Origin of the sequence: Pseudomonas sp. 13B_2.1_Bac1, from assembly GCF_025466155.1 — a bacterium.
GTDB classification, from domain to species: Bacteria; Pseudomonadota; Gammaproteobacteria; order Pseudomonadales; family Pseudomonadaceae; genus Aquipseudomonas; species Aquipseudomonas aylmerensis.
Genome location: NZ_JANLOH010000051.1, coordinates 1 through 55910 on the forward strand (window position 1 = coordinate 1; position 55910 = coordinate 55910).

Below are 55910 nucleotides of genomic sequence, written 5' to 3' on the forward strand. Positions count from 1 at the left end.
GGGTGGCTGATCCACCGCCTTCGCGAGCAAGCCCGCTCCCACATTTGAAACTGCGCCAGGGATTTAGGTCAGGTTACTTGCCGAGCTTGCGCAGCTCATCCGACTCCACCACCCGCACCCCATCCTGCTCTTCCAGTGCCAGGCGCCACATGGCTCGGGCCAGTTCGCAGACTTCAATGCCGTGGTATTTGCCCGGAATCAACCGCGACAATGGTCCGGCCAATTGCTCAGCCAGGCGCGGCTCCAGGCGTTCGCCCAGCAGCAGCGACGGCCGCACGATGGTCAGTTGCGGCCAGTCCTGCGCCTTCAGCGCCTGTTCCATTTCGCCTTTGACGCGGTTATAGAAAATCGAGGATTTCGGGTCGGCGCCGATCGCGCTGATCACGATCAAGTGCCGTGCGCCCATTTCCCGCGCACGTTTGGCGAAGGCCACGACCATGTCCAGGTCCACGGCGCGGAAGGCCTCTTCAGAGCCGGCCTGCTTGATGGTGGTGCCCAGGCAGCAGAACGCGATATCCACCCGGCCGCTCAGTTGCGGCAGGAAGACCGCCGGGTCGCCGACCGGGTTTTCCAGGTGTGGGTGCTCGGCCAGCGGCTTGCGGCTCGGTGCCAGCACGCGGGTCACGGTGGGCTCGTTGAGCAGGCGGTCGAGCAGGTGTTCGCCGGTGAGCCCGGAGGCGCCGGCGAGCAAGATATGCTGCGGTGTCAAGTACATGGTGTTTCCCCCTTGTTACACATTACAGCTTAGTTGCCTTTGGCTTCCTTGCTATTCATTGAGACGCTTTCGAGCGCCTTTCGTGCCTGCTGCTTGCGTAATAATTGCCAGTGGGCGATGACGCCCTTGGGGGCCCAGATCTGCGGCTCGGAGGCTTCGAAGTTGTCCGCCTGCTCGCGTTCGGTCACATGCAGCTGCGCGAGCTTGAACGCCTGCTGCAGGTCATCGGTCTGGTTGAAGGCTTGGGCGAAGAGGGCGTCGCCAAAGTAGGTGAAGTCGGCTTCCTCGGAGCAGCCGAAGGACACGCGGTCGGCGCGCGAGGCGGTCATGATCAGCGTGTGTTCATCTTTCAGCGCCGGGATAAACCCGCCGGAGTAGCAGGCGGAAATCACGATGATCTTGTCGCGATTCTTCAGCGGCGTGAGCACCGCCGCCAGTTCATCGGCGGGCAGGTCGGCCAGCTCCATGCGCGGCTGGTCGAGCACCAGTTCGTGTTCGTGGGTGCCGTGGCTGGTCAGGTAGATGAACACCAGGTCTTCCGGCCCGCTGCGCTCGGCGAGGGTCTGGACCGCGCGCCGCAGGCTTTCGCGCGTGGCCATCGGACGGTCGGCGATATGGTCGCGGTGGTTGACCAGGCGAATCTGCCCGCGGGCACCGAAGCGCGTGGCGAGCATATTGCTGACGTAATCGGCTTCGCGCAGGAACACGCTTTGTTTGCCGTCGCCGGCCAGTACCAGGGTGTACAGCTCCACCGCCGAGGTAGAGGCGGGCACCGCGGCGAGGGCGGCGTCGAGCAGGTGGCCCTGGGCCAGGATCCCGGTCTCCAGCGGATCGGGCAGCAGCTTGCCGTCGGCATCCCGCACGCGCATGCCGTTGACCCAGGTACCGGCCTGCACCGTGCCATCGGTCAGCACCAGGGTGCCTTTGCCTTGATAGCTGTCGCTGTCGAAGCCGCCGATATAGAAGCTGCCGTCGGTGAGGTTCAAGCGGCCTTCGCCGGTAAAGCGCCAGTCGACGAACTGGCCGACATAATGGCTGCCGTCCACGCCGATCAACTCGCCCTTGCCGCTGAGGGCACCTTCCTTGAACTGGCCGATCCAGACATCGCCGTCGGCGTTTTCGTAGCGGCCCTTGCCGTTGAGCTGGTTCTGCTTGAACTGGCCGACATAGATGTCGCCGTCAGCGCTGTTGAACGTGCCGTTGCCTTCCAGTTGGCCATCCACGAAGTGGCCGTTGAACTGGTTGCCGCTGTCATCGTTGCGCTGGCCTTCGCCGTTCGGCTTGCCGTGGGCGAACTGGCCCTGGTATTGGCTGCCATCGGCCAGTTCCAGGCGGCCGAGGCCGGAATACTGGTCGTCCTTAAATTCGCCGCGATAGGTCATCTGCCCCTCTTTGAGGGTGCCTTCGCCGTTACGCCGACCGTTCTTGAAGCCGCCGACATACTGGCTGCCGGCCGTGGTCAGGCTGCCCTGGCCGTCGAACAGGCCTTGCTGGAACTGGCCTTTATAGACTTCGCCGTTGCTGCCATGCCACTCGCCCTGGCCGTGCCACTGGCCTTTGTCGAACTGCCCGGCGTACCAACTGCCGTTCGGGTAGTCCACGCGACCCTTGCCCTGCAGCAAGCCATCGACCACATCGCCCCGGTAACGGCCGCCATCGGGCAGGCGCGCATCTGGCGGCAACAGCGATTCGCCGTCTCCGCAAGCGGTGAGCAACAGGGCAAGGGCAAGGGGAGCGAGTGGGCGCATAGCGGGATCCGGATAATTGAGCGCCGAGTATGCCGCAGCTGCGGGTTTCATACATAAATTTACATCTGTTGTGGTAAGGATTTTGCCTTTCCACAGATCCGTAGGAGCCGGCTTGCCGGCGGGCATTCAGGGGGAATGCGGCGGCTGTGCGTTTTTCGCTGGCAAGCCAGCTCCTACACGGGGGCGGGTGGTTACACGAAGTAGAGCGACAACGACTCGGCTACGTAAGCGGGTTTTTCCTGGCCTTCGATTTCCAGGGTCGCGGTGGCCTTGAGCAGCCATTGGCCGGGCTTTTTCTCGGTGACGTCATTGAGGGTCACGTTCAGGCGCACCTTGGAATTGACCTTCACCGGCTGGATAAACCGCACACTGTCCAGGCCATAGTTGACGGCCATCTTCAAGCCTTCGGGCACGATCAGCAGGTCTTCCATCAGCTTGGGCATCAGCGACAACGACAGGAAACCATGCGCGATGGTGGTGCCAAACGGCGTCTGCGCGGCCTTGACCGGGTCGACATGGATGAACTGGTGATCGCCGGTGGCCTCGGCGAACAGGTTGATACGAGCCTGGTCGATGGTGAGCCATTCGGAACGTCCCAGTTCCTTGCCGACATAATCTTTGAGCTGCGCTACGGGTACATAGGGCATTGCGTCTCTCCTTGGTTCATCGGTGCTGTTTTTATGGGTTACAGAGAACCAATGTAGATCATCATGGCCAATCAGCCCGGTCAACCCACCATGCTTTTGGCGAATGCCGATGCATAGGGCGGGCATGCTTATAATGCGGGCGGGTCTTGAGGGGGGAGAGAACGGATGCTGTTACGCGGTCTGACATGGCTGGTGCTGTTTCAATTGATCGGCACGGCGATCAATCATTTGCTGTTACCGGTGCTGCCGGGCCCGATCATTGGCCTGCTGTTGATGCTCGGCTACCTGGTGTGGCGCGGCGAAGTCGGCGAGCCCCTGAGCCTGGCGGCCAGCAGCCTGTTGCGCTATTTGCCGTTGCTGCTGGTGCCGCCGGCGGTGGGGGTGATGGTGTATGCGCGGGACATTGCCGCCGACTTCTGGGCAATCGTCGGCGCGCTGGTGGTGTCGCTGGTGATCGCCATGGGCTTTGTTGGCCTGTTGATGGAGCACATGGTCAAGCGCAAGGAGAAGGATCAATGATCTTCGACTGGCAAGGCGCGTGGACAGCCGTGATTCACCACCCTCTGTTTGGCATCGGTATCACCCTCGGCGCGTATCAATTGGTACTCGCGGGCTTTGAGAAAACCCGCTGGATTTTCCTGCAGCCGGTGCTGGTTTCCATGCTGCTGGTGATTGGCGTGTTGCTCACCTGCGGGCTGAGCTACGCCGAGTACCGCAAGAGCACCGAGATCATGAGCATCCTGCTCGGCCCCGCGACCGTGGCCCTGGCGGTGCCGCTGTACTTGAACCTGCGGCGGATTCGCCAATTGTTCTGGCCGATTTTTACTACGCTGGTGATAGGTGGCGTGTTGGCCACTGGCCTGTGTGTGCTGCTGGGGTGGTGGTTTGGCGCCGAGCATAGGATGCTGATGACGATGGCGCCCAAGTCGGTGACCTCGCCGATCGCCATGCTGGTGGCCGAGCAGATCGGCGGCGTGGCCGCATTGGCGGCGGTGTTTGTACTGATCACCGGGGTAATCGGCGCGATGATCGGGCCTGCTTACCTGTCGCGCCTGGGGGTGCGCAGCCCCGAGGCGCGCGGCATGGCGCTGGGCATGACCGCCCACGCCGTCGGCACCTCGGTGGCCCTGCAGGAAAGCGAAGAGTGCGGCGCCTTTGCAGCGCTGGCCATGAGTCTGATGGGCGTGGCCACGGCGGTGTTCCTGCCGCTGGCTGTGTCGGTGATTGTTTAAACCGGGTTTAAGGAAACCTTTATGAGTCTGGCGCTGTTCCCGCTCAATACCGTGCTGTTCCCTGGCTGCACCCTCGACCTGCAATTGTTCGAGGCGCGCTATCTGGACATGATCAGCCGCTGCCTGAAAAAGGGCGAAAGCTTCGGCGTGGTGTGCATCCTCGACGGCAAGGAAGTGGGCATCGCGCCGGACGGCTACGCGCTGATCGGCTGCGAAGCGCTGATTCGCGACTTCAAGCAACAGGACAACGGCCTGCTTGGGATTCGCGTCGAAGGTGGCCGTCGCTTCCGCGTGCGTGACGCCGGCGTGCAGAAAGACCAGTTGCTGGTGGCCGAGGTGCAGTGGCTGGAAGAACAACCGGACCAGGCGCTGGAAGAAGAGGACGCCGACCTACTGGCCTTGCTGCAGGCCCTGGCCGAACACCCGATGGTCGCCTCGCTGGACATGGGCGCCCACGCCGACGGCCAGCAAGCCCTGGGCAACCAACTGGCGTATCTGCTGCCGTTCACCGAGGCCGACAAGATCGACCTGCTGCAACTCGACGACCCGCAGCAACGGCTGGACGCGATCCAGATGTTGCTCGATGAGCTGCAAGGTGAGCTGTTCACCTGAGTTTCGGAAAAGTCCGGCGGTGCTTTCGGACGTTTCTTCGCGGCCCGCTGTGCGTTGCCTGAAATAGTCGCCGATCACATAACGATGATCGGGGGATGGACATGATTCGGCTAGCGCAATCGGAGCAGGCGGTCTGGGACGCTTTTTTTGTCAGCATTGCCGGGCAATTGCTGCAGTCGGACGCCAAGCGCGGTGCGGAATACATCGCCGAGCGCGCCGCAGAGATTGCCGATGAGATGCTGTTGGAGCGACGCGAACGCTGTATTGAGCGTCGCGTTGCTCCCGTCGACTGGTTGGGGCCGGCCCGGAGTCAGTAGGCATACCTGAGCAGCGCATGCGGTGTGCCGGTAAAGGCGATAAAACTCAGCACCGCCACTATCGCCGGCAGTAACAGCCACCAGGCTTGGCGCGGCATCGGCGGCAATGGGCTGCGGTACTGGCTGACGGTCAGGCTGAACGCACACACGGTCATCGCCAGCAGCGTGCCCGCCAGGATATCGGTGGGCCAATGAGCGCCCAGGTACACCCGGGACAATGCGATAAAAGCGGCGGGGATGCAGCCCAGCAGCATCCAGGTCAGGCGCAACCGCGTGGGCTGGCCGCGACCGGCCAATACCGCCAATGCCAGGAAAAACGCGAACGCGCCGGACGCGTGCCCGCTGGGCATGCTGAAGCTGGTGAGTGGGTCGGTCAGGATTTCCGGGCGACCGCGCGCGAAAAACAGCTTGGTCCCGGTATTGATCACCGCAGCGCCGGCCAGCGTGGCGCCGACAAACACGGCATGCCGCCATTGCCGTGCCAGGAGCAGCAGGCCGGTGAACACGGCGCTGGCGACGAACATCTTCTTGAACTCACCCAACTGCGTAAGCCGCACCATCACCTCGTCCAGCCAGGCGCTGCGATGTTCCTGGACCAGCGCACTGAGGCCCTGGTCAAAGTCGTTGAGGTGCGGATAGCCGATAAACAGTGCGATCAACAGCGTCAGGCTGGCGCAGCCGATCCACAGCGTCGCGCGACGATGCCCGCGCAGGCTGCTGTTCAAGCTCAGCCCCAGCAGTATCGCCAGGCAGGCCGCGACAATCCCCGCTTCCGGCCAGAACCCTGGCGGCAATGGCAGGCGAAACGCGGCGCCGGTCGCCCAGCCTGGCAACAGGTAGGCCACCGACCAGCCGGCGGCCGCTAGAACGCTGACGGCGGCAAAGCGCGGAAACGGCATGTCGCACATGCCGGCCACCATCGGCAACATCGGGCGCAGCGGGCCGATGAAACGTCCGACCAGCAGGCTGGCGATGCCGTACTTGTGGAAGTAGGTCTCTGCGCCGCTCATCCACTCCGGGTGGTGGCGCAGACCGGGCAGGCGGCGAATGTTCTGGTGGAAATGACGCCCCAGATAATAGGACACAGCATCGCCCAACAGCCCTCCGAGAAAACCCAGCAACAGGGTTTCGCTCAACGACAGCGCGCCACTGCCGGCCAAGGCAGCGATGGCAAACAGCAACACCGTGCCAGGCACGATCAGGCCGGCAATCGCCAGGCATTCCACGCACGCGACGATAAACACCGCCACCGCCAGCCATTGCGGGTTGAGGGTCAGCCAGCCAGTAATGCTATCGAGCCATTGGCCCATACAATCCACTCCATCCAAGTTCGTACACCTTGCACGCGCCCGGCAAGCCGGGCTCCTGCAGGCCGTGTGATCACATCAAAAAATAATCGCGGCCTTCGACCTGGCCCCGACGCAGCGGGTTGCGCGTGCAATACGGCGCATAGCCCGCGTCCACGAAGCGGTACATCAAGTGTTCGTCACGGCCACTGGGGATGCCCAGGCGGGTGGTCTGGATGATCTGTGTGGGTGACTGGCCAACGTCTTCCACATAGAGCAAGTCCTGATCGAAGCGCTTGGCGTCCCAAACCGGCACCTTCAGGCCCAGCGCTTTGCACAGCAGCGTCTGCCCGGCGCACAGCTTCTGCGAGGCGCGAGGGCTGCCGTCGGCGTTCGGATTGTTCAACAGCATCTGCGCCAGGCTGGCGGGGCCGGAGCGTTCATCGACCCACGGATAGGCCGATTTGATCAGTACCGCATTGCCCGGGCCGTGGGCGCTGAAGTTCAGCGAATCGCCGCCACGGGCGTAGTACATGTAGATATGGCCGCCATCCAGAAACAAAGCCTTACGCTTTTCTGTGTAACCGAGTGAGGCGTGGCTGCCTTTTTCGGCCACGTAATAGGCTTCGGTTTCAATAATTCGCGCCGAAAGCCAGATATCGCCGACGCGATGGCGTATGACTTTTCCGAGCAATTCGCGCGCGAGCAATTGTGCATCGCGGTCGAAGAAGCTGTCGGGCAGGGCGCTGGCGGGGAGTTGCGGGGTCAAACCGGACATGGCGTTCAGGGTTATTACGGCTAAATGTGACGGAATAATAACAACTCCCACCTTAATTACCGCTGAACCCCAGGTTTTTACAGTTCATTTCGACCATCCGCCCCTCACCGCTGTCAGTCGGGCGGCGTCACAGCTATAATCTGCCGCTTTCCTCTTTGCCAAGACTCCCTGACCATGACTGAGTCCGTTCTTGACTACATGACCCGCCTGGGTCGCGCTGCCCGTCAGGCCTCGCGGTTGATCGCCCGTGCGAGCACCGCGCAGAAGAACCGTGCCCTGCTGGCGGCCGCCGACGCTCTGGACGCCTCGCGCTCCGAGCTGACCGCCGCCAACGAACAGGACCTGGCCAACGGCCGCGCCAATGGCCTGGAGCCCGCGCTGCTGGACCGCCTGGCGCTGACCCCGGCACGTATCGACGACATGATCGAAGGCCTGCGTCAGGTGGCCAAGCTGCCTGACCCCATCGGTGAAATCCGCGACATGCGTTACCTGCCGTCCGGCATCCAGGTTGGCAAGATGCGGGTGCCGCTGGGCGTGATCGGCATCATCTATGAGTCGCGCCCGAACGTGACCATCGACGCCGCGAGCCTGTGCCTCAAGTCAGGCAATGCCACCATCCTGCGTGGCGGCTCCGAAGCGATCAATTCCAACCGTGCCATTGCCGCGTGCATCCAGCAGGGCCTGGCGGTGGCCGAGTTGCCGGCGGAAGTGGTGCAAGTGGTGGAAACCACCGACCGCGCCGCCGTGGGCGCCTTGATCACCATGCCGGAATTCGTCGATGTGATCGTGCCGCGTGGTGGCAAGAGCCTGATCGAACGCGTCAGCCGCGATGCCAAGGTGCCTGTCATCAAGCACCTGGACGGCGTGTGCCACGTGTTCATCGACGTGGCCGCCGATATCGACAAGGCGATCCGCATCGCCGACAACGCCAAGACTCACCGCTACGCCCCGTGCAACACCATGGAAACCCTGCTGGTGCACGCAGGCATTGCCGAGCGCGTGCTGCCGCCGCTGGCTGCCATCTACCGTGACAAGGGCGTGGAGCTGCGGGTTTGCGAGCGCACCCGTGCGCTGCTCGGCGCGGATGTGATCGAGGCGACCGAGCTGGACTGGTACACCGAATACACCGCGCCGATCCTGTCGATCAAGATTGTCGACGACCTCGACGAGGCCATCGAACACATCAACACCTACGGCTCCAAGCACACCGACGCCATTGTTTCCGAGCATTTCAGCGATGCCCGGCGTTTCCTCAACGAAGTGGATTCCGCTTCGGTGATGATCAACGCCTCGACGCGTTTTGCCGACGGCTTCGAGTATGGCCTGGGGGCGGAGATCGGCATCTCCACCGACAAGCTCCACGCACGCGGCCCGGTTGGCCTGGAAGGCCTGACCAGCGAGAAGTACGTGGTGTTCGGCGACGGTCATGTGCGCACTTGATGGCTAAACGCATCGGGCTGCTCGGTGGCACCTTCGACCCCGTGCACATCGGCCATTTGCGCAGTGCCCTGGAAGTTGCGGATGCCCTGGCGTTGGACGAACTGCGTCTGATCCCCAATTTCCGGCCGCCGCATCGCGATACTCCACAGGTGTCGCCGCAGCAGCGCCTGGAAATGGTGCGTCTTGCCGTGGAAGGCATAGCGCCGCTGGTGGTGGACGATCGCGAGCTCAAGCGCGATAAACCGTCCTACACTGTCGACACCCTGGAGCTGATGCGCGCCGAGTTGGCCGCGGATGACCAGTTGTTTCTGCTTTTGGGCTGGGACGCATTTTGCGGCCTGCCCTCTTGGCATCGCTGGGAGGAACTCCTCCAGCATTGCCACATCCTGGTTTTGCAACGCCCGGATGCCGACAGCGAACCGCCGGATGCCTTGCGCAACCTGCTGGCCGCGCGGTCGGTAAGTGACCCCTTGGCCCTGACCGGGCCGAACGGGAATATTGCATTCGTCTGGCAGACCCCGCTTGCGGTGTCCGCCACCCAGATCCGTCAACTGCTGGCCAGCGGGAAGTCGGTACGTTTCCTGGTGCCTGACGCGGTCCTGGCCTACATCGATGCGCACGGGCTTTACCGTGCGTCGAACTGAAAAGGCGCGCTTGAACGCACGGACAACCGTGCAGCAAGCGCCCGAACATACGAGCAAAACGAGTTTTTTATGACGAACAAAGACGTAAGCAAAGTTAAGCGCAAAGGCACGTTCAAAAGCGCCCCGCTGCCGGTCGAAGCGCACACCGGCCCTGAGCTGGCTGGCGAAGAGCTGGTAAAAGTCGCCGTGGCGGCCCTGGAAGACGTGAAGGCCCAGGACATCCAGGTCCTGGACGTACGCGACAAGCAGAGCATCACCGACTTCATGATCATCGCCACCGGTACCTCCAACCGTCAGATCGGCGCGATGCTCGACAAGGTCCGCGAAGCCGTCAAGGCCCAGGGCGTCAAGCCGCTGGGTGAAGAAGGCAAGGGCGACAGCGACTGGGTGCTGCTGGACATGGACGACGTGATCGTTCACATGATGACTTCCAACGCCCGTCAGTTCTACGACCTGGAGCGTCTGTGGAAAGGCGCCGAGCAGAGCCGTGCGGCTGACGGCAAGCACCACAGCCCGGAAGTGGGCCACGCGCACTTCGACAAGCTCAACAAAGACCAGGAATAAGGAACGGCTGTGCGCCTGCGTCTGATTGCTGTCGGTTCACGCATGCCCAAGTGGGTGGAAGAAGGCTGGCACGAGTATGCCAAGCGTCTGCCCGCTGAGCTGTCGCTGGAACTGGTAGAGATACCGCTCAATACCCGGGGCAAGAATGCCGACGTGGCACGCTTTATCCGTCAGGAAGGCGAGGCCATGCTGGCCAAGGTCGGCCCCAACGAGCGCATCGTCACCCTCGAAGTGCACGGCAAACCCTGGAGCACCGAGCAACTGGCGGTCGAGCTGGATCGCTGGCGCCTGGACTCGCGCACGGTCAACTTCATGGTCGGCGGCCCGGAAGGGCTGGCGCCGGAAGTCTGCGCGCGGGCGGATCAGCGCTGGTCGCTGTCGGCGCTGACGCTGCCGCACCCGTTGGTAAGGATCCTGATCGGTGAACAGCTGTATCGCGCCTGGACAGTTCTGTCCGGGCACCCTTACCACAAATAATCTGCGCCCCTCCCGATGACCCAGCCGATCCGCATCAAGGACCACGAGAAAGACGCACGTCTGGTACGCGCGCGCGTGGTGTTTGGCGCGATCATGGTCGTGGTGCTGTTGGGGGTGCTGATTGCCCGCCTGTATTTCCTGCAGGTGATCCAGTACGACTATCACTCCACCTTGTCGGAAAACAACCGGGTGCACGTGCAGCCGATTCCGCCGACCCGTGGCCTGATTTTCGACCGCAATGGCGTGGTGGTCGCGGATAACCGTCCCAGCTTCAGCCTGAGCATGACCCGCGAGCGTTCCGGCGACTGGCAGCAGATCCTCGATGTCATCGTCGAGGTGCTGCAGCTGACTCCGGAAGACCGGGTGATTTTCGAGAAGCGCATGAAGCAGGGGCGCCGGCCTTTCGAGCCGGTGCCGATCCTGTTTGAGCTGACCGAAGAGCAGATCGCGCGGATCGCGGTGAACCAGTTCCGCCTGCCGGGCGTGGAAGTGGTCGCACAATTGGTGCGCCATTACCCGCAGGGGCCGCACTTTGCGCACTCGGTCGGCTACATGGGGCGGATCAACGAGAAAGAGCTGAAAAGCCTCGACCCGGTCAACTACAGCGGCACCCACCATATCGGCAAGACCGGCATCGAGCGTTTCTACGAGCCGGAACTGCACGGCCAGGTGGGTTACGAAGAAGTCGAGACCAACGCGCGCGGCCGCGTGCTGCGGGTGCTCAAGCGGACCGACCCGGTGCCGGGCAAGGACATTGTGCTGAGCCTGGACATCAAGCTGCAGGAAGCGGCGGAGATGGCCCTGGGTGGGCGTCGAGGCGCGGTCGTGGCGCTGGACCCGAATACCGGCGAAGTGCTGGCGATGGTCAGCCAGCCGAGCTTCGACCCTAACCTGTTCGTCACCGGGATCAGCTTCAAGGCTTACGCCGAGTTGCGTGATTCCATCGACCGACCGCTGTTCAACCGCGTGTTGCGCGGCCTCTACCCGCCGGGTTCGACGATCAAGCCGGCGGTGGCGATTGCCGGCCTGGATGCGGGCGTGGTCACCGCCTCCAGCCGCGTGTTCGACCCGGGCTACTACATGCTGCCCAACTACGATCACAAATACCGTAACTGGAACCGCACCGGTGACGGCTATGTCGACCTGGACACCGCAATCATGCGCTCCAACGACACCTATTTTTACGACCTGGCCCACAAGCTTGGCATTGACCGTTTGTCTGCCTACATGGGCAAGTTCGGCCTGGGCCAGAAAGTCTCCCTGGACATGTTCGAGGAATCCCCTGGCCTGATGCCATCGCGCGAGTGGAAGCGCGCGACCCGTCGCCAGGCCTGGTTCCCGGGCGAAACCCTGATCCTCGGGATCGGCCAGGGCTACATGCAGGCCACGCCGCTGCAACTGGCCCAGGCCACGGCGCTGGTGGCGAACAAAGGCGTCTGGAATCGGCCGCACCTGGCCAGGACCATCGAGGGCGAAAAGCCGCTGGATGAAAACCCGATCCCGGACATCGTGCTGCGCGACCCGTCGGACTGGACCAAGGTCAACCACGGCATGCAGCAAGTGATGCACGGCGCCCGTGGCACCGCGCGCAAGGCGGCGGTCGGCGCGCAGTACCGGATTGCTGGCAAGAGCGGGACCGCCCAGGTGGTCGCGATCAAGCAGGGCGAGAAATATGACCGCTCCAAGGTTCAGGAACGCCACCGTGACCACGCCTTGTTTGTCGGCTTTGCCCCGGCGGACGACCCGAAAATCGTGGTGGCGGTGATGGTCGAGAACGGCGAGTCCGGCTCCGGCGTTGCTGCGCCCGTGGTGCGCCAAGTGATGGATGCCTGGCTGTTGGCCGACGACGGCAGGCTCAAGCCCGAATATGGCGGCCCCCCTTCAAGCACCGAGGTTACGGCCAGTGAAGAGTAATTTTGACCGCATCCTCTCCAGCGAGGATGTGATGCGTCGCCGCGCGACGTTGCTGCAGCGCATGCACATCGATGGCCCGTTGCTGATCCTGCTCCTGACCCTGGCGGCTGGCAGTCTGTTCGTGCTGTATTCGGCCAGCGGCAAGAACTGGGACCTGCTGATCAAGCAGGCCTCGTCGTTCGGCCTTGGCCTGTTGTCGATGCTGGTGATTGCCCAGCTCGAACCGCGGTTCATGGCGCGGTGGGTGCCCTTGGGCTACGTTGCCGGCGTATTGCTATTGGTGGTGGTGGACGTGATGGGCCACAACGCCATGGGGGCGACGCGCTGGATCAACATTCCCGGGGTGATTCGCTTCCAGCCGTCGGAATTCATGAAGATCCTGATGCCGGCGACCATTGCCTGGTATCTGTCCAAGCGCACCTTGCCGCCGCAGCTCAAGCATGTGGCCATCAGCCTGTTCCTGATCGGCGTGCCGTTTATCCTGATCGTGCGCCAGCCAGACCTCGGCACCTCGCTGCTGATCCTGGCGGGCGGTGCGTTCGTGCTGTTCATGGGCGGGCTGCGCTGGCGCTGGATTCTCAGCGTGCTGGCCGCCGCCGTGCCGGTGGCCGTGGCCATGTGGTTCTTCTTCATGCACGACTACCAGAAGCAACGGATCCTGACCTTCCTCGACCCGGAAAGCGACCCGCTGGGCACCGGCTGGAACATTATCCAGTCGAAGGCCGCCATCGGTTCCGGCGGTGTATTTGGTAAGGGTTGGTTACTGGGCACCCAGTCGCACCTGGACTTCCTGCCGGAGAGCCACACCGACTTCATTATTGCGGTGATGGGCGAAGAGTTCGGCCTGGTGGGCATTTGCGCGCTGTTGCTGATTTATTTGCTGTTGATTGGTCGCGGCCTGGTGATCACCGCGCAGGCGCAGACGCTGTTCGGCAAATTGCTCGCCGGCAGCCTGACCATGACTTTTTTTGTTTACGTTTTCGTCAACATCGGTATGGTCAGTGGCCTGTTGCCGGTGGTTGGGGTGCCGTTGCCGTTCATTAGCTACGGCGGAACTTCGCTGGTGACATTGCTGTCAGCGTTTGGGGTTTTGATGTCGATTCATACGCATCGCAAATGGATCGCACAGGTTTGAATAAGGTGAAGATGTCAATGCAAGTAATGCGCGGCTGGGCGACTCGGCATGCGTCCTGGATGGGCCTGATCGGGCTGCTGGGGGCAACGCAGGAGGTGCAGGCCGGTGACTACGATGGCTCACCCCAGGTCGCCGAATTTGTCGGTGAGATGACCCGCGACTACGGTTTCGCCGGTGAACAACTGATGGGCGTGTTCCGCGAAGCCCAGCGCAAGCAGGCGATTCTCGACGCCATCTCCCGTCCCGCCGAGCGCGTGAAGCAGTGGAAGGAATATCGCCCGATGTTCCTGACCGACGCCCGCGTGGCCCGTGGCGTGGACTTCTGGCGCCAGCACGAGGCAGTCCTGGCCCGCGCCGAGCAGGAGTACGGCGTGCCGGCCCAGGTGATTGTCGCGATTATCGGCATCGAAACCTTCTACGGTCGCAACACCGGCAGCTACCGGGTGATCGACGCCCTGTCGACCCTGGGTTTCGACTACCCGCCGCGCGCCGACTTCTTCCGCAAGGAGCTGCGTGAGTTCCTGCTGCTGGCCCGCGAAGAGCAGGTCGACCCGCTGACCCTCAAGGGTTCCTACGCCGGTGCCATGGGCCTGCCGCAGTTCATGCCGAGCAGCTTCCGCGCTTATGCCGTGGATTTTGACGGCGACGGGCACATCAATATCTGGAGCAATCCCGACGACGCCATCGGCAGTGTGGCCAGCTACTTCAAACGCCACGGCTGGGTCGCCGGCGAGCCGGTGGTGATCCGCGCCGATGTGACTGGCGATCGCGCCGATGAAGGCCTGACCCAGGGTATCGAGCCGGCCAAGACGGTCGGGGAGTTGCGGGCGCTGGGCTGGTCGAGTCAGAATGCGCCACGCGATGATATGCCGGTGACGGCGTTCCGCCTCGAAGGCGAAAATGGCCCTGAATACTGGATGGGCCTGAAGAATTTCTACGCAATCACGCGTTATAACCGCAGTGTGATGTACGCCATGGCCGTGCATCAGCTGTCAGACATGCTGGTCCAAGCACGGGGCAACAAGTAATGCGGGCATCGCCGTTCAATAAACCGCTCAAGCTGGTGGCGTTCGCCGCGTTGTCCTTGCTGGTTGTCAGTTGTTCCACCAGTCGCGGTCCGGCGCAGAAGTCGGGCGGCACCGCCATCCGTTCCCAGCCTGGCCTGGACATCAACCGTGCGCACAAAGATGGCGCGCCCTGGTGGGATGTCGACGTATCGAAGATCCCGGATGCCACGCCAACCCTGCACACCGGCGCCTACAAGGCCAACCCGTATACCGTGCTGGGCAAGACCTATTTCCCGCTGCAGGAATCCAAGACCTACGTGCAATCGGGCACGGCGTCCTGGTACGGCACCAAGTTCCATGGCCAGAACACCGCCAACGGCGAAGTGTATGACCTGTATGGCATGAGCGCGGCGCACAAGACCCTGCCGCTGCCCAGCTATGTGCGCGTGACCAACCTGGACAACAATCGCACGGTGATCCTGCGCGTCAACGATCGTGGGCCGTTCTATTCGGACCGGATCATCGACTTGTCCTACGCCGCCGCGAAAAAACTCGGCTACGCCGAAACCGGCACCGCGCGGGTCAAGGTCGAAGGCATCGACCCGGCGCAGTACTGGGCCCAGCGTGGCAAGCCGGCGCCGTTGATGCTCAACGAACCGCAAACGCCGCAACCACAGATTACCGCGTCGGCCGGCAAGGTCGAGCAGTGGACACCGCCGCCGGCGCAGCACGCGCCGGACACCGTGGCCGTGCCTCAGGCCGCGCCGGGCAGTTCGATGGCGGGCGGGCAGTACCTGCAGGTGGGCGCTTTCGCCAACCCGGATGCGGCAGAACTGTTAAGGTCCAAGCTGAGCAGCATGGTCAGCGCGCCGGTCTTCATCAGCTCCATCGTGCGTAACCAGCAGACCCTGCACCGTGTGCGCATGGGCCCGATCGGCTCGCCGAGCGAGGTCGCGCAAGTGCAGAACAGCGTGCGCCTGGCCAACCTGGGGCAACCCAGCGTGGTCACTGCCGAATAAGAAAGATTGATGGTTCTGGCCCGTGCGCGGGCTTGAACCCTGGTTGTTGGCTCGTTGAACAATAAAAACCCAGGGGCAAGGGGTGAGCGGGCAACCGAACACGTGACAGTCTGGTAGCGGGCTGTCTGAATAAGTTTTGCCCGCGAGGGCAAGTTTCCATAAGCAATTTCGAGAGACGGATGAACATCACCACCTTAGCCAAACGCACGTGCCTGCTTCTTTCGCTGATCATCACCCCGGCCGCCTGGGCGGTTGAAATGGTGCCGGCTTCCCCGCAACTGGCTGCCAAGGCCTGGGTCCTCATGGATGCCGCCAGCGGCAACGTGCTGGTCGAGAACAACGGTGACCAGCGCCTGCCCCCAGCCAGCCTGACCAAGCTGATGACCGCCTACATCGCGACCCTGGAAATCCGTCGCGGCCAGATCGGCGAGAACGACCCGGTCACCGTCAGCGAAAACGCCTGGCGCACCGGCGGTTCGCGGATGTTCATCAAGGTCGGCTCGCAAGTGACCGTGAGCGACCTGCTGCACGGCATCATCATTCAGTCCGGTAACGACGCCAGCGTGGCCCTGTCCGAGCACATCGCCGGCAGCGAAGACGCGTTCGCCGACATGATGAACAAAACCGTGGCTGACCTGGGCATGACCAACAGCCACTTCATGAACCCGACCGGCCTGCCAAACCCAGAGCACTACTCGTCGGCTCACGACATGGCGATCCTGGCGCGCGCGATCATCCGCGTCGACCCGGTGCACTACGCGATCTACTCCCAGAAGGAATTCTTCTGGAACAACATCAAGCAGCCTAACCGCAACCTGCTGCTGTGGCGCGACAAGACCGTCGACGGTCTGAAAACCGGCCACACCGAAGAAGCCGGTTACTGCATGGTGTCGTCCGCCGTACGTGATGGCCAGCGCCTGATCGCCGTCGTATTCGGCACCAACAGCGAGCAGGCCCGTGCGGCCGAGACGCAAAAACTGCTGACCTACGGTTTCCGCTTCTTCGAAACCCAGACCTTCTATCAGAAGGGTGCTGAGCTGGCCACCGCTCCGGTCTGGAAAGGCGCAACCTCGCAGGTCAAGGCCGGCCTGGCTGAAGACCTGACCCTGACCATGCCTAAAGGCCAGCTGAAAAAGCTCGCGGCCAGCATGACCATGAACCCGCAATTGGTCGCGCCAATTGCCAAGGGTGACGTGATCGGTAAGGTCGAAGTGAAGCTGGACGACAAGGTGGTGCACAGCGCCGACCTGATCGCGCTGGACGCCGTCGACGAAGGTGGTATCTTCCGCCGCGTGTGGGATAGCATCCGTCTATTCTTCTACAGCTTGTTCAACTGATTAGTGTGCACCTGCAAAGCCCCGTGTTGATCCGACACGGGGCTTTGCCCGTCGCCACGGCTTACGCTTACGAGGCCGTTTCGCCATGACCGATAAAGAAGTAGAAGTAAAGGCGCCCAAGATCGAATTCCCAGTGACGGATTATCCCGTCAAGGTGATCAGCGATACCGGCGTGGGCCGCAAGGACAAGATTCTCGAGATCGTCAGAAAACACGCGACGATCAACGACAACCGTGTGGACGAGCGTCAAAGCTCCACCGGCAAATACACCACGATCCAGTTGCACATCGTTGCCACGGATCAGGACCAGCTCTACAACATCAACAGTGAACTGCGGGCCACCGGCTTCGTGCACATGGTGCTGTGATGTCGCATACCCTGGGCTTTCGCGAGCTCGGCCAGATGGACTATGAGCCCGTCTGGCACGCCATGCAGCGCTTCACCAATGAGCGCGGCAGCTCGGCCCCCGATGAGATATGGCTGGTGGAACACCCGCCGGTATTTACCCAGGGCCAGGCCGGCAAGGCCGAACATCTGTTGTTGCCGGGTGATATTCCGGTGGTGCAGGTCGACCGAGGTGGCCAAGTGACTTACCATGGGCCGGGTCAACTGGTGGCGTACCTGCTGCTGGACGTACGCAAGCTTGGGTTTGGCGTACGCGACCTGGTGAGCCGAATGGAGGCTTGCCTGATCGAGCTGTTGGCCAGTTACGGCGTGACCGCCGCGGCCAAGCCCGATGCACCCGGTGTGTATGTGGACGGCGCGAAAATCGCCTCCCTCGGGTTGCGCATTCGCCACGGTTGTTCCTTTCATGGCCTGGCCTTGAACGTGGACATGGACCTGACGCCGTTTCGGCGGATCAACCCGTGCGGTTACGCCGGGTTGGCGATGACCCAACTGAGCGACCACGCCACACCGATTAAATTTGCCGAGGTAAGTGCCCGGCTGCGTGCGCAGCTCGTCAAACACCTCGACTATGCTGAGCAGACGACCCTCACGGGCGGAATCGACTGATTATGACTACTGATGCAGTGCAAACCATGATCCCGACGCTGGACATCACCGAGCGTCCGGCCCCGGCCCCGCGTGCCAAGGTGGAAGCCGGCGTCAAGCTGCGCGGCGCCGAGAAGGTTGCACGCATCCCGGTCAAGATCATCCCGACCACCGAACTGCCGAAGAAGCCTGACTGGATCCGCGTGCGCATCCCGGTTTCGCCGGAAGTCGACCGTATCAAGGCCCTGCTGCGCAAACACAAGCTGCACAGCGTGTGCGAAGAAGCCTCCTGCCCGAACCTGGGTGAGTGCTTCTCCGGCGGCACTGCCACTTTCATGATCATGGGTGATATCTGCACCCGTCGTTGCCCGTTCTGCGACGTCGGCCACGGCCGGCCGAAGCCACTGGACGTCAACGAGCCGGAAAGCCTGGCCATCGCCATCGCCGACCTGAAACTCAAGTACGTGGTGATCACCTCGGTAGACCGCGACGACCTGCGTGACGGCGGTGCCCAGCACTTTGCCGACTGCATCCGCGAAATCCGCAAATTGTCGCCGAACGTGATGCTCGAAACCCTGGTGCCCGACTACCGTGGCCGCATGGACGTAGCGCTGGAAATCACCGCTGCCGAGCCGCCGGATGTGTTCAACCACAACCTGGAAACCGTGCCACGCCTGTACAAGGCCGCGCGCCCGGGTTCGGACTACCAGTGGTCGCTGACCCTGCTGCAGAAATTCAAGCAGATGATGCCGCACATCCCGACCAAATCCGGCCTGATGCTGGGCTTGGGCGAGACCGACGAAGAAGTGATCGAAGTCATGAAGCGCATGCGCGAACACGACATCGACATGCTGACCCTCGGCCAGTACCTGCAGCCGTCCCGCAGCCACTTGCCGGTCCAGCGCTTCGTGCACCCGGACACCTTCGCCTGGTTCGCCGAGGAAGGCTACAAGATGGGCTTCAAGAACGTCGCCTCGGGCCCGCTGGTACGTTCCTCGTACCACGCTGACGAACAGGCCAAGCTGGTCAAGGCCAGCCTGGTTTCGTAAGCCGGCCCCGATCCAATTGTAGAAGCTGGCTTGTGTGGGAGCTGGCTTGCCTGCGATAGCCTCACCTCGATGCGTCCGTTGCATCGAAGTGTCCGCATCGCTGGCAAGCCAGCTCCTACAGTTGTTTCTGCGTTACCGATACGGAGAGCATGGATGACCACTCAACTCGCGGCCGCCGTACCTGCTTTACGCAGTGAGGGCACCATCGCCCTGATCGCCCCCGCCGGCCCTGCCGCGCTGGACGTTGAAAAAGCCGGGCAATGGATGCGTGCCCGTGGCTACGACCTGCGAATCTTCCCCGGTGTGTATGAGCGCGACGGCTACCTGGCCGGCAGCGATGACGTGCGCCTGCATGACCTCCATACCGCCTTCGCCGACCCTGAAATCGATGCGATCTTCTGCCTGCGCGGAGGTTATGGCACGCCGCGCTTGCTCGATCGCCTGGATTTCGACCTGCTGCGCGCCAATCCCAAGCCGTTCGTGGGTTACAGCGACATCACCGCGGTGCACCTGGCGATCAGCCGCTACGCCGGTTTCGTGACCTTCCACGGGCCGATGCTCAATGCCGACCTGCTCGGCGACAAACAACAACCCACCGAGTCTTCCTTGTTCAGCCTGCTGCGGGGGCAGCTGGTCAGCGGCAGCCTGTTGGCACACCCGGTGGCGTACCCGTTGACCACGATTGAGCCTGGCATTGCCTGTGGGCGCTTGCTGGGTGGCAACCTGTCGATGATCGCCGCGGTCATGGGCACCCCGTTTGAAATCGACGCGCAGGGCATCATCCTGCTGATCGAGGACGTCAACGAGCCGATCTACCGCATCGACCGCCTGCTGACGCACCTGCGCCTGGCGGGCAAGCTGGCACAAGTGGCCGGTGTGCTGGTGGGGGATGTGGCGGGTGTGGACGCTGTGGCGCTGGAGCGCCTGCTAAAGCAGACCTTCGCCCCGTTGGGCATTCCGGTGTTGTCTGGCTGGCGCAGCGGGCATTGCGACCCGAACCTGACGCTGCCGATGGGCGCGCTGTTGCGGTTGGATGCGGGGGAGAAGCGGCTGGTGCTGGAGCAGGATGTCGTGCTCAAAGGCTGAGTTTGATGTTGCCTGTCACGCCGTCTTCGCAGGCAAGCCAGCTCCCACATTTGGAATGCATTCCCCTGTGGGAGCTGGCTTGCCTGCGATAGCGGTAGTTGCCTTACGACGCCCTACCGGGTCTGCAGTGACTTCAGCAGTTTCACTGGCGGATAGCCATCCCCCGGCCAGCCAGTTCCCACATTTGGAATGCATTCCCCTGTGGGAGCTGGCTTGCCTGCGATAGCGGTAGTTGCCTTACGACGCCCTACCGGGTCTGCAGTGACTTCAGCAGTTTCACTGGCGGATAGCCATCCCCCGGCCAGCCAGCTCCCACATTTGGAATGCATTCCCCTGTGGGAGCTGGCTTGCCTGCGATAGCGGTAGTTGCCTTACGACGCTCTACCGGTTCTGCAGCGACTCCAGCAGTTTTACCGTCGGATAGCCATCCGCCGGCCAGCCCAGCGCCTGCTGGGCTGCACGAATCGCCTTGCGCGTGTTGGCGCCGATGATGCCGTCCGGGTTGCCGGCGTCATAGCCTTTGGCGCTCAGCGCCGTCTGCAGGTCTATGCGCTGGGAGCGACTCAGCGGCAGCTCATCCTTGGGCCAATCGCCACGAATCACACCGCCGCCGGCGAAGCGCTCCGACAGCAGCCCCACCGCCAATGCATAGGACGACGAGTTGTTGTACTTGAGGATCGCGCGGAAGTTATCCAGCACCAGGAACGCCGGCCCACGGTAGCCGGCCGGCAGCAGCAGGGCGGCGGATAACGAGTCGACGTTCGGTGGCAGGCTCGCGCCCGGTGGCAACTGAATCCCCAACTTCAGCCAGTCGGCCACGCTTTTGCGGATGCCGCCATCGGCCAGTGCATAGTCGAAGTTCGCCGGCAATTGCTTGACTTCAAAGCCCCACGGCTGGCCTTTCTGCCAGCCGGAGCTTTGCAGGTAATGCGCGGTGGAGGCGAGGGCATCGGCCGGGCTGTTCCAGATGTCGCGGCGACCGTCGCCGTCGAAGTCCACGGCGTGGGTATTGTAGGTCGTCGGGATAAACTGGGTCTGACCCATGGCGCCGGCCCAGGAGCCTTTCATCTGGTCGGCCTGGATATCGCCGTGCTGGATGATCTGCAGCGCCGCGAGTAATTGCGCCTGGGCAAAGGCCGGGCGACGGCCTTCATAGGCGAGGGTCGCCAGGGAGCGGATCACGGAGTTGTTGCCCTGGAACTGGCCGAAGTTACTCTCCATGCCCCACACCGATACCAGCGCCTGACGGTCGACGCCGTAGCGTTGTTCGATGCTTTGCAGGATGTCGGCGTACTTGATCAGCAGCGCCTGGCCATTGCGCACCCGCACCGGAGACAGCGCGCCGTCGAGGTATTCCCACACCGGACGGGAAAATTCCGGCTGGCTGCGGTCGGCACGAATCACGGCCATGTCGGGGGTGACATTGGCGAAGGCATTGTCGAACACGGCGGCAGTGATGCCGGCCTGCAGGGCTTGCACACGAAAGCCAGCCTGCCATTCAGCAAAGGTCTGGGTCGGTTGGATATCGAGGTTGTCCACGGCCAGCGGGGCGACGACGGCGGGCGCTGCGACAGGGGCGGTCTGGAGCGTCGGCAGGGGCTGGGCGTCAGCAGCGGTGGGTTTTTCCGCGCAGGCGACAAGCAGAATGAGGCTGGAGGCAGCGATCAATTGGCGAAGGTGCCAACGACGGGAAAGACTAGAGGGCATGCACAGGTCCAGGGATTACAAATCAGGTGCAGACCTTATCATGCCAGAGGGGCGCTTGCCTTCAGGCAGCCAGAAAGTAAGAAGCCTCCCAGCTATTAGACTGGAAGGCTTCGCGGCGGTAGCTGCCTTTGCCCTTGCCGGCGCGTTCCTGACGGCTGCGGAACAGTGGCTGGGCGATGATGGATTTGGCCTTGTTGGGGCCATGCTTGGATGGCTTTTTGCTCATGATCGGTACTCTCGTGGGGTGGGGCAACGGCGCAAATAATCTGCCGAAGTTGCGCCGCTGTAAAGCCCGCTGATATGTCAGACCGTGCGCCATAACTTGTAGGAGCCGATTGGTGGGCGATGGCGTTCTTGGGGTCACGGCTGCCTTCAAGGGGCTCATTGCCTACAGGGCGCTGGGTTATTCGGCAGGCAATGTCAGGCGCTGGCCGGCCATCAACAGCGACAGGCGACTCAGGCTCATCCATGGCGAACCGGCCGCTTGGCCCTTGATCTGCGCATCGATGCGCTGCGCTTCCAGCAGCAGTTGCGCCCAGCGTTGCGCCGAGTGCCGTTGCAGGGCTTTGCTCATCAGGGGTTTGCGCTTGTCCCACACCGGCGGCCGGGCCTGGCTGAAGCATTTGTCCAGCGGCGTGCCCTGGCTGTATTGCAGGGAGATATTGGCCAGTACCCGCAGTTCGCGGGCCAGCGCCCAGAGAATCACCGGTGGCTCGACACCTTCGCCGCGCAGGCCTTCGAGCATGCGCAGGGCGTGGGCGGGTTCACCGTTGAGGATCGCGTCCACCAGCCCGAACACGTCAAAACGCGCACTGTCGGCCACGGCGCCCTGGACGGTCTCGACGGTAATCTGCCCGTCTTCGGCCATCAGCTTGAGCTTCTCGATCTCCTGGGCGGCGGCAAGCAGGTTGCCTTCCACGCGGGCGGCGATCAGCTCCACGGCGTCCTGGGTCGCCGACAGGCCGGATTGGGACAGGCGCTGGCGAATCCATTGCGGCAACTGGTTGCCGTCCACCGGCCAGATCTGGATGAACTGGGTTTGCGCCCCTTCCACCAGGGCCTTGCCCCACTTGGTTTTCTGCGCGCTGCCGTCAAGCTTGGGCAGGCTGATCAACAGCACCGTGTCCTCGGCGGGGCGCGAGCAGTATTCCATCAGGGCGGCCGCGCCTTTGTCGCCGGGCTTGCCCGAAGGCAGGCGCAGTTCCAGCAGGCGCTTTTCGGCAAACAGCGACATGCTCGCGCCGGCTTGCAGCAACGTGCCCCAGTCGAAACTGGCGTCGGCGCTGAAGACCTGGCGTTCATCGAAGCCTTGCTGGCGTGCGGCGGTGCGAATGGCGTCGGCGGCTTCCTGGCACAGCAGCGGGTCATCCCCGCTGACAATGTAGACAGGCGCGAGGCCACCTTGCAGGTGTTTGGCGAGTTGGGCGGGGGCGAGTTTCATAGGCAGGGCGAACGGGGCGCCTGGGGCGCCCCGTCGGGCTTACTCGACTGGGACTTCAACAGGCGACTGTTTCGGCGTGTTGTCTTCGTACTCTTGCGCCGCTTTCAGCGCGTCGGCATCGGCCTTGGCCTTGTCGTCAGCGCGTTGTTGCAAGGTCGCGAGTTGTTCCGGGGTGATCATCGACAGGCGCAGGACCATGCGCTGTACCAGCTCACGACGCATTTCCTTGCGCACCTGGATGATTTCGGAGTCCGAGCCCACGAGGTTGTTGCCGTCGTGGCTGACGATTTTCTGCACCTGGATGTCGTCACTCATCAAAGGCAGGTGATCGCGACCCTGGACTTCAAAGCTGAGCATGGTGCTCAGTTCGATGTCGGAAGCACGGCCGGCGCTGGCGTAGCTCAGGTTGCGCTGGGTCTCTTTTTCATTGGCCAGGAACAGCTTGTAGGTCGCGCCGGTGTAGACGTGAACGCCGCTGTTTTCCAGGACTTGACGCAGCTGGGTGACGGTTTCGCTGTAGGCGTCGCGGGCGCTGACGTCCAGTTCCTTGATCGCCAGTTCGTTGGTGCCGGTACCGCGCAGCTGGAAGCCGCAAGCGCTCAGCAGCACGGCGAGGCCCATAACCAGCAGGTTGCGTTTGATCATTTTGTTGCTCCCCTTGAAACCATGTGGGCCTTATCGAGGCCCTGAAGGCTTTGTTCGGCGCAGGGCTCAAGCCCTGCGCCCGATCCGATTAGCTAGCGACGATGTTGACCAGTTTGCCAGGCACCACGATCACTTTGCGGATCGTCAGGCCTTCGGTAAAGCGCAGCACGTTCTCGTTGACGCGTGCGACTGCTTCGACTTCCTCGCGAGTAGCGGTGGCCGGCATGTCGATCTGGCCACGCAGCTTGCCGTTGACCTGGATCACCAGCTGCAGCGTGTCCTGTACCAGGGCGCTGTCGTCCTGCACCGGCCAGCGCGCATCGATCACCGCGTCGCTGTGACCCAGGCGGCTCCACAGGTCGTGGCTGATGTGCGGGGTGATCGGCGCGAGCAGCAGGGTGACTGTTTCCAGGCCTTCCTGCACCAGCGCGCGGTCCTGTTCGGTGACCTGTGGGGCTTTTTCCAGCACGTTCATCAGCGTCATCACCTGGGCGATGGCGGTGTTGAACTTGTGGTTCTGGCCCACGTCCTGGCTGGCTTGCTTGATTGCCAGGTGGGTGCTGCGGCGAATGGCTTTCTGCTCGTCGCTCAGTGCTGCGACATCCAGCTTGCCCGGCAGGCCCTGGCTGATGTGGGCATGCGCCAAGCGCCAGACGCGCTTGAGGAAACGGTGCGAACCTTCGACGCCGGAGTCGGACCATTCGGCGCTCATGTCAGGCGGCGAGGCGAACATCATGAACAGGCGGCAGGTGTCGGCACCGAACTGGTCGATCATCGACTGGGGGTCGACGCCGTTGTTCTTCGACTTGGCCATCTTCTCGGTGCCGCCGATTTCCACCGGCAGGCCGTCGGCGATCAGCTTGGCGCTGATGACCTTGGCTTTGCTGTCGCGCTCGAGCTCGACGTCGGCCGGGTTGAACCAGGTGTAGGCGCCGTTGGCTTCGCGGCGATAGTAGGTCTCGGCGACCACCATGCCCTGGGTCAGCAGGTTCTTGAACGGCTCATCGGAGCTCACCAGGCCTTCGTCGCGCATCAGCTTGTGGAAGAAGCGCGCGTACAGCAGGTGAAGAATGGCGTGTTCGATACCGCCGATGTACTGGTCTACCGGCAGCCAGTGGTCGGCCGCGGATTTTTCCACCAGGCCGCCTTCATAGTGCGGCGAAGCGTAGCGTGCGTAGTACCACGAGGACTCGACGAAGGTGTCCATGGTGTCGGTTTCACGCTTGGCAGGCTGGCCGCATTTCGGGCAGCTGCACTCGTAGAACTCGGGCATGCGCGCCAGGGGCGAGCCAGCGCCGTCCGGCACCACGTCTTCCGGCAGGACGACCGGCAGTTGGTCTTCCGGCACGGGGACGTCACCGCAGCTGTCGCAGTGGATGATCGGGATCGGGCAGCCCCAGTAGCGCTGGCGGCTGATGCCCCAGTCGCGCAGGCGGAACTGGGTGCGCGAGGCACCGAGGTTTTTCTTCACCAGTGCAACTTCGATCGCGTCGAAAGCGCCCTGGAAGTCCAGGCCGTCAAATTCACCGGAGTTGATCAGTGTGCCGTGCTCGCCGTAGGCGTCGTGCCACGGGGCCGGGTTGGTGTCGCCCGAGCTGGTGCGCACCACGGATTTGATCGGCAGGCTGTATTTGGTGGCGAACTCGAAATCGCGTTCGTCGTGGGCCGGTACTGCCATTACTGCGCCATCGCCGTAATGCATCAGCACGTAGTTGGCGACCCACACCGGCAGTTTTTCGCCGGTCAGCGGGTGCTCGACGAACAGCCCGGTCGGCAGGCCTTTTTTCTCCTGGGTGGCGACGTCGGCTTCGGCCACGCTGCCGCCTTTGCATTCGGCGATGAACGCCTGCAGCTCAGGGTTGTTCTGTGCGGCCTGGGTGGCCAGCGGGTGCTCAGCGGCCACGGCGACGTAGGTCGCGCCCATCAGGGTGTCCGGACGGGTGGTGAAGACTTTGAGTGCGCCCGCTTCGCCGATCGAGTCGACGTTGTACGGGAACTGCACTTCCATGCCCTTGGACTTGCCGATCCAGTTGCGCTGCATGGTCTTGACCTGTTCAGGCCAGCCCGGCAGGTCGTCGAGGCTCGACAACAGTTCATCCGCGTAGGCGGTGATCTTGAAGTAGTACATCGGGATTTCGCGCTTTTCGATCAGCGCGCCGGAGCGCCAGCCGCGACCGTCGATCACCTGCTCGTTGGCCAGTACGGTCTGGTCGAGCGGGTCCCAGTTCACGGTGCCGCTCTTCTTGTAGATCACACCTTTTTCGAACAGGCGCGTGAACAGCCATTGTTCCCAGCGGTAGTAATCCGGCTTGCAGGTGGTCACTTCGCGAGACCAGTCCACCGCCAGGCCCAGGCTGCGCAGCTGGGTCTTCATGTAGGCGATGTTTTCGTAGGTCCACTTGGCGGGCGCCACGTTGTTTTTCATCGCGGCGTTTTCTGCCGGCATGCCGAAGGCGTCCCAACCCATGGGTTGCAGGACGTTCTTGCCTTGCATGCGCTGGTAGCGCGAGATGACGTCGCCGATGGTGTAGTTACGCACGTGCCCCATGTGTAGCTTGCCGCTGGGGTAAGGGAACATCGATAGGCAGTAGTAAGTCTCCTTGCCTGGCTGTTCACTGACTTCAAAGGACTTTTGCTCGTCCCAGAAGGTTTGGGCGGCATTTTCTATTTCACGGGGCTGATATTGTTCGTGCATGGCTACTTTTGAACTGAATAGGGGTGGCCTAATCCTCTTCGGTGCACTGTCCGGGTTGTTCGACACCAAAAAGCGGCGCGTCCGTGCCCAAACCCTGCGGGAAGTGGAGTTACAGGAAGCGCCGTAGCATACATGACCCCACTCTATCGAGGGAAACCCTGATTGCGCAGGCAGGGCCGTCTGTCGCGGCGCCGGGCAGGTGCAGCCACTAGGACTACGCTGTTTATTGGGGAATGAGTCATATCTTCAATGAGGTGAGGGGATGGTTGAATCGCAGCGAATCGCAACGAAACCGGAAATCTACGAAGGACTGATCGACCGATTGGGTCGTGCATTGGATGCAGCGAGAACAGCGGGCCGATTGCGTGATGAACGGCCTGTCGAGTTGGAACTGCGCGGTCTGAGCCGCGCGGAGCTGGAACTGATCAAGGCTTATCTGGAACGAAACGGGCGCAGTGCGCCTCCTTGGGTAGCACCCCCGCCAGCCAAGGAACCCACGCACTCAGCCAAGGTGGTGTGGCTCAAGGACTTGTCGGCCGGTCGCGGCCCGGAAAAGCTCCGGTCCGTCCGCTACAAGTAGTTCATTCCCCCCTGAGCTGCGTTATCGCGTCATGTCAGCGTAAAGATTGTCGCTAAACCCCGTTACACCTTAGGCTTCGGGCATCTATGGAGATGCCCGATGCCTATTCGCTATTTCATTAAACAACTGCTCTTGCCGCCCGGCATCCTCTTGCTGTTGCTGGCGCTTGCCTGGTGGTTTCGTCGCAGCCGCCCACGCTTGGCCGGTGTCTGTTTTGCCCTCGGATTGGGCGGCATGTGGTTGATCAGCCTGCCGGTGATGGTGGAGTGGGGCGCCCGTGCGCTGGAGACCGAACCGCCGCTGGCGCGGGAAGACTGGTCGACCCTGGCCCAGCGCGCCGATGCCATTGTGGTGCTGGGCTCGGGCCGCGAGCGCGGTGACCCGGCATGGGGCGCCGATCAGCCGACCGGTATCGGCCTGGAGCGCCAGCGCTATGCCGCGCGCCTGGCCAAGGCGTCCGGGTTGCCGGTGCTGACCACCGGGGGCCTGCATTACGGCACGCCGCCCAGCGAGGCCGAGTTGATGGCGGTGTCGATGCACGACGACTTCGGCGTAACGGTGCGCTGGAAGGAAGAACGCAGCCGTACTACCTGGGAAAATGCGCAAATGAGTGCCGAGATATTGCTGCCCGAAGGCATCAAGCGCGTGGTGGTGGTGACCCAGGCCTGGCACATGCCGCGCTCGGTGTGGAGCTTTGAAAAGGCTGGCTTTACCGTGGTCCCGGCGCCGGTAGGCTTCCTGGGCGTGGACAATGCCCGGCCGCTGGGCGGTTGGATGCCGGAATTCAAGTCGGTGTGGCAGAGCGGACAGTTGATCAACGAGGCGGTGGGGCAGGTGGGTTATCGGTTGTTCTACCGCTAGCGCCGCCCTGCAAATGTGGGAGCGGGCTTGCTCGCGAAGGCGTTGGTTCAGCCAACAGCTACGTTGACTGATACACCGCCTTCGCGAGCAAGCCCGCTCCCACATTGTTTTGTCGTGCCTGTCAGACCGTCTTGGCCATCCGGCTCGCCAGCAGCGCCCAGCCAAACAGCCCCAGGCACAGGATGATCAACGGCCACGAGCGCCATTGCAGGTACGGCGTGAGGTTGTGCATCGGCACCACTTCGCCGTAGAGAATGCCGCGCTCGAATTGCGGGATCTGTGCAGTGATCTGCCCGAACGGGTTGATCAGTCCGGTCACGCCATTGTTGGTGGCGCGGATCATCCAGCGACCCGCCTCCAGCGCGCGCATCTGCGCCATCTGCAGATGCTGCAGTGGGCCGATGGAGCGGCCAAACCAGGTGTCATTGCTGATGGTCAGCAGCAAGTCGCTCTGGGCCGACAGGCCGGCGGCAAATTCCGGGTACACCACTTCGTAGCACACGAACGGCGCGATCTGATAGCCCTTGGCTTGCAGCATCGCCTGGTCGGCGGGGCCGCGGGCGAAGTCCGACATCGGCAGGTCGAAGAAGGCGATCAGCCCGCGCAGCATGTCCTGCAGCGGTACATACTCGCCGAAGGGCACCAGCTTCTGCTTCAGGTAGGTGCCGTCGCCTTCGCCCACCACGGTGACGCCATTGAAATAGCGCTTCTGGTGGTGCACTTCCTGGCGGATCGGAACGCCGGTGATCAGTGCGGTGTGCCGGTCGGCGGCGAACTTGCCCATCATCCCCAGGTAGCCCTCGACGGATTCCTTGAGTACCGGCACCGCGGTTTCCGGCCACACCAGCAGGTCCACGGGCTTGGAGCTGAAGCTCATGTCGCGGTACAGCGCGAGCTGCGCATTGAGCTGCTCGGGGTCCCATTTCATGCTTTGTTCGACGTTGCCCTGGATGGCGGCCACGCTCAGCGGCGCGCCGGAAGGCGCAGTCCAGGCGTGATGCTTGAGGGCAAGGCCGATAGCCCAGGGGGCGACCAGCAACACCAGGCCCGCGCCGATAAAGGCATTGCGCTTGCTCGCCAGCAGGCGGGGCAGGTTGCACAACAGGGCCGCCGTCAGCGCCAGGGCAAAGGAAATCAGCCAGATCCCGCCGACAGGAGCGAGGCCCGTCAGCGGGCCGTCGAGTTGGCTATACCCGGAATACAGCCACGGGAAGCCGGTGAGGAACCAGCCGCGAAAGGCTTCCTGGCCGACCCACAGTGCGGCAAACGTCAGGGCGTCGGCCAGTGGCGCTTCATTGCGACGCAGCCAGCGCGCCCACAACCAGGCGGGCAAGGCGAAGAACCAGGCGATGGCGGCAGTGAACAGCAGCATCAGGAAGCCTGCCAGCAACACCGAGGCACCACCGAAGTGGTGGATGCTGTAGTAGATCCAGCTGGTGCCGGCGCCAAACAGGCCGAAACCGAAACACCAGCCACGGCCCAGGGCCTGGCGTGGTGTCAGCTCCCGCAGACCGATATAGAACAGTCCGACTGCCAGCAGCGCAAACGGCCACAGATCGAACGGCGCCAGCGCCAGGGTGGTGATGGCACCGGCCGCCACGGCCAGCAGGTTACCGGGCCAGCCGGGTGCGATCATACGGCGCATGTCAGTCCTTAACGGGCAATAGGTGTCAGGCGAATCAAGTGAATCCGGCGGCTGTCGGCATTCAGGATGCGGAAGCGGTAGGCGCCGATCTCGGTGGTCTCGTTACGCTTGGGCAAGTGGCCAAACGCACTCATCACCAGGCCGCCGACGGTGTCGAACTCATCGTCGGAGAATTCGCTGTCGAAGAACTCGTTGAAGTTCTCGATCGGCGTCAGCGCCTTGACCAGGAAATCACCGCTGGGCAGCGGCTTGATGTAGCTGTCTTCTTCGACGTCGTGCTCGTCTTCGATGTCGCCGACGATTTGTTCCAGCACGTCTTCAATGGTCACCAGGCCCGCTACACCGCCGTATTCGTCGATCACAATAGCCATGTGATTGTGGTTGGCGCGGAACTCGCGCAACAGCACATTCAGGCGCTTGGATTCGGGCACGAAGGTGGCAGGACGCAGCAGGTCCTTGATGTTGAAGTTGTCGCCGTTCTCCTTGAGGATCAGCGGCAACAGGTCCTTGGCCAGCAGGACACCCATGACGTCGTCATGGCTTTCACCGATCACCGGGTAGCGCGAGTGCGCCGAGTCGATCACGGCCGGGAGAAATTCCCGAGGGGTCTGGGTCGCCTTGATGCTGATCATCTGCGAGCGCGGGACCATGATGTCCCGAACCTGCAGGTCAGCCACCTGGATGGCGCCTTCGACGATGGCCAGCGCTTCGCTGTCCAGCAACTTGTTCTGATGGGCCTCGCGCAGCAGCTCCAGCAGCTCCTGGCGGTTTTTCGGCTCGTGGGCAAAAGCCTGGGTCAGTTTACCCAGCCATGACTTCTGCCCGTTGCTCGATCGGTCTTCGCTCATAGCGATTACTCTAAATCCTTTGATGTTTCAGTTGAGTGTTGATCAGTTTTCGTCGTCTGCATACGGATCGCGGTGACCCAATTCTGCAAGCAACGTTCGTTCCAGTGCTTCCATTTCTTCGGCTTCGTCATCGTCTATATGGTCGTAACCCAAGAGATGCAAGCAGCCGTGGATGACTAGATGGGCCCAATGGGCTTCAAGTTCCTTGCCTTGCTCCTTTGCCTCGCGCTCGACCACTTCGACGCAGATCACCAGGTCGCCCAGCAGCGGGATATCCAGCAATTCGTCGGGGACGTCGGCGGGGAAGGACAGCACGTTGGTCGCGTAATCCTTCTGGCGCCAGGTGTGGTTCAGTTCGCGGCCTTCGGGCTCGTCCACCAGGCGGATGGTCAGCTCCGAATCGGCGGTGCGCTGGCGCAGGGCCAGGGTGCACCATTGACGGAACTGTTCTTCGCTGGGGGCGGGCGCTTCGGTGGCCAGTTGCAGGTCAAGCTCAAGCATCGCGGCGGCTGTCCTTGGCGGGTGCGTCGTCGCGATGATCGAAGCGCTCGTAGGCTTCGACAATGCGCTGCACCAGCGGGTGACGGACCACGTCCTTGGGCATGAAGTGCGTGAAGCTGATACCCGGCACGTCCTTGAGCACCTCGATCACCTGGGCCAGGCCGGACTTGGTGCCCTTGGGCAGGTCGACCTGGGTGACGTCGCCGGTGATCACGGCGGTGGAGCCGAAACCGATGCGGGTGAGGAACATCTTCATCTGCTCGACCGTGGTGTTCTGGCTTTCGTCGAGGATGATGAAGCTGTTGTTCAGCGTACGACCACGCATGTAGGCCAGCGGGGCTATCTCGATCACTTGGCGTTCGATCAGCTTGGCCACGTATTCAAAGCCGAGCATCTCGTACAGCGCGTCGTAGAGCGGGCGCAGGTACGGGTCGATCTTCTGGGCCAGGTCGCCGGGCAGGAAGCCAAGCTTTTCGCCAGCCTCGACCGCCGGTCGCACCAGCAGGATGCGGCGCACTTGTTCACGCTCCAGGGCGTCAACGGCGCAGGCTACCGCCAGGTAGGTCTTGCCGGTACCGGCCGGGCCGATGCCGAAGTTGATGTCGTTGCCGAGGATTTCCTTGACGTAGCGCTGCTGATTCAAGCCGCGCGGGCGAATCATGCCTTTTTTGGTGCGCAGGGCCACGCTGGCTTCGGCCACAGGGTTGTTGGCCAGGTCTTCCACGGCCGATTCCTGCAGGTACAGGTGCACCGTTTCCGGCGACAGCTCACTGCCCTTGGTTTCACGGTAGAGACGGCGCAGCAGGTTTTCTGCGGACGTGGTGTGCTGGGGTTCACCAATGAGCTCGAACTGATTGCCGCGGTTGCGGATCTCGATGCTCAGGCGTTGTTCGATCAGGCGCAGGTGCTCGTCGAACTGTCCGCACAGATTGGCGAAACGGCGAGCCTCAAACGGCTCGAGGAGAAAACGATGGGGTTCTGCTATGGGTGCGTTCAAGGTTGCTTTTAGCCGCCCTTTGGCTGTTTAGGTGAAATAGAGGATAACGCCAGCCGCCGGTGTGCGAAAGCACTTATGTAGGCGGGGTCCACTCTCAGGAACCAAGGCGATCCCTGTGAGGGCTGGCTTGCCGGCGAAGGGGCGGCACATCCAAAAGAGATGCCGCCTGTTTCACCGCTATCGCCGGCAAGCCAGCGCCCACAGTTGAGCTTCGTGTGTCCTGAAGTCAGTTGATCAACGAGCCGCGCAACGAGTGCGGTTGCGCCGCATCGATGTGCACATCGGCAAACTGACCGATCAGCGTGGGATTATCGCAGCGGAAGTTGACGATTCGGTTGTTCTCGGTACGGCCCTGCAATTCGCCCGGGTCTTTTTTCGAGTAGTCGGTGACCAGGATGCGCTGGGTTGAGCCGACCATTTGTCGGCTGATCTCGAAACCCTGCTGGTTCAAGCGATGTTGCAGGGCATTCAGGCGCTCTTTTTTCAGCGCTTCCGGGGTTTCGTCCAGCAGGTCCGCCGCTGGGGTGCCCGGGCGCTGGCTGTAGACGAACGAGTAGGAGAAGTCGAAACCGACGTCTTCGATCAGCTTCATGGTCTGCTGGAAGTCTTTTTCGGTTTCGCCAGGGAAGCCGACGATAAAGTCCGAGCTGATGCAGATACCCGGCACCGCCGCGCGCAGCTTGCGCAGTTTGGATTTGTATTCCAGCGCGGTGTGGTTGCGTTTCATCGCCGAGAGGATGCGGTCCGAGCCCGATTGCACCGGCAAATGCAGGTGTTTGACCAGTTCCGGCACTTCGGCGTGAGCCTGGATCAGGCTGTCGGAGAACTCCAGCGGGTGCGAGGTGGTGTAGCGAATACGCTCGATGCCGTCGACGGCGGCGACCACCCGGATCAGCTCGGCCAGGTCGGCCAGGCGCCCGTCGTGGGTCAGGCCGCGATAGCCGTTGACGTTCTGGCCCAGCAAGGTCACTTCGCGCACGCCGTTTTCGGCGAGGTGGATGATTTCCGACATCACGTCGTCAAACGGCCGGCTGACTTCTTCACCTCGGGTGTAGGGCACCACGCAGAAAGTGCAGTACTTGCTGCAGCCTTCCATCACCGACACGTAGGCACTCGGCCCGTCGATGCGCGGCTCGGGCAAGTGGTCGAACTTTTCGATTTCCGGGAACGAGACATCGACCTGCGGCAGCTTGGTGAAGCGTGCGGCGTCGATCATTTCCGGCAGGCGGTGCAAGGTTTGCGGGCCGAACACCACGTCCACATAGGGCGCGCGGTCGCGGATCGCCGCACCTTCCTGGCTCGCCACGCAACCGCCGACGGCGATCACCATGTCCGGGTTGGCCAGTTTCAATTCGCGCCAGCGGCCCAGCTGCGAGTACACCCGATCCTGGGCTCGCTCGCGGATCGAGCAGGTATTGAGCAGGATCACGTCGGCATCTTCGGCGCGGGCGGTGACTTCCAGGGCCTGGTGTTCACCCAGCAGATCGACCATGCGCGAGCTGTCGTACTCGTTCATCTGGCAACCGTGGGTTTCGATATAGAGCTTCTTGGCCATGGGGATCGTCAACTGGTGGTAAAGAACCGCGCATTATAGGGGGCATGCCCATTGGTTCCTAGCGTTGTGCATCGGGTGCCATGCTATAGTTCGCGCCCTCTTTTATATCCCCGATGTGTTATTCGCCCACCATGACCAAACGTGAAGCTCCAATCTATAAGGTGATTTTCCTTAACCAGGGCCAGGTGTTCGAAATGTACGCCAAGCAGATCTATCAAAGTGATCTGTGGGGCTTCCTGGAAGTGGAAGAGTTCGTCTTTGGCGAGCGCACCCAGTTGGTCGTCGACCCGGGCGAGGAAAAACTCAAGGCGCAGTTTGAAGGCGTGGTGCGCAGTTTTGTGCCGATGCATTCGATTGTGCGCATCGATGAAGTCGAGCGCCTGGGCACGCCGAAGATCAGCGAAGCCCGGGGCGTGAGCAATGTCATGCCGTTTCCGGTGCCGATGCCTGAAAAGTAGGGCTTAAGACCGCGCCGACCCCTTCGCAAGCAAGCCCGCTCCCACATTCGACCGAGTTCCACCTTTGGAATACAGTCGAATGTGGGAGCGGGCTTGCTCGCGAAGGCGACAGTAAAGGCGCTACAAAACTCAGGGCAGTGGCGAGAATGGCGATCTGCCATCTGCGCTCTGCAGTTCCTGCAGGTAGTTGCGGAAAATCTGGCCCAGCACCTGGGTCGCGGTTTCCAGTTCATTGCGCTGCATGTGCTCGGCGACTTCGTCTGCAGTGTCCAGCGCGTCTTCGGCGCCGTTGACCGCCGCCATCTTCAGCACGATATACGCCTGAACGTTATTGGCCGGCACACCTTCACCTTTGAAGAACATGGTGCCGAGCTGGAATTGCGCCTGCGCGTGGCCCTGCAGCGAGGCTTTCTCGAAGTAACTCAAGGCTTTGTTGAGGTCGCGGGCGGGGTTCTTGCTGTCGTGGTAGTACTCGCCCAACTCGTATTGCGCCTGCGCATCCCCACCGTCGGCCTGTTTCTGGCACGCGCTCAGGGCTTCGGCCTGGCTGTCTGGCTGGGTATTGAGGGTGCAACGACCCATCGCTGGGATTAACAACGAGTTGCCGCCTGCTTGTGCATGTGCCAGCAGCGGCTGAAGGAGCAACAGGCAGCCCAGAACCAGGGTGCGGCCGGTGCGTTTCATGGGAATCGACTTACCTCTGACGGGGCGCGCGGATCCTCGGGGGATCCAATAAGCGCGCATTATGAAATAAGCAGGCCTCTGCTTACAAAGTCTTTACTCGTTTTTCTGCTGGTTGGGCAAGTTATCTGCCGGATTGCAGGTGGTTTCTCGAAAAAACTCGGAAATCTCTGTAAACAAAGTAGCAAATCAGACACCGCTGGGGCGGCGCCTGATTTTTTCCGTCGTTTATTTCAAGGCCGCGAAGGCGCGCTCGGCGGCATCGAGGGTCAGTTTCAGCTCGGCGTCGCCATGGGCGATCGAGGTGAAGCCGGCTTCGAAGGCGCTCGGTGCCAGGTACACGCCGCCTTCGAGCATCAGGTGGAAGAAGCGCTTGAACAGATCGGCATCGCTGCCCATCACGTCATCAAAGGTAACGATGTCATCGGCGCCGCTGAAGTACAGGCCAAACATGCCGCCCGCCTGGGTCGTCACAAACGGGATGCCGGCGGCATCGGCGCGCTGTTGCAGGCCGTCGAGCAGGCGGGTGGTGTAGTCGGTCAGCTCGGCGTGGAAGCCCGGACGGCTGATCAGGCGCAGGGTGGTCAGGCCGGCAGCCATTGCCAGCGGGTTACCCGACAAAGTGCCTGCCTGATACACCGGGCCCAGCGGCGCGATGTGCTGCATGATTTCGCGCTTGCCGCCGAAGCAGCCGACGGGCATGCCGCCGCCGATGATCTTGCCGAAGGTGCTCAAGTCCGGCGTGACGCCGTAGTGCGCCTGTGCGCCGCCGAGTGCAACGCGAAAACCCGTCATCACCTCGTCGAAAATCAGCACTACGCCGTGCTTGTCGCACTGCTCGCGCAGGCCTTCGAGAAAGCCCGGTGCCGGTGGTACGCAGTTCATGTTGCCGGCCACCGGCTCGACGATGATGCACGCCACGTCTTGCCCGACTTCATCGAGCATCTGCGCGACGGCCTCGATGTCGTTGAACGGCAGGGTCAGGGTGTGTTTGGCAAACGCCGCAGGCACGCCGGCCGAGCTGGGTACGCCCTGGGTCAGCGCGCCCGAACCGGCTTTGACCAGCAGGCTGTCGGAGTGACCGTGGTAGCAGCCTTCAAACTTGATGATGCTGTCGCGACCGGTGAAACCACGGGCCAGGCGAATCGCGCTCATGGTGGCTTCGGTGCCGGAGCTGACCATGCGCACCATCTCCATCGACGGCACGATTGAGCACACCAGGTCAGCCATCTCGGTTTCCATGGCGGTCGGCGCACCGTAAGAGAGGCCGTGTTCCAGCTGCTTGCGCACCGCGTCGAGTACGTCCGGGTGGCTGTGGCCGAGGATCATCGGGCCCCAGGAGCCGACGTAGTCGACGTAGCGCTTGTCATCTTCGTCAGTGACGTACGCGCCTTCGGCATGCTTGAAGAACAGCGGCGTGCCGCCCACGCTCTTGAACGCACGCACGGGGGAGTTCACACCGCCGGGGATGTGTTTCTGGGCATTGGCAAACAGGGTTTCGGAACGGGACATGATCGGGCTCTCTAAACTGAATATTTAAGAAGATCGTTGAAGGCGCGGGCGCGACGCGTCACTTCCTGGGTGCTGTCCGCACCGAACAGGCCGTGCACCACGGCCAGCAGGTCAGCGCCATGCGCCACCAGCGGTTCGGCGTTCTCCAGGGTGATGCCGCCGATCACGCAGATCGGCAGCTGCAGGCGCGCGCGGGCCTGGGCGAGCATCGGGACGGTGGCGGCAGAAGCGCCCGGCTTGGTGTTAGACGTGAAGAAGCGGCCGAAGGCGACGTAGCTGGCGCCTTCCTTGGCGGCCTGCTCGGCCAGCTCGATCTGGCTGTGGCAGGTCGCGCCGATGATCGCCTTGGAGCCCAGCAACGCGCGGGCCGGGGTCAGCGGGCCGTCGGTCTGGCCCAGGTGCACGCCGACGCCCAGGCGCGCGGCCAGCTCGGCGTCGTCGTTGATGATCAGTTGGGTCTTGTAGCGCGAGCACAGTTCGCGCAGCTTCTCGGCCTCACGCAGGCGCCGGGCTTCGTCGCTGCTTTTGTCGCGGTACTGCAGCAGGGTCACGCCACCGTCCAGCGCCGCTTCGACGTAGGCGAGGAACTTGCCAGCCAACAGTTGGCTGTCGGTAATGGCATACAGGCCACGTAGTTTCATCGGGCAGGCCCCTTCGAGCAGAAAAAGTTACGAGCAGAAATCCAGCGGCAACCGACGCGGTACGAACTGGCCCTGACCGAGTTGTTCGGCGTCACGCAGGGTGCGCCAAGTGTAGTTGAGGGCCGATTGCACCGCGCTGACCAACCCTTCGCCCTGGGCAATCCGGCCGGCCAGGGCACTGGCAAGCGTGCAGCCCGAACCGTGATAGCTGCCGGGCAAGCGCTGGCAGGTGAAGGTCTGGCGCGTGCCGTCACGGCTGTACAGGCGGTTGTGCACTTCATGCTCGTCGCCATGCCCGCCGGTGATCAGCAGGTGCTTGATGTACGGCAGCAGCTTTTCGGCGCATTCGTCTGCCGTGCCCTCGGGCAGTTCGGCGAGGATGCGCGCTTCGGGCAGGTTCGGCGTGGCAATCAGCGACAGCGGCAACAGCCGCTCGCGCATGGCATAGCCGACTTCGTCCTTGCCCAGGCTGCCACCGCCGCCGGCGCGCAGCACCGGGTCGCAGACGACCGGTAGGTGCGGGTGCGCCTGCAGCAGTTCGACCACGGTGTCGACCATCGCGGTGGAACCGAGCATGCCCAGCTTGACCGCCGCCACTTCGGAGTCGCCGAGCACGGCATTGGCCTGGGCCAGCACCCACTCGCGGTCGAGCACGCGGAAATCGCTGACGTTGACGGTGTTCTGCACGGTCAGGGCGGTGACGGCCGGAGCCGCATGGCAGCCCTGGGCGAGCAGGGCTTCGATATCTGCCTGCAAGCCGGCGCCACCACTGGGATCATGGCCGGAGAGACAGAGGACAACGGGGCGAGAGCTGTAGATATTCATGGTGCGCGAGCTTACCACCAAACGCTTTTTGCGTGGCTGTCGGGTGCGGGTTGAATGTTGCCGTGGTTGTGACGCTTTTTTGGCGCTTTTTCACTCGAGAAAACCCGCTGAAACCCGCGTCCTAGAGCCTTTCAAAAAATTATTTCAATGGTGTCCAATGGCCTTTAGCGGCTATGCTAAAGTGGATCCAAACAACTTAATGTACCGCCGGTGTACGTCTTCTCAAAAGGAATGGGGGGCTTTTGACATAACCGGACACGCCACACTGGGGCTCTATGCGCTATTTGCTGATTTTATTGTTGTGCGGGCTGCCAATGCTCGCCAGCGCCATCGAGTTCAACCAGGACACGCGAAGCCTGCCGCTGGGCCGAGTCATGCAAGTGCTCGAAGACCCCACCGATGCGCTGACCATCGCCGACGTCAGTTCACCCGCCTACGCCGCCCAATTCAAGCCCCATGACAAAGCCACCCTCAACGCCGGCTATTCGCGCTCGGTGTTCTGGCTCAAGGTCGACCTGCATTACCTCGCCAAGGACCCGCGCGCGCCGCGCACCTGGTTTTTGGAGTTGGCCTACCCACCGCTGAATCACCTGGACCTGTACCAGAACGACGGCACCGGCACCTACCGGCTGACCTCCCGCACGGGCAGCGCATTGCCGTTCTCCAGCCGTGAAGTACGCCAGAGCAACTACCTGTTCAAGCTCAACTTTGTGCCCGATCAACAGCAGACGGTCTACCTGCGCCTGCAAAGCGAAGGCTCGATCCAGGCGCCCTTGACGCTGTGGGCCGGCACCGCTTATCTGGAACAACAACCCCTGCGCCTGTCTGTGCTCGGGGTGATCTACGGCGTGCTGCTGGGGATGTTGGTCTACAACCTGTTCATCTACCTGAGCGTGCGCGACACTAGCTACCTCTATTACATCCTTTATATCGCCTCCTTCGGCCTGTACCAGTTGTCGGTCAACGGCGTGGCGGTAGAGTACTTCTGGCCGAACAACCCGTGGTGGGCGAACGCGGCGGTGCCGTTCCTGATCGGCTCGGCGGCGCTGTTCGGCAGCCTGTTCGCCCGCAGTTTCCTGCACACCGCGCAGCACAGCCGCTGGCTCAACCGCATCCTGCTGGGGCTGGCGGCGTGCGGCGCGGTCGTCATGGCGCTGGCGTTGCTGACCAGCTATGCGGTGGCCTTGCGCCTGGCCACCGGCCTGGCGCTGGTGTTTACCGTGACCATCTTCGTGGCTGCCATCAAGGCCTGGTATTGCGGCCAGCGCATGGCGCGGTATTTCATCATCGCCTGGTCGGCGTTCCTGCTCGGTGGGGTGATCAATACCCTGATGGTGCTGGGCTACCTGCCGAATATGTTTCTCACCATGTACGCCAGCCAGATCGGTTCGGCGATCGAAGTGGCGCTGTTGTCCCTGGCGTTGGCCGACCGCATCAATTCCATGCGCGAGCAGCAGGCGCAGATCCTGTTCGATGCCAGCCAGAAGCTTGAAGTGCTCAACCAGCAGTTGGCCCGCAGCAACCGGCTCAAGGATGAATTCCTTGCGACCCTGACCCATGAATTGCGCACGCCGATGAACGGCGTGATCGGCTCCCTCGAACTGATGCAAACCGTGCCGCTGGGCGACGACCTGGCGCAGTACCAGCAAACCGCCGCCGGTTCGGCGCGGGACATGATGCGCATGGTCAACGGCATTCTGACGCTCACTGAGTTGCAAGCCGGACGCCTGACTCCCCAGCCCAAGGTCTTCAGCCTGCGCGGCGCGCTCGACGGTTTGCGCCAGCAATTCAATGCCAGCGCCCAGAGCAAAGGCCTGGCGTTTTCCATCGACGTGGCGGACGAGTTGCCGGACCGCGTGATGGGCGACGCCGACAAACTCCTGCAGTGCCTGGATTGCCTGCTGGACAACGCTTTCAAGTTTACCCATGAGGGCTCGGTGCGCCTGCGGGTGGTGGGCGTGCCGCAGAGTGACGGTGGCGTGCGCTTGAGTTTTATCGTCACCGACACCGGTATCGGCTTCGCTTTCCTCGACGAGGCCACGCTGTACCAGCGTTTCTTCCAGCTCGATGGCTCGACCACCCGCGAATACGGTGGCCTGGGGATTGGCCTGGCGATTTGCCGGCAGTTGATCGAACTGCTGGGCGGGCGCCTCACCCATCACTCCGAGCCGGGCAAGGGCAGTCGCTTCCAGTTGGAGATGCAGGTCAGCCTGGTGGCGCCGGAGCCAAAGCGGCCACCGGATCGGCAGCGTGGCCCGCAGGAGTGCGCGGTGCTGCTGGTGGATGACAACAGCGTGGGCCAGCTGGCTGTACGCGGCATGTTGCTCAAGCTCGGTTACCGGGTAAAAACCGTGGACAGCGGGCCATCCGCATTGGCGAGCCTGCAGGCCGAGACATTCGACGCAGTATTGTTGGATATACCTGAAGGCGGTTTCTCGTTGTGCTGTCAGATTCGTGCACTGCCTGGCTGCGCTGAGTTGCCGGTGATTGCCTTGAGTACGTCGCTGAATGTGTCCGAGCGCGAACATTGCCATGGCATCGGCGTCTCCGAGCGCCTGGCCAAGCCGGTGCGTTTCGACGCTTTGCAGGCGGTGTTGGAGCGTCGATTGTTGGGTCGAGTAGAGGGTGAAAGCGCCGGACATTCGGCGGGTATGCCACTTTTTTAAGCCCGGTGTCGGTGCTTAACTGAAATTCAGGCCTCATATCGACGTGGCCTTTTTTCCAGGAGGCCCGTCATGAACCTGCACTCGTTCGCCGAAACCCACGACGTCACCAACCAGCCGCCATCCCTGGATGGCACCAACCTCTACCGCATCGACCTGCCCCTGCAAGAGTGGTCGCGCCGCTTCGGCGCCGGCTGGGCCGAGACGCGCATCGATGCCTACGGAGAGCTGGCCGGCGGGCCGTTGATGGCGGCCGGGTTCCTGGCGAACCAGAACAAACCGGTGTTCAACAGCCATGACCGTTATGGGCATCGCATCGACCTGGTGGAGTTTCATCCGGCCTACCACGAACTGATGCGCACCGCCGTCGAACACGGCCTGCCGTCGCTGCCGTGGGCCCATCCGCAGTCCGGCGCGCATGTCGCCCGCGCGGCCATGACCTACCTGCACAGCCAGGCCGAAGCCGGCACCGGCTGTCCGTTGACCATGACCTTTGCCTGCGTGCCGGCCCTGCGCCTGCAGCCGGATCTTGCGCAGACCTGGTTGCCGAAAGTCCTCAGCACCGAATACGACCCGCGCAACGTCGGCATCGCCCACAAGGGCGGTGCCACCATCGGCATGGCCATGACCGAGAAACAAGGCGGCACCGACGTGCGCGCCAACACCACACGTGCCTATCCGGTAGGCGCCGGTGGCCCGGGACAGGCCTACGAGCTGGTGGGGCACAAGTGGTTCTGCTCGGCGCCGATGTGCGATGCGTTCCTGACCCTGGCGCAGACTGACAAGGGCCTGACCTGTTTCCTCCTGCCTCGGCACCGCCCGGATGACACGCGCAACGAGTTCTATATCCAGCGCCTGAAAAACAAACTCGGGAATTGCTCCAACGCCTCCAGCGAAGTCGAGTTTCGCGGCGCCCTGGCCTGGATGATCGGCGAAGAGGGCCGTGGCGTACCGACCATCATCGAGATGGTCGCCATGACCCGCTTCGACTGCATGGTCGGCTCCAGTGCCCTGATGCGCCAGGCGTTGACCCAGGCCAGCCATCATTGTGCCCATCGTTCCGTGGGTGGGCGTGTGCTCAGCGAGCAACCGCTGATGCAAAACGTGCTCGCCGACCTGGCCCTGGAAAGCGAAGCCTCGCTGGCCTTGAGCATGCGCATGGGCCGGGCGCTGGATCATCTGGATAATGAGCAGGAAGCCAAGTTCGCCCGGTTGGTGACGGCGGTGGGCAAGTATTGGATCTGCAAGCGTGCGCCGGCGATGATCAACGAAGCCGCCGAGTGCATGGGCGGTGCCGGCTATGTGGAGGACAGCATCCTGCCGCGTCTGTACCGTGAGGCGCCGGTGAATTCCACGTGGGAAGGTTCCGGCAACGTGCAATGCCTGGACGTGCTGCGCGCCCTGTCCAAAGAGCCGGGCGTGCTCGAGGCGCTGTTCGTCGAATTGGGCGACGGGCACGGCGACAGGCGACTGGCGCGGCATATCGAGCAACTGAAGTCGGCGTTCATGGACACCCAGGACATCCAGTACCGCGCGCGGCAAATGACCGAGGACATTGCCGTAGCGCTGCAGGCCAAGCTGCTGCTGGAGGCCGGGAATGCGGCGGTCAGCGATGGCTTCATTGCCAGCCGTCTGGGTGAGTCGTCCGGCCGCGTGTATGGCACCTTGCCGCGGGGTGTCGATGTGGAGGCCATCGTCGCGCGCTCAACCCCTCAAACCTGATCACCCTCCCGTGTACGCGCCGGCTCGCCGGCGATAGCGGCCTTGAGACATGTATTGAATTCAAGGTCCTTATCGCCGGCAAGCCAGCTCCTGCAAGGTAATGTGTTTCCAAATCGGTGTTTCGGTGTGGCCGGGATACAGGCAAGATAAAGGCCTGCACGTCAGAACACAGGATGCTTACCGTGACCGAAGCTTTTGTTGTCGTTCAAACCGCTGAAGAAGCCGTGGATCGGCTGGCGGCTCTGCATGAGCGTGCTACCGGCGCCCTCAACCAAGCCCTCAAGCAATACCTCAAAGACCGCGTCGAACCCGACGCCGAACAACGCGCGCTGTTTCGCTATCCGGAACTGCGCTTGACCTACCACTGCCACGGCGAAGTCCCACAGACCACCCGGGCGTATGCCAAAGTCCAGTTGCCGGGTACCTACAGCGTTACCGTCACCCATCCGGCGGCGTTCCGTAAGTACCTGCTGGAACAACTGGTGCCGCTGATGCATGACTTCACCGTGACGGTGGAAGTCGGCGTCAGCCAACAGAACATCCCGTACCCTTACGTGGTGGAGCAGGGCGACGAACTGGCCGGCTCCGGCGTAACGGCCGCGACCCTCGCCCGAGTGTTCCCCAGCACCGACCTGTCGGCCGCCACCGATGGCATCGCCGATGGCCTGTACGACTGGGAAAACACCGACCCGCTGCCCCTGGCGTTGTTCGACGCGGCGCGCGTGGACTTTTCCCTGCGCCGCCTGGTGCACTACACCGGCAGTGACTGGCGCCATGTGCAGCCGTGGATCCTGCTGACCAACTACCATCGCTATGTCGACCAGTTCATCTTGCATGGCCTGGAGCAACTGCGCAGCGACCCGCGTTTCATCCGCATGGTGCTGCCGGGCAACGTGGTGATCGACAAGAGCATGGACCACGGTGAAGCATCGGCGATTGCCGCCGGCGTGGTGTGGCATCGCTACCAGATGCCGGCCTATCACCTGCAGGCCACTGATGGCCACGGCGTGACCCTGGTGAATATCGGCGTCGGCCCGTCCAACGCCAAGAACATCACCGACCACCTGGCCGTGCTGCGCCCGCATTGCTGGCTGATGATCGGTCACTGCGGCGGCCTGCGCCAATCGCAGACCATCGGTGACTATGTATTGGCCCACGCCTATATGCGCCGCGATGGGATTCTCGACCGCGTGGTACCGCCGAACATCCCGATCCCGGCCCTGGCCGAAGTGCAGCTGGCCTTGCAGCAAGCGGCTGCCAATGTCACCGGGGAGAAAGGCGAAGAGCTGAAAAAACGCCTGCGCACCGGCACCGTGCTGACCTACGACGACCGCAACTGGGAACTGCGTTGGGCCCAGGAACGCCCGTTGATCAACCTGTCCCGCGCAGTGGCCGTGGACATGGAAAGCGGCACCATCGCCGCCCAGGGTTATCGCTTGCGCGTACCGTACGGCACCTTGTTGTGTGTGTCGGACAAACCGCTGCACAGCGAAATCAAGCTGCCGGGTTCGGCCAACGCGTTCTATGAACGTGCGGTCAGCCAGCACTTGAAGATCGGCATCGAGGCGGTCGACCTGTTGCGCACCGAACTCAACTCGCTGCACTCGCGCAAATTGCGCAGCTTCGACGAGCCGCCGTTCCGCTAAGCGGTTGGGATGGTCATTTGGCGGTCAGGCCACTAGCATTGTCGGTCCTGACCGTTAGATGTTCCTTTTGCCATGTCCCGTCCTGCCCGTCCCGATTCGCGCCGCCCCGGCGTGAAACCCCCGTATTCCGCTGCGCGTCGAGTCGCCAAGGCGCCACCGGCGGAGCCGAAGTTGATCCTGTTCAACAAGCCTTTCGATGTGCTGACCCAGTTCAGCGACGAAGGCGGGCGGGCGACCCTCAAGGATTTTATCGACATCCCCGGCATCTACCCCGCCGGCCGCCTGGACCGTGACAGCGAAGGCCTATTGCTGCTGACCAACGACGGCCAGTTGCAGGCACGCATCGCCGACCCCAAGCACAAGCTGGCGAAGACCTATTGGGTGCAAGTCGAAGGCGAGCCGACCGAGGAGCATCTGCAGCGCCTGCGCAATGGCGTGGAACTCAACGATGGCATGACCCTGCCCGCCGAAGCCCGGCGGTTGGATGAGCCTCAGTTATGGCCGCGCAACCCGCCAGTGCGCTTTCGCAAAAACATACCGACTTACTGGCTGGAGCTGGTGATTCGAGAAGGGCGTAACCGTCAGGTTCGGCGCATGACCGCCGCAGTCGGGTTGCCGACCCTGCGCCTGGTGCGCGTGCGAATTGGCGATTGGTCGATCGATGGCCTGGATCAAGGCCAGTGGAAGGAAGTGCCGGCGCGCTTATAAGGCGCCGGACTCGATCAGGCCGATCACCACGCTCTTGATGATGAACGCAGCTACGCCCAGGCCGAGCACGAAGAACAGGATGAACGAGCCAAAGCGCCCGGCCTTGGACTTCTTTGCCAGGTCCCAGACGATAAAGCCCATGAAAATGATCAGGATGGTGACCAGGCCAGTCATCATCCATTCTTCAAACAGGGCGGGATCGATGTTGTTCATGGGATCTTCCGACGGGGCAGGCGGCAAGTATAAGGCAGCGTCTTCAACACAACATTGATTTGGATCGAGGTACGGTCCAAATGTGGGAGCGTGCTTGCTCGCGAAAGCGCAGTGTCAGTCAACGCATGTATTGGCTGAATCAGCGCTTTCGCGAGCAAGCCCGCTAACACAGGGGATTTTCAGTGTTGTTGAAATCAGGTACGTAAATGAGTCAGCGGCAATTCGGTGCTGTTGAGCACCTGGTTCAGCACGAAGCTGGAGCGCACGCTGGTCACGCCTTCGATGCGGGTCAGGTGACCCAGCAGTAGCTTCTGGTAGTGATCCATGTCCGGCACCACCACTTTCAGTTGATAGTCGGCGTCCATCCCGGTCACCAGGCTGCATTCCAGCACTTGGGGCAGGGTGCGGATGGCCGCTTCGAAATTCTCGAAACGCTCCGGGGTGTGGCGGTCCATGCCGATCAGCACATAGGCGGTCAGGCTCAGGCCGAGCATCTTGCGGTCGAGCAGGGCGACCTGGCGTGCGATGTAGCCGTCGTCCTCCAATTGCTTGACCCGGCGTGAGCAGGGCGAAGGCGACAGGCCGATACGCTCGGCCAACTCCTGGTTGGAGATCCTCGCGTCGCGCTGCAATTCCGCCAAAATACTCAGGTCGTATCGGTCAAGCTTGCTCATTGGGTTGGCCTTTGTCGTAACTATTGCGGTGAATTATCCATGAAGGGTTAAAAATTGCGCAAGCACTGTTTATTGACGCAATCTTCGCAATCATCTGTCGGACGTTGGCGGGTATCGTTATCAACAGAATCACCGCCTGGACAACAGTCCACAGCAGCTCGCCCAATCAGGCCCGCTGCGGCCGCCACCCCAGCAGGGTTGAGTTGGCCTCCAGGCTGCACACTGTCCACAAGACGGCGTGAGGTGAGCCAACGTCAAAAGCGTTGAGCCAGGACGAAGTTCTCAAGGGGTGGCCGACGGGTCACCCCTTTTCTTTTGCCTTGAGAAAATTGTTCTCGTGACTGATAACCTGTCTCAGAACCGGGCGCGGCTTTTCCAGTCTTATCTATGAGGCCGGACGTTCTAGGCCCTTATCCGCAGTGAGGAATAGCATGAAGCGCATCTGGCGTATGGCAGGTGTAGGTTTGCTGATGGTGACCGTCGGCACGCAAGTGATGGCAGACGACCCGCGCCCTGAAGGCGGCGGTCAGCATGAACGAGGGCCGGAAGGCGGTCGGCAAGGTAACGAACAGCCGCGACCGCAAAACAACCAGCCTCGCCCGCAGAACAATCAACCACGGCCGGAAAACACTCAGCCGCGTCCGCAGAACCAGCACTTCGAGAACAACCAGCCGCGTCCCCAGAATCCGCACTTTGATCGCGCCGAGCAGCAGCCGCACGGTGGCGGGCAATGGCAGGGTCGCCCGCAAGGGGCAGAACAGCCTCGGCCGGCGCCGCAGCCGGCGAATAACCTGCCGATCCAAGGGCGTCCGGATACCGTGCGCCAGACCCAGGAACCGCGCCAGGGCAACTACCAAGACATCCCACGTCGCAATGATGGCAACCAGCATTGGCAGGCCGGCAATGGTCCCGGCCCACGTCCGGGCGCTGGCTTCAACAACGGTCACCCGAATGACAATCGCTGGCCGGGTCGTCCCGACGGACATGGCAATGGTTGGGGGCCCGGCCCGCAGTATCGTCCCGGTTATACCGTCGACCGTTTTCCCGACCGCAATTACCGCGTGCCGTACCGTGGCCAGGATTACTTCTTCTCCGGCGGCTACTGGTATCGCCCGCAAGGCCCGCGCTACGTGGTGGTAACGCCGCCGTATGGGATTCGCGTGCGCTACCTGCCGGACTACGCGCGCGAAGTGTGGGTGGGCAGCGCGTTGTTTTTCCTCGCGGCCGGTGCCTACTACACCTACGAAAGCACGTCCCAGGAATACGTGGTGGTGCAACCGCCGACCGCAGTGCCTGGGCCGCAGCCGGCGCCGCAAGGCAACGGGTATGACGTGGTGGCTTATCCCGCCAACGGCCAGTCACCGGCCCAAGTGCAGCAGGACGGTTATGACTGTTATCGCTGGGCGGTGCAGCAAAGCGGCTTCGACCCGCAGGCCGTCACCTACGCGCCCGACCCGGCGGTGGTGCAAACCTACCGCCAGGCACAGGGCAACTGCCTGAGCAGTCGCGGGTATCAAGTGCAGTATTGATAAGCTGCAAGCTGCTAGCTATAAGCCGCAAGCTTCAAGCTTCAAGCCGCAATCTTCACTCTTGAGGCTTGAGGCTTACAGCTTATAGCTGGCTTCTTGCGGTTGATCTGCGGGGTCCGCGTGTACCAGTACTTCGGCACGCGGGTAGGCTTGGTGAATGGCATCGGCGGCCTGGTCGCTGATGCCGTGGGCGACTGACAGGGTCAAATCCCCCGGCAGTTCCAGGTGCAGTTGCACGAACCAGTGGCTGCCGGAAATCCGCGTGCGCAAATCATGCGCACCCAGCACGCCGGGCACGCCGCGCGCCAGTTCCAGCATATGCTGGCTGACCTCCGGCGGCAGCTCCTCGTCCATCAATACCGCGAAGCTTTCCCGGGCGATCTGGATCGCACTCCACAAGATGTAGGCGGCAATGCCCAGGCCGAACCAGGCGTCGACCTGATGAAAGCCCATGCCCGCCAGCACCAGTGCCACCAGGATGCTGCCGTTGAGCATCAGGTCCGAACGGTAATGCAGAGAATCCGCGCGTACCGCGTTGGAGCCGGTTTCGCGCACCACCCGGTGTTGCAGCATCAGCAAGGCCACGGTCAGCACCAGGGAAAACACGATCACACCAATGCTCAGCCACGGCGCGCCCACCGGTTCCGGGTGTTGCAGGCGCTCGTAGGCCTGGAACGCGATCAGCACCGCACTGCCGCCGATAAACAGCGCCTGGGCCATGCCCGACAGCGATTCCGCCTTGCCATGACCATAACGGTGATCGTCATCGGCCGGGCGCAGGGCGTAATGCACGGCCAGCAGGTTCAGCAGCGAGGTCACGCCGTCGAGTAGTGAGTCGGTCAACCCGGCGAGCATGCTCACCGAGCCACTGAGCCACCAGGCGATGGCCTTGGTGATAATCAGCGCACAGGCCACGCCCACCGAGGCGCGGGTGGCCAGGCGCAGGAGCCGCGCGTGTTCGGGGCTGGTGGTCATGGGCAGTCCTTAGGCAGCGGGTTGCAGGCCCAGGGACGCGAGCTGTTGCACGCTGCCCTTGAACTGGATCATGCGCGGGTCATCCAGCGGCAGGCTGCGGCCGGTTTCCTTCTGGATGATGGTTTGCAGCTTGGCGTTGTCGACCTTGCCGTCGGCGCCGATGGCCTCGTGGAGTTTTTCCGGGGCGACCTGGGCAGTCTTGCCCGGTTCGAAGTAGATCGCGCCGGTGGCGAAGTCCACGCCGAACGCGATCAGGCCAGGGATCACATAGAACAGCAGGCCCACGGCGTCGAGCACGGCAATCGCCGGGTCGATCTTGCCGTCGATCTGGCCGCGGCGGTCGGGGTAGAAAATCGAGCCGCAGGCCGTCAACTGGCTCAGCAGGGTGACGGCGAGGACACCGCCAATGACACGGGAAGCGATACGCATGAAGACTCTCCTGAACACGGTTGATACGAAACTATAAGCCAGCGCCGACCTTTGAGCGCATTCACCGCGAAAGGGTGGGGTGCTTGTGAGACCAGCACCGGCATCCGGCAGTTCGCCGTTATACTCGCCGCTCTGCTTTGGAGCCAGTATGAATTCGTTGCCCATCGATGATGTTTTACCCGCCCTGCGTGACGCCTTGGCGAATCGCCATGAAGCGGTGCTGGAAGCGCCGCCCGGCGCCGGTAAAACTACCCGTGTGCCCTTGGCCTTGTTGAACGAGCCCTGGCTGGCCGGGCAGACCATCCTGATGCTCGAACCGAGGCGCCTGGCGGCGCGTGCTGCCGCCGAACGGCTGGCCAGTGAGCTGGGCGAAAAGGTCGGCGACACCGTCGGCTATCGCATCCGTCTCGACAGCAAAGTCGGCCCCAATACACGGATTGAAGTGGTCACCGAAGGCATCCTCACCCGTCGCCTGCAGGATGACCCGGCACTCGACGGCGTGGGTTTGCTGATCTTCGACGAATTCCACGAACGCAGCCTCGACGCCGACCTGGCGCTGGCCCTGAGCCTGAACGGGCGCGAGCTGTTTCGCGATGAGCAGCCGCTGAAAATCCTGCTGATGTCCGCGACCCTCGAAGGCGAGCGCCTGGCCAGTCTGCTGAACGACGCGCCGATCCTGCGCAGCGAGGGACGTATGTTCCCGGTGCAGACGCGCTGGGGCCGGCCCTACCAGGCGGGTGAATTCATCGAGCCGCGTGTGGTGAACACCCTCCTCGAGGCCCTGCACGACGAGTCCGGCAGTGTGCTGGTGTTCTTGCCGGGGCAGGCGGAGATTCGCCGGGTCCATCAACAACTGGCTGACGCCCTGGGCGACCGCAGCGATGTGCTGCTGTGCCCGCTGCATGGCGAGCTGGACCTCAACGCCCAGCGCGCCGCCATCGACCCGGCTCCGCCCGGCAAGCGCAAAGTGGTACTCGCCACCAACATCGCCGAGACCAGCCTGACCATCAATGGCGTACGTGTGGTGATCGACGCCGGCTTGGCGCGCGTGCCGCGTTTCGACCCTGGCAGCGGCATGACCCGCCTCGATACCCAACGCATCTCCCGCGCCAGTGCCACGCAGCGCGCCGGCCGGGCAGGGCGCCTGGAGCCGGGGGTGTGTTATCGCTTGTGGTCCGAGGACCAGCATGAAGGCCTGGCCGCGTATGGCAGTGCGGAAATCCTCGCCGCCGATCTCGCCGGCCTGGCGCTGCAACTGGCGCGTTGGGGTGTCACGCCCACGCAACTGGTGTGGCTCGATGTGCCGCCGACCGCCGCCTATGCCCAGGCCCAGGATTTGCTGCAGCGCCTGGGGGCGTTGAATGACGACACGCTGACCGCGCATGGCCAGAAAATGGCCGAGCTGCCGGCCCATCCGCGTATCGCCCATCTGCTGTTGCGCGGCCAGGATCTGGGCCTCGCGGCGACCGCGTGTGAGGTCGCCGCGCTCTTGGGGGAGCGCGATATTTTGCGCGGCGCTGGTGCGGATTTGCACAGTCGCCTGGCGTTGCTGTCCGGTGAAGAACGTGCGCGCGGCACCCAAGGCGGCGTGCAGCGGGCCAAGCAACTGGCGCGGCAATACCGTGGCTATCTAAGAGGCAAGGCCACCCAGCCGGTGGCCGATCCCGACCACCCACGCTGGCTCGGTGCCCTGCTGGCGCTGGCCTACCCGGACCGCGTCGCCCAGCAACGTCGCCCCGGCGGCGCCGAATATCGCCTGGCCAACGGCCGAGCGGCGCTGTTCGCCGAGGCCGACAGCCTGATGAAACAACCCTGGCTGGTGATCGCCGACCTGGGCAGTCGCCAGGGCCAGCGTGAAGAGCGTATCTACCTGGCGGCCGATTTTGATCCGGCACTGTTCGACACGGTGCTGGCCGAGCAGGTGCGCACTGTCGACCAGCTGGATTGGGACGAGCGCGAAGGCGTACTGCGTGCCGAACGCCAGCGCAAAGTCGGCGAACTGGTGCTCAGCCGTGAACCGCTGACCGGCCTGGACGAGTCCGCCCGCAGCCAGGCGCTGGTCAACCTGGTGCGCCGCAAAGGCCTGGAGTTGCTGCCCTGGACGCCCGAACTGCGCCAATGGCAGTCCCGCGTCATGCTGCTGCGCCAGCTGGACGCCGGCAAAACCAGCGAATGGCCGGATATCAGCGACAACGCCTTGCTCGCCAGCCTCGAACACTGGCTGATGCCCTACCTGGGCAAAGTCTCGCGCCTGAGCCATTTCGCCCAGCTGGATATTTCCAGCTTCCTGCATAACCTGTTGCCGTGGCCGCTGCCCCAGCGGCTCGATGAACTGGCGCCGCAACATGTGAAGGTGCCGTCGGGCTCGTCAGTGCGTTTGGACTACAGCGAACAGCCGCCGATTCTGGCGGTGCGCCTGCAAGAATTGTTCGGCCTGGCCGACACCCCGCGCATTGCCGGCGGGCGCCAAGTGGTGAAGCTGCACCTGCTGTCCCCGGCACGGCGGCCGGTGCAGGTGACCCAGGATCTGGCGAACTTCTGGCGCAGTACCTACGCCGAAGTGAAGAAGGATCTGAAGGGCCGTTACCCCAAGCACTATTGGCCGGATGACCCGCTGGTGGCGGAGGCGACCGCCAGGATCAAGCCGAGAAAGTAGCGACCACCGGGATCAAATGTGGGAGCCGGCCTGCCTGCGACTGCGGTGCAGCCGACACACCGCGTCGTCTGCATCGCCGCCAAGCCGGGCTCCTACAGGTGTTGGTTATTGCGCGGCAGGCAGCAGGAATCGTGCGATCACCGGCAGATGGTTGGAAATACGCAAGGTATCCTCCTGCCGCACCTTGGCCTGCACCCGTTTGATCCGTGGGCTGTAGAACAGGTAATCGAGCGTGCGATCCGGGCCTTCGATGCTGGGATCATTCGGGAAGTGCGTCAGCCATTTTTCACGGTCAATCCCGCTCGATTCGCTGTTACTCGGGATCATCGGGTACTTGTCCCACAGCAGATGCAGCTCGCTGTCCGGCGAATACCGTCCGCGCTTGCCCGCGTCCAGGCGCAGGAATTGCCCCAGGGGCAGCAGGTTGAAGTCGCCGCCGATCAGCCAGGGCGTGCCGCGACCTTCGAACTTATCCAGCAACTTGACCGTGGTTTGCACCTGCGCCTGCACCGCGCTGCGGCCCGGGGCATCGCCGTCCAGGCGGGTGTTGAGTACTGCCAATTGGCCGCCATCACTCAGTGGCAAGTAAGTCAGCAGCAGGGCCGGCTTGGGCTGGAACTGACGGCTGATGAAGTTGGCGTCCGGCGCCGGCAATTGCAGGCGCTCGGCGTGTTCGATCTGGTAGCGGCTCAGGGTCGCCAGCTTGCGGCCGACGCTGCCGAAGATATGCCGGTCGGGGACGAAGTCGGCTTTCCAGTCGAAGGTCTGGGCGCTGCAGGGGTAGAGGTCGACCAGGCGTTCCTGGAGCAGGGCCAGTTGGTCCTGGTAGTGGGAGGGCTTGGCGTTTTCGTCGAGTTCCTGCAGCAGCAGGATGTCGGGTTGTTCGTCGCGGATCACCCGCGCCACTTCGTCGAGGCTGGCGGCCATGTCTTCCACGGTAGGGCGGTCGTCGGGGCCGCTGCCGTCGGTGGTGTCGTACCAGAACACGTAGTTCTTGCCGGCCAGGTATTGCACGTTCCAGGTCATGACCTTGAGCGCCTGCCCTGGCAACAGGGTCGGCGCACGCGGCGCAACACAGCTCACGGGCAGGATTTCCTTGGGCTCGGGGCGCCAGGTCAGGCTGTAGATCAGGGCCGTCAGCAGGCCTGCAATGATCAACAGGCCCAGCAAGGTTATGCGCAATAAACGGGTCATCGGCTCGGCTTATAGCGTTTCGGGAGTGGCACGGAGCATATCACCGCGCGTCGGCATCGCCACCGATCAGCATGAATAAACGAAACAGCACCACACTGGTAAACAGCTGCAGGAAGCTGTGCGCGCTGTCGATCAGCACGCCGAGCAACGGCGCAGGCTCGGGATAGGCCGCCACACTGGCGCCCTTGAGCAGCCACAGCGGTGTCATCACGCACAACAGGCACACCAGGATCCGCCAGAAATGCCCACGGGTCAGGCGGAAGCTTTCCTTCATCGCCTCCAGCGCCGGCATGCTGCGCAGTACCAGCAGGTACTCGGCAAACGCCAGCACCACCATCAGCCACAGGCCTGGCAGGAAATACAGCGACAGGCCGAGCAGAATCAGCAAGGTGCTCATGGCCGTCAGCAGGGCGAAGCGCGGCCACAGGGTCAGCGCCATCGCCCACACATCCTTGGTGCGCGGCGATTCGCCCCGGGTGCGGGCGTCGAGAAACAGGATCAAGGCGCCGGTGTACAGCGGGTACACCAGCAACCCCACCACCACGCTGTAGCCGGGGAAGGCATCCGGGCCCAGCGTGTGGTCGAGCACCTGTTGCAGCAGGGCCTCCAGGATGACCAGCGGCAGGCATAGCTGAACGATGGCGCCCAGGTTGTTCCGGGTAAAACGGAAAGAGTCGCGCAATACGTCTAACGGATTCATCAGGTTCATCGCAGGCCTGGAAACAAGGGCGACACTTTAACCGATCAGGGTTGCAGGGACGCAAACGTAAACCTTGAGTAAAGACCATTGAAACAACTGGTAACAGCCCCATAACTAGAGTGCACCTGGCCTGATCACAGGCAGGACCACGATTTCTACCGGCAATCTAACGAGGTCGCCATGAACAGCGAAGAGCAAACCCTGATCGATGGACTGTTTTCACGGTTGCAGCAAGCCGAAACGGACTCAGCCCCCCGCGATGCGCAAGCAGAAGCGCGGATCAAGGAGCACATGACTCGCCAACCGGCCGCCGGGTACTACATGACCCAGTCGATCCTGGTGCAGGAACACGCGCTCAAGAGCCTCGACGCGCAGAACAAGCAGCAGGCGCAGCAGATCCAGCAGTTGCAGGACGAGCTAGAGCGCGCCAAGTCGTCGCAGCCAGCCCCTGCAAGCGGCGGCGGCTTCCTGTCGAGCATCTTTGGCGGCGGTTCCCGCGACCCGCAGCCAAGCCAGAGCGCCCCGGCGTCGTCGGGTGGCTGGCGTGAACCGGGCAGGCCTGCGTTTGGCCAGCCTGCGCCGCAGCAGAACTATGGCGCGCCCCAGCAGAACTACCAGCAACCGCAACAGGCGCCTGCGGCTCCGATCGGCAGCGGCTTCCTCGGCGGTGCACTGAAAACCGCTGCAGGCGTGGCCGGTGGTGTAATGCTGGCCGAAGGCATCAGCAGCCTGTTCCACCACAACCAGCAGCCGCAGGTGGTGGAAGAAATCATCGAGCAACCGGCGCCGGCCAGCGACCAGGGCGGCTGGGGCAACGACGACCAGCGCTTTGCCGGCAATGACAGCGACAGCTGGGGCAGCAACAACGCGGACAGTTTTGCCGACAGCGACTATTCCGACGACTCTTCTTCCTTTGGCGACGACGATTCCTTCGTCTGACCTGCACTCAACCGGGGCGCGGTGTCGCCCCGGTCTGATTTTTCCCGGAAACGTTCTCGCGACTGGCATACTGGCACCCTTTCCGGGCGCTGGCGCCTGGCTGTCATGAGGAAGTGCGGTGAAGAAAATTGCAGTGTTCGCCGATGTACAAAACCTCTATTACACCGTCCGCCAGGCCTATGGTTGCCACTTCAACTACGCCGCCCTGTGGGCTGATATCAGCGCGCGCGGGCAGATCGTCGAGGCCTATGCGTATGCCATCGACCGAGGCGACAGCAAGCAGCAGCAGTTCCAGCAGATCCTGCGCAACCTGGGCTTCACGGTGAAACTCAAGCCGTATATCCAGCGCAGCGACGGCTCGGCCAAGGGCGACTGGGACGTGGGCATCACCATCGACATCATGGACGCCGCCGACCACGTCGACGAAATCGTGCTGGCCTCCGGCGATGGTGACTTCGACATGCTGCTCGACCGCATCATCCACAAGCACGGCGTCGAAGCCGTGGCGTATGGCGTGCCGGGGCTGACGGCCAACTCGTTGATACGCGCTGCCAGCCGCTACGTGCCGATCGAAGGCGCGTTGCTGCTCAAATAAGCGCTACGGCTCAATAAATAGTTAGACGGAGTTGGAACAGGTTTGGAACGTATAGCGGTCATCGACTTTGAAACCACCGGCATCACCCCGAGCAGCCATTGCCGGGCCACGGAAATCGCCGTGGTCATCCTCGAACGTGGCCAGATCGTGGACCGTTACCAGAGCCTGATGAACGCTGGCGTGCGCGTGCCCGGCTTTATCGAACAGCTCACCGGCATCAGCAACGCCATGCTGCGCAGCGCGCCGCCGGCTGAGCGGGTGATGAACGAAGTGAATGAATTCGTCGGCACCACGCCGCTGATGGCGCACAACGCTGCGTTCGACCAGAAATTCTGGGATTACGAACTGGGCCTGATCCGCCGCACCCGCCTGCAGAAATTCGCCTGCTCCCTGCTGCTGGCGCGCCGCCTGATGCCGTCGGCGCCGAACCACAAACTCGGCACGTTGAATGCCTTCGCCAAGCTGCCCCACACCGGCCAGGCTCACCGGGCGCTGGCGGATGCGGAAATGGCCGCCAACCTCACAGCGCACCTGGCCCAGGAACTGCGCCGCACCCACGGGTTGCGCGAACTGTCCCACGACCTGCTGTGCACCTTGCAGAAAGTGCCGGCGGCGAAGATCAATGAGCATCTGAAGAAACATCGCGGGTTCTGAGCCTGCGCAGACCTCATATGGACACCAGGCCAATTGTGGTGAGCGCGCTTGTTGTGGTGAGCGGGCTTGCCCCGCGTTGGGCTGCGAAGCAGACCCAGTAAGGTAAACGCGGTCATCCAGACAGACTGAGTTGCTGGTTTTGGGGCCGCTACGCAGCCCAACGCGGGGCAAGCCCGCTCGCCACAAAAAAGCCAAATCACCACAAAGCCAAATCACCACAAAACTTCGCTCGTCAGGCTATCGATGCTGCACGCACGCCAACGCCCAATGCATCACCGCCCCGTCCTGCACCTTCATTGCCTCGCTGCTTTGTCATGCAGATCAAGTGGCAATTCAACTTGCAAGCGACCCAGAAAGATTGGGACCACATCACTACCATCAAGCAGATAGTTGACTTGATCGTTGAACGCCCGAATTTGCAGTGCGGCCACTGACGCCATCGGGGGCAAGCCCCCTCCCACATTTCGAATGTATTCACAAATCAAACTGTGGGAGGGGGCTTGCCCCCGACGGCGGTAGATCAGCCACCATTCTTGCCGTTGATTTCCAACTGCCCCAACGGCACCCGCCGCTCTATCGCGCTCGACAAGATGATCGAGGTCTTGCTGAACCCGAACTTCGCCACCCGGTTGATCAAATTCTCCAACTCCGGCATCGAGCCCACCGCTGCCTGCATGATCACGCACGGATCGCCCGTGACGCGGTGGCATTCGGTCAGTTCGGGGATTTCGGCCAGGGCATCGTAGACCTTCTGGCTGCCGTGGTTGGTCAGTCTCAGTTCCATCACGCACTGAATCGGCAGACCGACTTTGGATAAGTCCACTTTGGCCTGATACCCGGTGATCACGCCGCTGGCCTCCAGCTTGGCCACGCGTTCGGCGACGGCGGGGGCGGAGAGGTTTACCGTGCGCGCCAGTTGCGCGTAGGAAGCGCGGCCGTCTTCGAGCAGGGCGCTGAGGAGCATGCGGTCGTATTTGTCCATGATAAGGCTCCAGGAGCGCGGGGCTTTCGAAAGTAGGGT

The 55910-nt window shown here is 62.6% G+C and carries 55 protein-coding genes and 1 pseudogene; 30 read left to right on the forward strand and 26 right to left on the reverse strand.

The annotated features are described in order from the left end of the window. Window positions 1–73: 73 nt before the first annotated feature. From NTD80_RS12060 to NTD80_RS12070, 3 genes are all read right to left on the reverse strand, one after another. The gene (locus NTD80_RS12060; protein WP_065910047.1) at window positions 74–715 is read right to left on the reverse strand and encodes an oxidoreductase; all 642 of its coding nucleotides are present in this window, start codon (window positions 713–715) and stop codon (window positions 74–76) included. Window positions 716–744: 29 nt separating this feature from the next. Beyond that, window positions 745–2463, reverse strand: coding sequence for a C13 family peptidase (locus NTD80_RS12065; RefSeq protein ID WP_065910049.1), 1719 nt, complete (start codon window positions 2461–2463; stop codon window positions 745–747). Window positions 2464–2654: 191 nt separating this feature from the next. Beyond that, the gene (locus NTD80_RS12070; protein ID WP_065910051.1) at window positions 2655–3110 is read right to left on the reverse strand and encodes a MaoC family dehydratase; all 456 of its coding nucleotides are present in this window, start codon (window positions 3108–3110) and stop codon (window positions 2655–2657) included. A 165-nt stretch (window positions 3111–3275) separates the two neighbouring features. Between NTD80_RS12070 and NTD80_RS12075 the strand changes: the two genes are divergently transcribed. The 4 genes from NTD80_RS12075 to NTD80_RS12090 all read left to right on the forward strand — a co-directional run bounded on the left by NTD80_RS12075 (window position 3276) and on the right by NTD80_RS12090 (window position 5271). After that, window positions 3276–3629 carry a CidA/LrgA family protein gene (locus NTD80_RS12075; protein ID WP_065910053.1) on the forward strand — a complete coding sequence of 118 codons (354 nt, stop codon included), beginning with the start codon at window positions 3276–3278 and terminating at the stop codon, window positions 3627–3629. Further along, window positions 3626–4342, forward strand: a complete 717-nt coding sequence (locus NTD80_RS12080) for an LrgB family protein (protein ID WP_065910055.1) — start codon at window positions 3626–3628, stop codon at window positions 4340–4342. Before NTD80_RS12075 ends, NTD80_RS12080 begins: the two co-directional genes overlap by 4 nt. A 21-nt stretch (window positions 4343–4363) precedes the next feature. Continuing rightward, entirely contained in the window at window positions 4364–4954 is a 591-nt protein-coding gene (locus NTD80_RS12085) for an LON peptidase substrate-binding domain-containing protein (protein ID WP_065910057.1), read from the forward strand. Window positions 4955–5055: 101 nt separating this feature from the next. Beyond that, a complete protein-coding gene (locus NTD80_RS12090; RefSeq protein ID WP_065910332.1) occupies window positions 5056–5271 on the forward strand; it encodes a hypothetical protein in 216 nt (71 codons plus the stop codon). Here NTD80_RS12090 and NTD80_RS12095 read toward each other — a convergent pair. After that, window positions 5265–6581, reverse strand: coding sequence for a bifunctional DedA family/phosphatase PAP2 family protein (locus tag NTD80_RS12095; protein ID WP_262133753.1), 1317 nt, complete (start codon window positions 6579–6581; stop codon window positions 5265–5267). The two genes, NTD80_RS12090 and NTD80_RS12095, sit on opposite strands and share 7 nt — an antisense overlap. A gap of 70 nt (window positions 6582–6651) precedes the next feature. Then, on the reverse strand, window positions 6652–7335 hold the full coding sequence (locus NTD80_RS12100) for a DNA-3-methyladenine glycosylase (RefSeq protein WP_120450102.1): 684 nt from the start codon (window positions 7333–7335) through the stop codon (window positions 6652–6654). A 174-nt stretch (window positions 7336–7509) separates the two neighbouring features. Between NTD80_RS12100 and NTD80_RS12105 the strand changes: the two genes are divergently transcribed. The 13 genes from NTD80_RS12105 to NTD80_RS12165 all read left to right on the forward strand — a co-directional run bounded on the left by NTD80_RS12105 (window position 7510) and on the right by NTD80_RS12165 (window position 20000). Beyond that, entirely contained in the window at window positions 7510–8775 is a 1266-nt protein-coding gene (locus tag NTD80_RS12105; RefSeq protein WP_262133754.1) for a glutamate-5-semialdehyde dehydrogenase, read from the forward strand. Next, on the forward strand, window positions 8775–9419 hold the full coding sequence (gene nadD / locus NTD80_RS12110) for a nicotinate-nucleotide adenylyltransferase (protein ID WP_120450098.1): 645 nt from the start codon (window positions 8775–8777) through the stop codon (window positions 9417–9419). Before NTD80_RS12105 ends, nadD begins: the two co-directional genes overlap by 1 nt. A 69-nt stretch (window positions 9420–9488) precedes the next feature. Beyond that, window positions 9489–9983, forward strand: a complete 495-nt coding sequence (gene rsfS, locus NTD80_RS12115) for a ribosome silencing factor (RefSeq protein ID WP_003215432.1) — start codon at window positions 9489–9491, stop codon at window positions 9981–9983. 9 nt (window positions 9984–9992) lie between these two features. Continuing rightward, window positions 9993–10460, forward strand: coding sequence for a 23S rRNA (pseudouridine(1915)-N(3))-methyltransferase RlmH (rlmH, locus tag NTD80_RS12120; RefSeq protein ID WP_003176297.1), 468 nt, complete (start codon window positions 9993–9995; stop codon window positions 10458–10460). 15 nt (window positions 10461–10475) lie between these two features. Continuing rightward, window positions 10476–12374, forward strand: coding sequence for a penicillin-binding protein 2 (gene mrdA / locus NTD80_RS12125; protein WP_065910070.1), 1899 nt, complete (start codon window positions 10476–10478; stop codon window positions 12372–12374). A 31-nt stretch (window positions 12375–12405) separates the two neighbouring features. Beyond that, window positions 12406–13509 (forward strand): rod shape-determining protein RodA, encoded by a 1104-nt coding sequence (gene rodA / locus NTD80_RS12130; protein WP_065910334.1) that lies wholly within the window; start codon window positions 12406–12408, stop codon window positions 13507–13509. A gap of 17 nt (window positions 13510–13526) precedes the next feature. Beyond that, window positions 13527–14537, forward strand: coding sequence for a lytic murein transglycosylase B (gene mltB, locus NTD80_RS12135; protein ID WP_065910072.1), 1011 nt, complete (start codon window positions 13527–13529; stop codon window positions 14535–14537). Continuing rightward, window positions 14537–15535: a septal ring lytic transglycosylase RlpA family protein gene (locus tag NTD80_RS12140; RefSeq protein WP_065910074.1), complete on the forward strand. Its 999-nt coding sequence runs from the start codon at window positions 14537–14539 to the stop codon at window positions 15533–15535. Before mltB ends, NTD80_RS12140 begins: the two co-directional genes overlap by 1 nt. A gap of 179 nt (window positions 15536–15714) precedes the next feature. Continuing rightward, on the forward strand, window positions 15715–16872 hold the full coding sequence (locus tag NTD80_RS12145; protein WP_065910075.1) for a D-alanyl-D-alanine carboxypeptidase family protein: 1158 nt from the start codon (window positions 15715–15717) through the stop codon (window positions 16870–16872). Window positions 16873–16957: 85 nt separating this feature from the next. Beyond that, window positions 16958–17239: a DUF493 domain-containing protein gene (locus NTD80_RS12150; protein ID WP_043047980.1), complete on the forward strand. Its 282-nt coding sequence runs from the start codon at window positions 16958–16960 to the stop codon at window positions 17237–17239. Then, window positions 17239–17886 carry a lipoyl(octanoyl) transferase LipB gene (lipB, locus tag NTD80_RS12155; RefSeq protein WP_262133761.1) on the forward strand — a complete coding sequence of 216 codons (648 nt, stop codon included), beginning with the start codon at window positions 17239–17241 and terminating at the stop codon, window positions 17884–17886. Before NTD80_RS12150 ends, lipB begins: the two co-directional genes overlap by 1 nt. A gap of 26 nt (window positions 17887–17912) precedes the next feature. Beyond that, window positions 17913–18914, forward strand: coding sequence for a lipoyl synthase (gene lipA / locus NTD80_RS12160; protein WP_057444888.1), 1002 nt, complete (start codon window positions 17913–17915; stop codon window positions 18912–18914). Between the two features lie 153 nt (window positions 18915–19067). Beyond that, window positions 19068–20000 (forward strand): LD-carboxypeptidase, encoded by a 933-nt coding sequence (locus NTD80_RS12165; RefSeq protein WP_262133762.1) that lies wholly within the window; start codon window positions 19068–19070, stop codon window positions 19998–20000. 381 nt (window positions 20001–20381) lie between these two features. Here the strand turns inward: NTD80_RS12165 and NTD80_RS12170 are convergent, their stop codons facing one another. The 5 genes from NTD80_RS12170 to leuS form a co-directional block, all read right to left on the reverse strand. Next, window positions 20382–21707 carry a lytic murein transglycosylase gene (locus tag NTD80_RS12170; RefSeq protein WP_120450090.1) on the reverse strand — a complete coding sequence of 442 codons (1326 nt, stop codon included), beginning with the start codon at window positions 21705–21707 and terminating at the stop codon, window positions 20382–20384. 61 nt (window positions 21708–21768) lie between these two features. Next, a complete protein-coding gene (gene arfA / locus NTD80_RS12175) occupies window positions 21769–21933 on the reverse strand; it encodes an alternative ribosome rescue factor ArfA (RefSeq protein ID WP_003176285.1) in 165 nt (54 codons plus the stop codon). Between the two features lie 177 nt (window positions 21934–22110). Then, a complete protein-coding gene (gene holA / locus NTD80_RS12180) occupies window positions 22111–23148 on the reverse strand; it encodes a DNA polymerase III subunit delta (RefSeq protein WP_262133764.1) in 1038 nt (345 codons plus the stop codon). A gap of 39 nt (window positions 23149–23187) precedes the next feature. Further along, complete coding sequence (lptE, locus tag NTD80_RS12185; protein WP_106802538.1) at window positions 23188–23793, reverse strand: LPS assembly lipoprotein LptE; 606 nt, start codon at window positions 23791–23793, stop codon at window positions 23188–23190. Between the two features lie 88 nt (window positions 23794–23881). Further along, entirely contained in the window at window positions 23882–26488 is a 2607-nt protein-coding gene (leuS, locus tag NTD80_RS12190) for a leucine--tRNA ligase (RefSeq protein WP_262133767.1), read from the reverse strand. A 262-nt stretch (window positions 26489–26750) separates the two neighbouring features. On the opposite strand from leuS, the gene NTD80_RS12195 reads away from it, so the two are divergent. Together NTD80_RS12195 and NTD80_RS12200 are read left to right on the forward strand one after the other, a co-directional pair. Next, window positions 26751–27068, forward strand: a complete 318-nt coding sequence (locus NTD80_RS12195; RefSeq protein ID WP_065910089.1) for a hypothetical protein — start codon at window positions 26751–26753, stop codon at window positions 27066–27068. A gap of 99 nt (window positions 27069–27167) precedes the next feature. After that, window positions 27168–27929, forward strand: coding sequence for a YdcF family protein (locus NTD80_RS12200; RefSeq protein ID WP_120450081.1), 762 nt, complete (start codon window positions 27168–27170; stop codon window positions 27927–27929). A 121-nt stretch (window positions 27930–28050) separates the two neighbouring features. On the opposite strand, the gene lnt is transcribed toward NTD80_RS12200, so the two are convergent. The 5 genes from lnt to miaB all read right to left on the reverse strand — a co-directional run bounded on the left by lnt (window position 28051) and on the right by miaB (window position 33475). After that, window positions 28051–29574 carry an apolipoprotein N-acyltransferase gene (gene lnt, locus NTD80_RS12205; protein WP_065910093.1) on the reverse strand — a complete coding sequence of 508 codons (1524 nt, stop codon included), beginning with the start codon at window positions 29572–29574 and terminating at the stop codon, window positions 28051–28053. 8 nt (window positions 29575–29582) lie between these two features. Further along, window positions 29583–30422, reverse strand: a complete 840-nt coding sequence (locus NTD80_RS12210; RefSeq protein ID WP_015373027.1) for an HlyC/CorC family transporter — start codon at window positions 30420–30422, stop codon at window positions 29583–29585. Between the two features lie 42 nt (window positions 30423–30464). Continuing rightward, window positions 30465–30923, reverse strand: a complete 459-nt coding sequence (gene ybeY, locus NTD80_RS12215; protein WP_120450077.1) for an rRNA maturation RNase YbeY — start codon at window positions 30921–30923, stop codon at window positions 30465–30467. Next, complete coding sequence (locus NTD80_RS12220) at window positions 30916–31920, reverse strand: PhoH family protein (RefSeq protein ID WP_065910097.1); 1005 nt, start codon at window positions 31918–31920, stop codon at window positions 30916–30918. Before NTD80_RS12220 ends, ybeY begins: the two co-directional genes overlap by 8 nt. Window positions 31921–32146: 226 nt before the next feature. Then, window positions 32147–33475 carry a tRNA (N6-isopentenyl adenosine(37)-C2)-methylthiotransferase MiaB gene (miaB, locus tag NTD80_RS12225; RefSeq protein WP_262133772.1) on the reverse strand — a complete coding sequence of 443 codons (1329 nt, stop codon included), beginning with the start codon at window positions 33473–33475 and terminating at the stop codon, window positions 32147–32149. Between the two features lie 131 nt (window positions 33476–33606). Between miaB and NTD80_RS12230 the strand changes: the two genes are divergently transcribed. Next, window positions 33607–33933 carry a DUF1820 family protein gene (locus NTD80_RS12230; RefSeq protein ID WP_065910336.1) on the forward strand — a complete coding sequence of 109 codons (327 nt, stop codon included), beginning with the start codon at window positions 33607–33609 and terminating at the stop codon, window positions 33931–33933. A 129-nt stretch (window positions 33934–34062) separates the two neighbouring features. Here NTD80_RS12230 and NTD80_RS12235 read toward each other — a convergent pair whose 3' ends face one another. From NTD80_RS12235 to NTD80_RS12250, 4 genes are all read right to left on the reverse strand, one after another. Further along, complete coding sequence (locus NTD80_RS12235) at window positions 34063–34617, reverse strand: tetratricopeptide repeat protein (RefSeq protein WP_065910101.1); 555 nt, start codon at window positions 34615–34617, stop codon at window positions 34063–34065. 225 nt (window positions 34618–34842) lie between these two features. Next, window positions 34843–36126, reverse strand: a complete 1284-nt coding sequence (hemL, locus tag NTD80_RS12240; RefSeq protein ID WP_262133774.1) for a glutamate-1-semialdehyde 2,1-aminomutase — start codon at window positions 36124–36126, stop codon at window positions 34843–34845. 11 nt (window positions 36127–36137) lie between these two features. Further along, window positions 36138–36767 carry a thiamine phosphate synthase gene (gene thiE, locus NTD80_RS12245; RefSeq protein WP_065910105.1) on the reverse strand — a complete coding sequence of 210 codons (630 nt, stop codon included), beginning with the start codon at window positions 36765–36767 and terminating at the stop codon, window positions 36138–36140. A gap of 27 nt (window positions 36768–36794) precedes the next feature. Continuing rightward, complete coding sequence (locus NTD80_RS12250; RefSeq protein WP_049711392.1) at window positions 36795–37592, reverse strand: hydroxymethylpyrimidine/phosphomethylpyrimidine kinase; 798 nt, start codon at window positions 37590–37592, stop codon at window positions 36795–36797. Window positions 37593–37867: 275 nt separating this feature from the next. Here NTD80_RS12250 and NTD80_RS12255 point away from each other — a divergent pair, with 275 nt between their 5' ends. From NTD80_RS12255 to NTD80_RS12270, 4 genes are all read left to right on the forward strand, one after another. Continuing rightward, complete coding sequence (locus NTD80_RS12255) at window positions 37868–40258, forward strand: hybrid sensor histidine kinase/response regulator (protein ID WP_262133778.1); 2391 nt, start codon at window positions 37868–37870, stop codon at window positions 40256–40258. Between the two features lie 69 nt (window positions 40259–40327). Next, entirely contained in the window at window positions 40328–41977 is a 1650-nt protein-coding gene (locus NTD80_RS12260) for an acyl-CoA dehydrogenase family protein (protein WP_262133779.1), read from the forward strand. Window positions 41978–42150: 173 nt separating this feature from the next. Further along, complete coding sequence (gene amn / locus NTD80_RS12265; RefSeq protein ID WP_161630243.1) at window positions 42151–43623, forward strand: AMP nucleosidase; 1473 nt, start codon at window positions 42151–42153, stop codon at window positions 43621–43623. A gap of 72 nt (window positions 43624–43695) precedes the next feature. Further along, entirely contained in the window at window positions 43696–44331 is a 636-nt protein-coding gene (locus NTD80_RS12270) for a pseudouridine synthase (protein WP_262133782.1), read from the forward strand. Here NTD80_RS12270 and NTD80_RS12275 read toward each other — a convergent pair. Together NTD80_RS12275 and NTD80_RS12280 are read right to left on the reverse strand one after the other, a co-directional pair. Further along, entirely contained in the window at window positions 44326–44535 is a 210-nt protein-coding gene (locus NTD80_RS12275; protein WP_025999909.1) for a DUF2788 domain-containing protein, read from the reverse strand. The genes NTD80_RS12270 and NTD80_RS12275 overlap by 6 nt on opposite strands. A 203-nt stretch (window positions 44536–44738) precedes the next feature. Continuing rightward, window positions 44739–45218 (reverse strand): Lrp/AsnC family transcriptional regulator, encoded by a 480-nt coding sequence (locus tag NTD80_RS12280; protein ID WP_003194418.1) that lies wholly within the window; start codon window positions 45216–45218, stop codon window positions 44739–44741. A gap of 431 nt (window positions 45219–45649) precedes the next feature. On the opposite strand from NTD80_RS12280, the gene NTD80_RS12285 reads away from it, so the two are divergent. Continuing rightward, window positions 45650–46747 (forward strand): DUF6515 family protein, encoded by a 1098-nt coding sequence (locus NTD80_RS12285; protein WP_262133784.1) that lies wholly within the window; start codon window positions 45650–45652, stop codon window positions 46745–46747. A gap of 75 nt (window positions 46748–46822) precedes the next feature. Here the strand turns inward: NTD80_RS12285 and NTD80_RS12290 are convergent, their stop codons facing one another. Together NTD80_RS12290 and NTD80_RS12295 are read right to left on the reverse strand one after the other, a co-directional pair. Continuing rightward, window positions 46823–47722, reverse strand: a complete 900-nt coding sequence (locus NTD80_RS12290) for a cation diffusion facilitator family transporter (RefSeq protein ID WP_065910114.1) — start codon at window positions 47720–47722, stop codon at window positions 46823–46825. 9 nt (window positions 47723–47731) lie between these two features. Continuing rightward, window positions 47732–48151, reverse strand: a complete 420-nt coding sequence (locus NTD80_RS12295) for a polyribonucleotide nucleotidyltransferase (protein ID WP_262133787.1) — start codon at window positions 48149–48151, stop codon at window positions 47732–47734. A gap of 148 nt (window positions 48152–48299) precedes the next feature. On the opposite strand from NTD80_RS12295, the gene hrpB reads away from it, so the two are divergent. Further along, window positions 48300–50807, forward strand: coding sequence for an ATP-dependent helicase HrpB (gene hrpB / locus NTD80_RS12300; RefSeq protein ID WP_262133788.1), 2508 nt, complete (start codon window positions 48300–48302; stop codon window positions 50805–50807). A 105-nt stretch (window positions 50808–50912) separates the two neighbouring features. On the opposite strand, the gene NTD80_RS12305 is transcribed toward hrpB, so the two are convergent. Together NTD80_RS12305 and NTD80_RS12310 are read right to left on the reverse strand one after the other, a co-directional pair. Continuing rightward, the gene (locus tag NTD80_RS12305; RefSeq protein WP_065910121.1) at window positions 50913–52001 is read right to left on the reverse strand and encodes an endonuclease/exonuclease/phosphatase family protein; all 1089 of its coding nucleotides are present in this window, start codon (window positions 51999–52001) and stop codon (window positions 50913–50915) included. A gap of 40 nt (window positions 52002–52041) precedes the next feature. After that, window positions 52042–52701 (reverse strand): YciC family protein, encoded by a 660-nt coding sequence (locus NTD80_RS12310; protein ID WP_065910342.1) that lies wholly within the window; start codon window positions 52699–52701, stop codon window positions 52042–52044. 180 nt (window positions 52702–52881) lie between these two features. Between NTD80_RS12310 and NTD80_RS12315 the strand changes: the two genes are divergently transcribed. The 4 genes and pseudogenes from NTD80_RS12315 to NTD80_RS12330 all read left to right on the forward strand — a co-directional run. After that, complete coding sequence (locus tag NTD80_RS12315) at window positions 52882–53640, forward strand: DUF2076 domain-containing protein (RefSeq protein WP_262133792.1); 759 nt, start codon at window positions 52882–52884, stop codon at window positions 53638–53640. Between the two features lie 118 nt (window positions 53641–53758). Then, entirely contained in the window at window positions 53759–54235 is a 477-nt protein-coding gene (locus tag NTD80_RS12320; RefSeq protein ID WP_034117765.1) for an NYN domain-containing protein, read from the forward strand. 42 nt (window positions 54236–54277) lie between these two features. Further along, window positions 54278–54889 carry a PolC-type DNA polymerase III gene (locus tag NTD80_RS12325; protein WP_065910125.1) on the forward strand — a complete coding sequence of 204 codons (612 nt, stop codon included), beginning with the start codon at window positions 54278–54280 and terminating at the stop codon, window positions 54887–54889. A gap of 305 nt (window positions 54890–55194) precedes the next feature. Continuing rightward, window positions 55195–55323: pseudogene (locus NTD80_RS12330) on the forward strand (acyl carrier protein); the annotation flags it as partial. A gap of 86 nt (window positions 55324–55409) precedes the next feature. Here NTD80_RS12330 and NTD80_RS12335 read toward each other — a convergent pair. Beyond that, window positions 55410–55871: an Lrp/AsnC family transcriptional regulator gene (locus NTD80_RS12335; RefSeq protein ID WP_262133796.1), complete on the reverse strand. Its 462-nt coding sequence runs from the start codon at window positions 55869–55871 to the stop codon at window positions 55410–55412. Window positions 55872–55910 lie beyond the last annotated feature (39 nt).

Bases quoted from the DNA above. Each gene is read 5' to 3' on its own strand.
- arfA (WP_003176285.1), bottom strand. From the start codon at position 21,933: ATGAGCAAAAAGCCATCCAAGCATGGCCCCAACAAGGCCAAATCCATC.
- NTD80_RS12280 (WP_003194418.1), bottom strand. From the start codon at position 45,218: ATGAGCAAGCTTGACCGATACGACCTGAGTATTTTGGCGGAATTGCAG.
- mltB (WP_065910072.1), top strand. From the start codon at position 13,527: ATGCAAGTAATGCGCGGCTGGGCGACTCGGCATGCGTCCTGGATGGGC.
- NTD80_RS12290 (WP_065910114.1), bottom strand. From the start codon at position 47,722: ATGACCACCAGCCCCGAACACGCGCGGCTCCTGCGCCTGGCCACCCGC.
- NTD80_RS12070 (WP_065910051.1), bottom strand. From the start codon at position 3,110: ATGCCCTATGTACCCGTAGCGCAGCTCAAAGATTATGTCGGCAAGGAA.
- NTD80_RS12165 (WP_262133762.1), top strand. From the start codon at position 19,068: ATGACCACTCAACTCGCGGCCGCCGTACCTGCTTTACGCAGTGAGGGC.
- NTD80_RS12235 (WP_065910101.1), bottom strand. From the start codon at position 34,617: ATGAAACGCACCGGCCGCACCCTGGTTCTGGGCTGCCTGTTGCTCCTT.
- NTD80_RS12065 (WP_065910049.1), bottom strand. From the start codon at position 2,463: ATGCGCCCACTCGCTCCCCTTGCCCTTGCCCTGTTGCTCACCGCTTGC.
- NTD80_RS12145 (WP_065910075.1), top strand. From the start codon at position 15,715: ATGAACATCACCACCTTAGCCAAACGCACGTGCCTGCTTCTTTCGCTG.
- hemL (WP_262133774.1), bottom strand. From the start codon at position 36,126: ATGTCCCGTTCCGAAACCCTGTTTGCCAATGCCCAGAAACACATCCCC.
- NTD80_RS12315 (WP_262133792.1), top strand. From the start codon at position 52,882: ATGAACAGCGAAGAGCAAACCCTGATCGATGGACTGTTTTCACGGTTG.
- lipB (WP_262133761.1), top strand. From the start codon at position 17,239: ATGTCGCATACCCTGGGCTTTCGCGAGCTCGGCCAGATGGACTATGAG.
- NTD80_RS12105 (WP_262133754.1), top strand. From the start codon at position 7,510: ATGACTGAGTCCGTTCTTGACTACATGACCCGCCTGGGTCGCGCTGCC.
- NTD80_RS12200 (WP_120450081.1), top strand. From the start codon at position 27,168: ATGCCTATTCGCTATTTCATTAAACAACTGCTCTTGCCGCCCGGCATC.
- rodA (WP_065910334.1), top strand. From the start codon at position 12,406: ATGCGTCGCCGCGCGACGTTGCTGCAGCGCATGCACATCGATGGCCCG.
- NTD80_RS12100 (WP_120450102.1), bottom strand. From the start codon at position 7,335: ATGTCCGGTTTGACCCCGCAACTCCCCGCCAGCGCCCTGCCCGACAGC.
- miaB (WP_262133772.1), bottom strand. From the start codon at position 33,475: ATGGCCAAGAAGCTCTATATCGAAACCCACGGTTGCCAGATGAACGAG.
- NTD80_RS12085 (WP_065910057.1), top strand. From the start codon at position 4,364: ATGAGTCTGGCGCTGTTCCCGCTCAATACCGTGCTGTTCCCTGGCTGC.
- NTD80_RS12075 (WP_065910053.1), top strand. From the start codon at position 3,276: ATGCTGTTACGCGGTCTGACATGGCTGGTGCTGTTTCAATTGATCGGC.
- NTD80_RS12150 (WP_043047980.1), top strand. From the start codon at position 16,958: ATGACCGATAAAGAAGTAGAAGTAAAGGCGCCCAAGATCGAATTCCCA.
- lptE (WP_106802538.1), bottom strand. From the start codon at position 23,793: ATGATCAAACGCAACCTGCTGGTTATGGGCCTCGCCGTGCTGCTGAGC.
- nadD (WP_120450098.1), top strand. From the start codon at position 8,775: ATGGCTAAACGCATCGGGCTGCTCGGTGGCACCTTCGACCCCGTGCAC.
- rsfS (WP_003215432.1), top strand. From the start codon at position 9,489: ATGACGAACAAAGACGTAAGCAAAGTTAAGCGCAAAGGCACGTTCAAA.
- lipA (WP_057444888.1), top strand. From the start codon at position 17,913: ATGATCCCGACGCTGGACATCACCGAGCGTCCGGCCCCGGCCCCGCGT.
- NTD80_RS12285 (WP_262133784.1), top strand. From the start codon at position 45,650: ATGAAGCGCATCTGGCGTATGGCAGGTGTAGGTTTGCTGATGGTGACC.
- ybeY (WP_120450077.1), bottom strand. From the start codon at position 30,923: ATGCTTGAGCTTGACCTGCAACTGGCCACCGAAGCGCCCGCCCCCAGC.
- NTD80_RS12080 (WP_065910055.1), top strand. From the start codon at position 3,626: ATGATCTTCGACTGGCAAGGCGCGTGGACAGCCGTGATTCACCACCCT.
- NTD80_RS12195 (WP_065910089.1), top strand. From the start codon at position 26,751: ATGGTTGAATCGCAGCGAATCGCAACGAAACCGGAAATCTACGAAGGA.
- thiE (WP_065910105.1), bottom strand. From the start codon at position 36,767: ATGAAACTACGTGGCCTGTATGCCATTACCGACAGCCAACTGTTGGCT.
- leuS (WP_262133767.1), bottom strand. From the start codon at position 26,488: ATGCACGAACAATATCAGCCCCGTGAAATAGAAAATGCCGCCCAAACC.
- holA (WP_262133764.1), bottom strand. From the start codon at position 23,148: ATGAAACTCGCCCCCGCCCAACTCGCCAAACACCTGCAAGGTGGCCTC.
- NTD80_RS12090 (WP_065910332.1), top strand. From the start codon at position 5,056: ATGATTCGGCTAGCGCAATCGGAGCAGGCGGTCTGGGACGCTTTTTTT.
- NTD80_RS12335 (WP_262133796.1), bottom strand. From the start codon at position 55,871: ATGGACAAATACGACCGCATGCTCCTCAGCGCCCTGCTCGAAGACGGC.
- mrdA (WP_065910070.1), top strand. From the start codon at position 10,476: ATGACCCAGCCGATCCGCATCAAGGACCACGAGAAAGACGCACGTCTG.
- NTD80_RS12250 (WP_049711392.1), bottom strand. From the start codon at position 37,592: ATGAATATCTACAGCTCTCGCCCCGTTGTCCTCTGTCTCTCCGGCCAT.
- NTD80_RS12060 (WP_065910047.1), bottom strand. From the start codon at position 715: ATGTACTTGACACCGCAGCATATCTTGCTCGCCGGCGCCTCCGGGCTC.
- NTD80_RS12260 (WP_262133779.1), top strand. From the start codon at position 40,328: ATGAACCTGCACTCGTTCGCCGAAACCCACGACGTCACCAACCAGCCG.
- NTD80_RS12210 (WP_015373027.1), bottom strand. From the start codon at position 30,422: ATGAGCGAAGACCGATCGAGCAACGGGCAGAAGTCATGGCTGGGTAAA.
- NTD80_RS12310 (WP_065910342.1), bottom strand. From the start codon at position 52,701: ATGAATCCGTTAGACGTATTGCGCGACTCTTTCCGTTTTACCCGGAAC.
- NTD80_RS12270 (WP_262133782.1), top strand. From the start codon at position 43,696: ATGTCCCGTCCTGCCCGTCCCGATTCGCGCCGCCCCGGCGTGAAACCC.
- NTD80_RS12140 (WP_065910074.1), top strand. From the start codon at position 14,537: ATGCGGGCATCGCCGTTCAATAAACCGCTCAAGCTGGTGGCGTTCGCC.
- NTD80_RS12230 (WP_065910336.1), top strand. From the start codon at position 33,607: ATGACCAAACGTGAAGCTCCAATCTATAAGGTGATTTTCCTTAACCAG.
- lnt (WP_065910093.1), bottom strand. From the start codon at position 29,574: ATGCGCCGTATGATCGCACCCGGCTGGCCCGGTAACCTGCTGGCCGTG.
- hrpB (WP_262133788.1), top strand. From the start codon at position 48,300: ATGAATTCGTTGCCCATCGATGATGTTTTACCCGCCCTGCGTGACGCC.
- NTD80_RS12255 (WP_262133778.1), top strand. From the start codon at position 37,868: ATGCGCTATTTGCTGATTTTATTGTTGTGCGGGCTGCCAATGCTCGCC.
- NTD80_RS12095 (WP_262133753.1), bottom strand. From the start codon at position 6,581: ATGGGCCAATGGCTCGATAGCATTACTGGCTGGCTGACCCTCAACCCG.
- NTD80_RS12295 (WP_262133787.1), bottom strand. From the start codon at position 48,151: ATGCGTATCGCTTCCCGTGTCATTGGCGGTGTCCTCGCCGTCACCCTG.
- NTD80_RS12170 (WP_120450090.1), bottom strand. From the start codon at position 21,707: ATGCCCTCTAGTCTTTCCCGTCGTTGGCACCTTCGCCAATTGATCGCT.
- amn (WP_161630243.1), top strand. From the start codon at position 42,151: ATGCTTACCGTGACCGAAGCTTTTGTTGTCGTTCAAACCGCTGAAGAA.
- NTD80_RS12305 (WP_065910121.1), bottom strand. From the start codon at position 52,001: ATGACCCGTTTATTGCGCATAACCTTGCTGGGCCTGTTGATCATTGCA.